This is a genomic window from Photorhabdus khanii NC19 (assembly GCF_000517265.1).
Taxonomy (GTDB): domain Bacteria; phylum Pseudomonadota; class Gammaproteobacteria; order Enterobacterales; family Enterobacteriaceae; genus Photorhabdus; species Photorhabdus khanii.
Map to the genome: position 1 here is coordinate 345961 of NZ_AYSJ01000015.1, position 57671 is coordinate 403631.

Consider the following 57671-nt stretch of genomic DNA (forward strand, 5'->3'; position numbering starts at 1 on the left):
TTTGCCAGTATGAAGGCCAGTTCGACTTCGATACGGGGCACAATAAAGCGGTCGCAGGGAATATCGCTGCCATCAGGGAAAAACATATCATCCAGCAGAGCGCCATAGTCTGGCTCGCTGATTTGTGAACTGGCTTGCATGGCTTTGGAAGTCAGGCCAATTTTGTGGCCTTTGAGTACGCGACCTTCCGCAATTTTCAAATTCACCCATTCACGCTGGATGGCATAAGCGTCGTCAATAGTGATTTCAGGGTGATCCAACGAGATCTGGCGTATTTGCTGACAACTTTTCTCTGCCTGATGCAGACGGTGTGCAACCTGTGATACGACTTCTTTCTGTAACATGTGGTTAAGCTCCTGTGTCCTCTATGCCACCAAAGCAGAGATATTTCACTTCCAGATAATCTTCGATGCCGTAACGTGAACCTTCTCGCCCCAGCCCCGATTGTTTAATGCCGCCGAATGGAGCGACTTCATTAGAAATCAAGCCCTCATTGATGCCGACCATGCCGCTTTCCAGCGCTTCAGCCACACGGTAGATCCGGCCGATATCACGGGAGTAAAAATAAGCTGCCAGGCCGAATTCAGTATCATTTGCCAGATGAATGGCTTCTGCCTCATCACGGAATTTGAAGAGAGGGGCGATAGGCCCGAATGTTTCCTCACGGGAGATAAGCATGGATTCAGTGACGTCAACCAGCACGGTAGGTTCGAAGAACAAGCCGCCCAGAGCGTGTGGTTTGCCGCCAGCCAGTATGCGTGCGCCATGAGAAACGGCATCACTAATGTGTTCTTGCACTTTATCGACGGCTGCCTGATTGATTAGCGGGCCTTGCTGTGATTTGACGTCGCTGGCTGGGCCAACCTGTAATGCACTGACTGCTTGTGCCAGACGTTCTGCGAAGGTGTCATAAATAGTTTCCTGCACTAGGATACGGTTAGCACAAACGCAGGTTTGACCGCTGTTGCGGAATTTAGCGGTAAGTGCGCCCTGTACAGCGGCATCAATATCTGCGTCATCGAAAACGATAAATGGCGCATTGCCACCCAGTTCCAGTGACAGCTTTTTCACGGTATCGGCGCTTTGGGCCATCAGTAATTTGCCGACACTGGTTGAGCCGGTAAACGAGAGTTTGCGCACAATCGGGCTTTGGGTCATAACACCACCGATGGCCTTAGCCTCTTTTCCCGTGACAACATTCAGTACGCCTGCGGGAATGCCTGCTTGTTCAGCCAGCGCGGCTAAAGCCAGAGCTGAAAGTGGCGTTTCTGCGGCGGGTTTCAGTACCAGAGTACAGCCAGCGGCCAGTGCCGGGCCAACTTTGCGGGCGATCATGGCATTAGGAAAGTTCCACGGCGTAATGGCGGCGACAACGCCGATAGGCTGTTTGATCGTGATGATCCGGCGACCGGGCAGCGGGCTTGGGATCGTTTCACCGTAGGTACGTTTACCTTCTTCCGCAAACCACTCGATGAAACTGGCACCATAAGCGATCTCTCCCATCGCTTCCGCCTGCGGTTTCCCTTGCTCCAGACTCAACAATTCTGCCAGAGACTGTTGATTCTCCATCATTAACCGAAACCAGCGTTGCAGAAGCTGGCTGCGTTGTTTGGCGGTCATGGCTCTCCAGGCAGGCAGGGCTTGTTGAGCGGCGGCAATTGCCCGTTCGGTTTCCGCTGCGCCCATATTACTGACTTGTGCAATTACCTCGCCATTTGCCGGGTTAGTCACCTTAAACGTGACTTTGTTATCGGCATCGAGCCATTGCCCGTTGATATAAGCCTGCTGACGTAATAGTTCTGTATTCACATTATTTGTCATTGTTTTTTTCTCCTAAAAACACTTGGATGGATTGCGTCTGTTGGTGAGAAGTTGCCAGTAGCTGACATAACCAACTCAACCCGGCGCAAACGGCTATCACAAGGGCCATAGCAAAAGGGGTTTCATCTTGTAATAAAGAGACGGCAACGCTGGCGAGCGCCGCCATCGCGAATTGCGAAGAGATAGCGAGTGCGCTGGCGCTGCCGGCAAGTTGACCACGATGTTGAAGTAATAAAGAGAGGCTATTAGTACCAATGGCATTAACCAGCGATATAACCAGTACAACCAAAATAACGATAACAGTCAGGTTTTGCTGATAAAAAATAACCAGCAAAATGCCAAACAGTAATTGAGCGCTGGTTTGGATCAATAACAGACGGGAAAGGCTGTAAACTTTCAATAACCAGACATTGAACAGCACCATCGCTATCATGCCCAGTGCATTACAGCCGAACAGTAATCCGTAGTAGTTGGCCGGAACCTGAAAATAATCGATATAGACGAAAGGCGAGCCACTGATAAAAGCGAACATGGCGGCACAAGTGAATGCCAATGTGCCGATAGTCGCCATGGCTTCACGGTCAACCAGTAATTTGCCGTAGTTTTTAAACGCGGAGATAAGTTTTCCACCGTCATTATTGGCAGGCAGCGTTTCTGGCAACAAAAATAATAATAATAACCCACTGATACAGCCAACCAGCGTCAGTAAAATAAATATGGCCTGCCAGTTGAAATAGGTTAACAGTAAGCCACCGAGTAAGGGGGCGATAAGTGGCGCTATCATCGTCACTAGCGTCATCAGTGACAGCACCCGGGGTAATTCCGCAGGGCGATAGATATCACGGGCGATGGCTCTGGCCATAACAACGGCTGCGCCGCTGCCAAATGCTTGTAATGCACGCAGTAAAATCAAATGTTCAACTTGCGTCACCCATGTACATGCCACACTGGCGACGACGAATAACACCATGCCACTGAGCAACAGCTTTCTGCGTCCTAAACGGTCACTCAGTGGGCCATATAACAGCATGCCAATACAAAAACCGGCGAAAAACGCGCCTAGAGTATATTGCATTTGCCCTTGTGTCGCCTGTAGTTGCCTTGCCATTTCTGGCAAGGCTGGCAGGTACATATCAATCGACAAAGGCCCGAATGCCACCAGCGCACCCAATAACGGGATAAGCCAGCGCGGGGGATGTTGATTAAAGGGCTTCGGCATCACTGTTCCTTACGAAACAAGGCGTGAACGTTGTTTTGTTTGTAGTTCAGTACCGGGTCCAATTCTTCCATCGAAAAAGAGAGGGCGAGGTAACGCTGTGCCATCAGTGAGGCAAAATGTTCTTTGATCAGGCTGAATAGCATCTCGCCAACCTGTTGACGGCTTTCAAGACTGCGCCCGGTGCCGATTTTCAGCGTCATATGGACGAAAGCGTAATCATGTTGACCGTCAGCCATGTGCCAGGTATCCAGCCAGATAGCACGGCTGCGTATTCCTGCTAATGGAAAAATGCCGGTATCCGCCAGTGCTTGATTCACTTTGGCAAACAGCGCTGGCAGATGGGCTTGTTCACGGATATTTTCCGTACATTCAGCATAAAAATGTGGCATAGGTGACTCCAAATCAGGCTGTGGCTTGCTCATCGGTAATGTCATCAGGCAACGGGAATACCGCGTTAACTTGCCCGGTGCCGGAACTGGGGAACAGTTCGGTCAGGAATTCCACTTTACCGTCATATTTATCCCAACCGAGCAGGCCCAGCAGCATCACGGTATCGTGCATATTGCCTTCGCCGTAGCAGTAATCCGCATATTCCGGCAACATCTTGCAGAACTCTTTGAATTTGCCCTCTTTCCAAAGTTGTACCACCCGGCGATCCATCTGTTCATCAAATTCGCGGGTGTAGCTGTTCATGCCCTCTTCTGCGCGCTGATCATCAATAAATCGGTGAGAAAGGGAGCCACTGGCCAGCACAGCAACTGTACCGTCATATTTCTCAATTGCTTTCAGAATGGCTTCCCCAAGACGACGACTGTCTTCAAAAGCATGAACAGTACAGAACGCGGAGATAGAGATAACTTTAAAATGTCGGTCACTATTCATGTAACGCATTGGCACCAGCGTGCCGTATTCCAGTGTCAGGCTTGGGATTTCATGTGCCTGAGCGCGCACGCCCATATTGCGCGCCTGTTCCGCGATCATTTGTCCCAATTCAGGGTTGCCGTCATATTCATAACTCATATCGCGGATGAAATGTGGCAATTCATTACTGGTGTAAATACCGGAGAAATGGTCGGCACAATTAATGTGATAGGCACTGTTCACCAGCCAGTGGGTATCAAACACGATAATTGTATCGACACCCATTTCACGGCAACGACGGCTAATCTCTTTGTGCCCGTCAATGGCTCCCTGACGGCAACCATGATGTTTTCCCGGTAGTTCAGACAGATACATTGATGGCACATGTGTAATTTTGGCCGCTAACGCTAACTTACCCATAAAATCCTCATTTGATATCAGGACGGCGAACCGGAATTCGCCGTGGTTAACGCTGATGAAACCGTTATACCCCCCAACGCGGGATGGGATGATCCCCCATAGAGATACAGACGTTTTTCATCTCTGCAAACACTTCAAAACTGTATTCACCGCCTTCACGGCCGGTACCGGAGGCTTTCACGCCGCCGAATGGCTGGCGCAGGTCGCGAACATTCTGGGTATTGACGAATACCATGCCTGCTTCAATATTACGGGCCAGACGCAATACTTTGTTGACATCTTGAGTCCAGATGTAAGAAGCCAGACCATATTCCACGTCATTCGCCAGACGCAGACCTTCTGCTTCATCTTTGAATGGCAACAAACACGCGACCGGGCCGAAGATCTCTTCCTGCGCAACGCGCATACGGTTATCGACATCCGCCAGCACTGTTGGGCGCAGGAAATTGCCACCTTTCAGGTGTTCCGGCAAATCAGTGGGTTTATCTGGGCCGCCGGCCAGCAGCGTTGCCCCTTCTTCAATACCCAGACGAATGTAACCGGAGACTTTTTCCCAATGCTGTTTGCTGATAAGCGCACCAACCTGCGTGCCGGGATCTTGTGGATCGCCAACCCGCAGACGATTCGCACGTTCAGCAAAACGTTGCACAAACTCAGGGTAGATGCTTTCTTGAATAAAAATGCGTGAACCGGCGGTACAACGTTCACCATTGATAGAGAAAATGGTGAACAGAGCGGCATCCAGTGCGCGTTCAATATCGGCGTCTTCGAAGATCAGAACCGGCGATTTACCCCCCAGCTCCATTGAATATTTTTTCAGACCGGCATTTTTCATGATCTGGCGGCCGGTTGCGGTACCGCCGGTAAAAGAGACTGCCCGAACATCGTGATGTTTCACTAATGCATCACCGGCAGTAGCACCGTATCCTTGCACTACGTTTAAAACACCGGCAGGGATCCCGGCTTCCAGCGCCAGCTCCCCCAGACGGTTTGCAGTTAATGGGGAAAGTTCTGACATTTTCAGCACCGCAGTGTTACCCAGTGCCAAACAGGGGGCGACTTTCCAGGTCGCGGTCATAAATGGCACATTCCACGGCGAAATCAGCGCACAAACACCGACTGGCTGCACCAGCGTATAGTTGAGCATCTTGTCGTCAACCGGATAGGTCCGGCCATTCATTTGCTGACAAATCTCAGCAAAGAAGTTGAAGTTGTGAGAAGCGCGTGGGATCAGGACATTTTGCGTTTGATGAATAGGCAAACCGGTATCTTTAGTTTCCATTGCCGCGATTTCAGGCACATTCTCATCAATCAGTGCGCCTAAACGGCGCATCAGGCGTGCACGTTCTTTCATCGGCAGATCAGCCCATTTGGGGAAGGCTGCTTTTGCTGCTGCAACCGCTTGATCAATCTCTTCTTGACCACCAGAAGCCACTTCAGCCAGCACTTCACCGCTAGCCGGGTTGGTGGTTGCAAAATATTCTTTACTGCTGACGTTCTTGCCGTTGATCCAATGATTAATCATCGTCATGACAGGCTCTCCTCATACTCTTGCTGGCTGACAATACGGTTGATCAGACGCCCAACGCCTTCAACCTCAACAATCACTTCATCCCCCGGTACGACATCAGACAACCCTTTTGGTGTCCCAGTGGCGATCATGTCTCCCGGTTGCAGCGTCATAAAGTCGCTCAGATAGGCGATTAGGAATGGGATATCGAAGATCAGATCGGCGGTGGTGCCGCGCTGACGCAATTCACCATTGACCCAGGTGCTTAATGTCAGATTATGCGGATCTGGTACATCTTTTTTATCAATGATCCACGGGCCGATGGGGGTCAGCGTGTCGCGGCTTTTTACCCGGAGGTTAGGGCGATAATAGTTTTCCAGATAGTCACGGATCGCGTAGTCGTTACAAACCGTGTATCCGGCAACGTAATCCATCGCCTGTTCTTTGGCGACTTTATGGGCGGTTTTGCCGATGACAACCACCAGCTCAGATTCATAATGCATGTATTCCACATTATCCGGGCGAACGGAAACCTGACGATGGCCGATCAGCGTATTGGATGCCTTGATAAAAACCAGTGGCTCTTCCGGTGGCTTAAATTCAAGTTCAGTGGCGTGATCGGCGTAGTTCAGACCGAGGGCAAACAGGGTTCCGTCGGCGGGTGGTAGCCATTGAACGAATTCACTGCTGACTTTGTTGCCATCTGGCAGGCAGACATTTTCCTGATCATCAACCGTCACATTCAGATCCTGACCCTGATAACGAACTCTTGCGTGTTTCATGCTTTTTCTCCTGCTTGCACAACCTGATTCTCCAGCGGTGGGAAACCTGCTGCCCGGATAACCACGTTGTCGTCTGGTTTGATGGAAACCCGTTGATGCGGAGTGCCAAGCAGGATCACATCACCTTCCTTCAAGGTGGCGAAATCACTTAATGCCGCGACTAATTCTGCGGCTGAACGCACTAGATCAGTGGTTGACCAGCGATCAACTTCCTGCCCATTGATTTCAGTAATGATGTCCAGTGCATCAACTGATTCAGGGTTGATCATTTGACCTATAGGGCAAAAACCATCACGACATTTCGCTTTAATGGCCGGGCGATAAAACGCTGTTTCAGGCAGGCTGACTTCATTAGCTAATGCATAACCTGCGATATATTCGGCTGCGTTTTCAGCGGTGACTTTACGGGCGGTTTTACCTATCACCAGCGCCAGTGTTGCGCCGCTCTGAACCTCTTCTCCCGCAGGATGGGGAATAACGTCACCGGAGGTGATAACGGTATTCCGCGGTTTGATAAACCATATCGGGGTTTTAGGCAGGGTGTTATAAGGCGCTTGCTGAAATGAGTCATGCCAGAAATCGACCTGACTCTGATGGTTGAGGGCTACGGCGAAGACAGTGCCTTTCATTAACGACTCCTCTGAGCTTAAACAGACAGCTTTAAGATGCATTTATTAATATATTAATAAACCACAAATCGATTTGTTGCAATATGTTAATGTATTTGTTAATTTTAATTGTGATCTCAGTAACAATATCTTTGCTAAATTTGTTTTTTGTTATTATTAATCAATATGTTAATATTTTTTCAAATAAAATTATCACTATTATATTAACTTTTTATTAACCTGGTTTTCGGGGTTTATTTTTGTTTACTTATTAATATTTTTATGATTTTTTCTTTGTGGTTGATGGAGTGACGTGCTAGTCTTTTTTATGGTGGTTATAGAGTGACATAGACACTCTCGACAGAGAGTAAATCAGTGATTAACTAAGATGAGAGCCTTCATTACCCATGCATGAATCTCTGACAATTGCGTTACTTCAGGCGCGGGAAACCGCGATGGGTTTTTTCCGCCCAATCCTTAAGAGTCATAATTTGACTGAACAGCAGTGGCGTATTATTCGTGTACTGTCGAATAACCGGTCAATTGATTTTTATGATTTATCTTGCCAGACCTGTATTCTTCGTCCAAGTCTGACGGGGATATTGACTCGTATGGAACGTGATGGATTGATCTTTCGTCTTAAACCGATGAATGACCAGCGCAAACTTTATGTTTCTTTAACGCAGGATGGTCAGAAACTTTATGAAAAGGCGAAAGAGCAGGTTGAACAGGGATATCGGGCCATAGAAAAAGCCTTTTCGCCGGAGAAGATGGTTCAGCTTTCAGCGTTGTTGGAGGAGTTAATTGCTGTAGGTAAGAATTCGCCGGGAAATATGGATAAAGACGTTAAATAAAAATTTTATTCAAAATAATGATGATGAATAACAGTAAAATTGCTGATCAGGGACGGTATCAGCAATTGTTATTTTTGGCTATTGAATAATTAGCGTTAATATTTCCTGTGGGTAGATAATAAATTGCCCATGGAATACTGTACCCGCCGGATAATGGGGGGTGAGAGTTTCCCGCAATGCTAATGTTATTGCATTATTTTCAAGGGATAGGGCGGTAATTTCAGCCGCTTCAAAGCCAAAGAACCGTTTTACTTGTGGATAAAGCGCTTTATATAAGCTCTCTTTTACAGAGAAGGCGAGGGTAAATGCTTGTTCAAAGGGTAAATGACAATGTTTCAGGAGTTGAATTTCTCGGTCATTCACGATCATTTTTGTGATCTCATCCATATTTTGACGATTGACGATAGCTTCGATATCGACACCAATTAATCTGTTATCAGTTTGCGGTGCAGCCAGCACAATTGCACAATGAGATGAATGAGAAACAGAACCACAAATATCCTTTGGCCAAATTGGTGCGCGATCATGACCAGAGAGCAAATTAAACTCCGGTTGCCCTAATTGTGCTAAAAGTTGTCTGGCACAATAACGTGCTGCCAGATATTCAGCTCGTCGCTTGTTGACTGCCTTAGCCAACGTCGCAGGGAAGGGGAGATTTAATTGTTCGAAGAGTTCATCGTGATAATGTGAAAGATCAAAACGGGCATGCCAAAAATTCACTTGGGGGTGTTTAACAACCGTTCCATACTCGATTTGAGTCATAAATTCACTGTTATGTTTTGGCAGTGATGCTTGATTGGTGTGTATAACTGTCTGTTCCATGTTTATTATCCAGAAGATGAAATATCCTACAGTCTATACTTAATATCATTCATATTGAATTGTAAAATATGCTGTGGCATTAGCTTTTCCACCTGTTATTTTCTCATCGGTTTGGTAATAGCGGGCAGTGAAAGGTAATGTGTAGGTGACGTTTGTTGCTGCATGCCCGAAAACTAGCGGATTTTCCAGAGAAACAGGTGTTGTTCCCATATATAAGATTTGTATACCAACTCCTTTAGCTGTATTTTTACTATTGGGGTTATTTAATTGAATTATACTATCTGGGGCATAATTTATTTTTTCTCCTGAAAAAGTAATTTTGGGCTTAACACTTTCTGTACATTTAATTTCGATATTGAAACCCGCATTACCCGCAGTAGAGCCTATACCTTTAAATAAATAACTATTCACACGACCAAAATCGACCATTGGCCTTGGGGTTGTTGTCGAGCAAGTTTGAGTTTTTATCGTGTAGTTGTTCTTAGTTTTTATTCTTATTAATTCTGTACCTGCAAGTGTCTGTAACATAGCAATCTTTCTTGGCCTGAGCATTTTCCCTGATGCCAACGTTCCTTCTTGGTAAAGATAAATACTGATTTTTCCTATATCTTTTAATGTCATTCCATCTTTATATTTATAAATGTAATTACTGCCACTTGTTGTGGGTAATTTCATATTTTCTTCTTCTCCAGAGGCAGTAATATAGAAATAGAGATTATCTATTCCTGTGGTTATCATACCTGTGCCATGAGGTGTATTTCCAGCTTTAGATGGATATACATCTCCCGTAAAAATAAGCGGTTCTCCTGTTGGATCACAATCATGGGGATTAAGAAGCGGCGTATTTTCATTAATATTCATGAGTTGGGCGAGTTGCAATGGTCTAAACTCGCCAACAAGAATGCTTTTTTTCTCATTTATATTGGGATTAATGTTAATACTATTAAGCTCAATATCTAAGCTAATCTGTTTTGCATTTAATAAGCAGCGTGCGTATGTGTTTGTAATACTGAGTAATATTAATGTAAATATTGTGATTATCATTAAGTAGCGTTTCATATATATTCCAGTTGAGATTTATTCTTAATTGTCGATAATTCAATGAAGCCAGAATAATGCTATTATCTTTCTGATATAATTTACTGGTGAAATTAATAGGGCAGATTTATTTCTCGTATAAATCTGCTTTTAATTATTTGTTAACACGACTGCGGAGAGTTTCGCTTTTTATATGTTAGCATAATGTTAATATGCTAATATCAATAGAGGGAGTTGTAAAGCTATTTATATTCAATTGTAAAATGTACTGTGCCATTAGCTTTTCCACCTGTTATTTTATCATCAGTTTGATAATAGTGAGCAGTAAGTGGTAAATAATAGAGATTTTTTTCACTACTTCCCCACTCAGATATAGGAATACGTGTGTTCATATCAACAGGTCTATTTTTATGTAATAATTGAACACCAATACCTTTGGCTGTGTTTCCATCGCCGTATTGATGTAATTTAATAATGTTATTTAGGCTTGAACTCACTACTTCCCCTGAGAAACTAATATCAGGGATATTTTTATCTTTACATTGAATCAAAATATAAAAATCATTACGACCGGCTATAGAACCTTTTCCTTTAAATGCAGAAGAATGAATCTTTCCGAGTTTTATTTCTTTATAGGGTGTTGATGTCATACAGCTTTTACTGCCAATGATATTGTCCTTGTTATATGTGATATTTATTAATTTTTTACCATCATCTGTTGATAAAGAAGATATCAACCCTTTTTCTAGTATAGAGCCTGATCGGATATCTCTTTCTTGAATAAGCTCAATTTTTATTTTCCCGATATCTCTTAAAGTTATTTTTTTATTGATATCATCATGAGAGCTACCATTTCCATCATAGGATACGACAAAATATAAATTATCTACACTTGTATTTATCCGGCCACTATCTTTGAATGGTTTTATTTCACCTGATTTTGTTTTATGAACTATATTTTCATTACTATCACAGATAGCAATAGTTGCATCGGCTTTAATTCCTACTTTGTTAGCCAGCTCCATTGGGCCATATTCAGCGATAGTAATAGGTCTTCGAGTGTTAAAATCTGCATTGATAATTTCATTTATATTAACATTTAAATCAATAGTTTTAAATTTTTTGTTTAATGTACATGTAGCAATTGATTTTGTGATATTGAATAGTGTCAGTATTAATATTGCCAGTGTAATTAATTTATTTTTCATATTGTTCCGGGATAAATATTCTCTTAGTTACTGACAACTCAATGAAGCCAGGATAATACCATTATTTTTTTGATATAATTTACTGTCAAAATTAATATAACAGCTTTGTTTATCGCCTAAATCAGCTTTTAATTCTGCTGTGTCACTCACACCGCTGAGGAAGACTTCACTTCTTTCATTCACCATACCATTGACGCCATTCTTACCGGTGATTACCGTTCCGAAAGGGAGTTTTTTACCTTTATGCTGTAAAGTTAAAAATACTCTATGACCAACGCGAATAGAATAATCCGCCAGTACCAATGCGCCTTTCGTTGGAATAACTTTAGCCGTCGGGTTGTCAATATCGACGTCATCACCGAATGTATTTGTATCAAGAGATAACGCGTTTTCCCGATATTGCGATATATAAGGAACAACGGTATATCCCCGCCAGTCGGTACTGATAGAAGTATTGTTAAGTATTTTTGCATTGGCTGCTCCAGGGGCGCGGATTAAGGCACTAGCGCCGCTTTCGCTGATATTTTGAGCCAGTGTAACGCCGTAGGGATGTGCAATAATTGCACCCTCTAATCCATAATTAATGCGTTGATTTTTGCCATGATCCGTGGTGTAACCGGCATTAATTGAACCATATGATCCTCTGTAATATAAGCTGGCGGCATTACCTGATTCTTTTTCTTTCTCTGATTTTTCGTAACTGTAATCCTGAGAAATGGTATAACTTAGATTTTGTTGTTCCAGTAACGAGCCGGATAATGACATCGAATGCTGGCTGTCACCGTTTGTATTATAAGAGGTGTTATAATCTACGGTTGCACTGTGATTACCTGATGGCAGCCACTTATCCAAAGGAACACTGATATTGAGTGAAAAAACCTGGTCGTTATTGATTCGTGAGCGATTACGGTGATAATTGTAGCCCAACGATAAAGAGATATCATGAATACTGGTGTTATAAGACATAGAATATGACTGATTCTTGCTGGTTTTATCTTGCCAGTAATCTTGTTGCCAGGCAGATAATGAAAAACTGCCATATTTACCTAAACTCTGGCCCATTGTTATTTGCATCCGGTTTTTTGGCGCGCTATTTCGGTGGTTATCAGTAAATTGGTGGTTATTATTGGCATCGCTAAAGCTGTAATAACCATTGGTATTATAGCGATAGCCCGCTAATGTCACGGTTGTATTGGTCGCGGTAAAACCTTTGCTGTAACGTATCTGATAAGACTGGCCGGTTTTCTTTTTTCCGTTTGGGAAATGCGTTTTTGCATTTGTTACATCGATTGACACCGCACCAAGTGAGCCGAGATTATGCCCTAAGCCTAATGCACTGCCTAAATAGTCAGGAGAAGCAATGACGCCACCATAAATTGTGGTGCTGTCCCATAACCCGTAAATAGCCTCTGTCTGAATAAACCTTTTTTTACTGGTTTGTTTGCTGCCACTGAATTTACCGAGATTAACCAGGTATTTCATTTGGCCTGCACGGATCATCAAGGGTGAGGCAGAAAAGGGCTGAGTAAATTTCCTGACTTTGCCATTTTCTTCATAAATGGATACTTCCAGATCGCCATTAAGGTTGCTGGGATAAATATCGGTAATTTCAAAGGCACCCGGTGGAACAAAAGTTTGATAAATAAGATTATCTTTCTGATGGACTTCTATTCTGGCGTGAGTCATGGCAATACCGCGAACAACAGGGGCAAAACCTTGCTGGCTATCCGGCAGCATTTGGCTATCAGACATCAATTTAACGCCATTAAAAGTAAAACTATCGAATACCATACTGTCGGTTGATGTTTCACCCAATACCAGACGGGATCTTAATGGACGAATATCCCGTTCAGCATAGGCTTTAAGTGATTTCCATTCAGATGTTGTGTTATTACGGCTGTAATAACTACTATGGCGAACACGCCACGGACCTAAATTAACACCACTGCGTAAATTCAGATATTGATTCTGTTCACGTTGATTTTTATTCCAGGATTGCATTCCTGTCAGATGATAATTGGTGAAAAACATAGGCAAACCATCATTCCACTGATCAGGAGAGATATCACCCCTGATTTGTGATCTCATTGCCGCCTGAGGAAAATTCAGGTGCAAAGTAAGCTGACTTAAATCCAGCTCTGTTGATGCCTGTTTGATATATTTCTCTGGTTGAGAAATGATTGCTTGTTCAGAAAGTGACGCTAATTCAGGAAAGCTTTCTGTTTTTACCCCGATTTCCTTTAGTAAGCTGACAGATAGCTCAGGGCAAAGTTTATCTCCACACTCGATAAAGGAGAGATTTTTAATGCCGATATCTTTCTTATTGACAATAACATTCACTTTATAGACGCCTGGAATGTGAGAATCTGTTTTTGCCAGGCTATCCAGGTTAATATTTTCCCGGTCTTCATCTGATAATTGTAATGCATTGATATCAAAGTATAGCTCTGCATAGGCTGGCAATGATAAACAATAAGCAATTAAAGCAACGCTGATTATTTTTTTCACAATACACTCATCAGATTATTTGATCAGAAACTAAATTGGCGCTCTTCTGTTGTTCCACCGTAGTCATTGATAGCAGTCAGAGTCACCTTTTTTATGCCATTTTGGGCGGGAAATACCTTGTTGCTAAAAGGTGGAATAAATCCGGGTTTATCGATTAATTTCTCGTCAATTCTCATCGCATTAAGATTAACGTAATAGGCCGTAGGGTTGGTTAACTGAATGCCATTGGTATTACGTGATATTTCTAAACGATTGATTGCATTATTAGCGTCATTATCAGATAGCCCGGTTGGACGATAAATCAGTTTGATAATGTTTTTTATCGTGATGATCATTTTACTGTTATCATTTTTTTCCACTGCTGGAATAGCGTTGACATTTAGCAAAAATATCGATTCCCGATCCGCTGGCAGATGATTGCCGATATATGAAACACGGATCTGATGTTCGCTCTCTTTTGACACTTTAAACAGTGGTGGGGTGATAACAAACGGTACTTTTTTCTGGCTGTTATCGATATTATCTATCCACGACTGAACAAGATAAGGCCTTTCTGTGTCCGAGTTTGTGATAGAAATAGTGGCTTCTTTTTGTGAGCCATTATAGATAAGGCGAGTTCCACCTAAAGTTATTCCTGCTTGTGCCTGAAATACAAATATGGCAAGAATAAATGAAATAATAATACGAAACATTTTTGTTCCTTAAACTAAAAATGACTCACAGGATGTGAGGTAAATATTTACTTATGGATAAGTAATTGTGAATTTTACTTCACTGGTAAAAGCACCAACAGTAATTGGATTTTTTGTTGATACTAAATCGGCATCAAGATTAATAGCTGTAGCCTTATTCTTTATCTTAATAATATCATTAGGTTTTATTTGTTGGTCACCATTATCTTTGTCATATAGAGCAATCGCGACATTTTTAAGTGTTGTCGGGAAATAATTAATATTACTGTTGGTAGATCCATTGTCTGCCGTTCCTGCTGTAAACTGAGCCTTAATATTTGCGTAATCAGGGCAGTTTGTAAGGTGAATCGTAACAGGTTTCTTGACATTTAATAAGGAAGCGTTAGCCGATTTATTTAATGCTGTAATTACAATACCAAAATTTATGTCAAACTCTTTGCCACCAGTGCCAGTGCCACCGGTGATAGAACAAGTTGAATCTAAAATGGTCCCTCTGAATTTAATTACTCCATCATGAGATAACACATTGAAACTGGTAAAGATCCCCAATACCATAGCCAAAGAAACCCAAATAAAATTCTTTCTCATTTAAAAATACCTTACCTTGAATAAAAATGTGTGTGATTTTTTCTGTGTAATAAAACTATATACCCAACCAGAGTTATAATTTAATGGTTGATTATATAATTGAATTAATTTACATAGTGATATATAACTCGATTGAGTTTTTACCTCTATTTTGTATATGCTTTTAATTTTTTACTAAGCATCTTTTACTGATAAATAGTTTGTCAGTAATTTCTGTGATTTTTTCTGGATATATCATCATGTTTGTTAATAATAATCTTTGATATTAATTTTAGCCCAAGGAGCAATTTTTTCTCCCAAATATCATCTATTACTGCAAATTTTTTAACGTTATTAATAATGATTCTTATTTTTGTTAAAATATCGCAAGTACCAAGATAAGATAAATTTTCATACCAATCATGAAATTTTACAAGGTGATTGTTATCATGCAGTGAAAAGCGCTTGTGGGCAAGATATATACATGGATAAATTTATCTTTATTGTCTGTTGAGCGGATGTCCACTAGTGAAATAACTGCGTTAATGAAAGACGAACTACCACTGTTAAGCTCGGCATATGTATCTTAATACAGAGACTCACATCAATGTTCTGATTGAGCGAATCATTGTACTGCTATATTAATACAATTAGAAAAACTGCCATCTTGATTATGATTACGATAGCAACAATTTTTTCTTAATATTACTAACTTGTTTTCAATTTGGAACTTTCATCTTCCTTTAGGGCTATTCTCATGCGATGAAGAGGAGTATTAACTAAAATATGATCTTTTTCAACAACTTAAATAAAAAAATAGTGTTTTTTTTCTGTTTTATAAAAATATCTTGTTATTTCATAATGTTATAATTATAAATTAATCGTTTGATTTGGTGTGTTTGTATGTAATTTTCAAATTTAAACAATTGATTAAATGTTTTGAACAGGGGAGATAGTAGTGATATTTATTATCTAATCTAATGTTTTATCATTAATAATGATATGAATCAGACGATTTAGTTCTTTTTTTCTGGTTATTTGTTGGGATATTCTATTGCTAATGATTAGGTCGTGTGTTTTATGATCAAAATCATTATCGATAGCTTTAATTGTGAAGATTTAATCATTAATCAGGCAAAAATAACTGTGTTAGCAAGGGTTAGTCTGTGTTTTCGCTGTTTTTTTACCGTAGGCCCTAATAATAGTAACTCAGGGAAGTTATATGGAGATCATGAATATGGGCGTTGTAATGGAAAGATGAACTATCATAATAAGGTAGATGGAAAAGGAAACCATCAGTTTAAAATAGGCTTTCCGACAAAATAATAATTGATTTTTAAATGTGCTATGTGGTTCATGGGTTCGATGGTTTTATGTCTCATGGACCACCATTCATATAAGAGATTTAACTACAGCGTAATTTCGTAGTTGGTGAAATTCAATTCAAGGAAAAATTCAGTTAGAAGAGAAGCTAAGCTAAGGTGATTAACAGGGCGTATACACAACGTTGAGCAAAAGCGGAAAATCAGCCAGTAAAATTGCTGACAGGTTATATGAAAGCACGTAATGTTGATACCGGTAGTTAACAAACTGTTTAAAATTAGCCATTGTTATTTCCTAATGTATTGACTATCGAGCAGGCAATATTTGTGTCATTAGGGCTTGAATTAGTGACGTTGCAGTATTGGCGTATACGCATCAATTAATACAGCACTGCATGTTATAGAAAATGAAGCGGTGGGAGGAAAGTTGCGACTCATATTTGTCAATGCGAAAACTCACCTGGGATTCTGGCTTTGAAGGTAAGAAAATAAACGTATGACTGTAAAATTTGAACGATTGTACCAGCTAGCCCAGCACGTCGATTTTTCGGTGCTTATTCCCCCTTTGGTAATACTTCCTGCTGATGAAGCGCTTGCTATCACAGCGGTTTCTCCACAAGCTGATGCTGATCTGCTACGCACCATCTACAGCAAGCATATTACCGAGCAACACGGTTGGGTTAAACAGGTAGTGGAAGTCTGTGGTCCGCCTCCCTGGATTGTTCGTAGTGCTGGTCTGGAGGATGGTGACGCTTTCGTCAATGCGGGTGGCTATGCCAGTGTAATTTGCCATCGCACAGCCGATTTTGCCGAGACTGTTGCTGAGGTTACCTTTAGTGGATTTGAACCTCAGGCTATTGCACAACAGCGGCTAATAAATCCTGATTATCAACCTCAGCCAATCGCCTGTTTTGTTCAGCGGTTGATTGAAGGTATTCCATCCCTAGTGGAACCCTTACAGGCACCCTATCTGACTGCTGATGTATGTCATAGTTTGTACAAAATTATCCTGCAGTTGCATCAATATTTTTCTGAAGTTGCGTTAGATACTGAGTGGGTATTGGAAACAGATCATGGCCTGGTATCGGCTACTGGGCTGACCTTGGCCGCCCCTGATGGCATCCGGGGTGAACTGGCGTTTGGTTTTGGCTTTGCATCGGCGCAATCACCTGGTTCAAGGGTAAACTCGGTCGCCTATCATTGGCCGAGATTAGCTGCGCCCTTGTGGTATGGCACGCAATTGCGCCAAGTACATGCAGATAAACTTTGGTTAGTACAGGTGCGCCCTGCACCGGGTTACACGCTTGAACGTCGTGTTCAACGGTTAACAGCCGAGGTACGAACCGAGTTGGCGCGTTGTATGCGTGCAGTACCGGTGACAGCCCTATTGCATCCTGTCGCACCCTCTTTAGGCAGCTTCCTTTCTGCATCGACATTGGATGATGCCTGGTCTCGTTACCTGCGTCTTCCCCCATCGGTGCAAACGGCGCTTACCGCTGTCTTCGTTGAATCTGGGGTGGCCTGTGAACATGCCGGCATCATGTTCCGTCAACAAAAGTTGCCGGTTTTTCTTACCCAACTAACAAATCTACCTGCGGTTCCCTGGGTAGTCATTGATGGTATTGGTGAACTGGCCTACTTTAGTGCACAAAAGCCGCTTATCGTACTCAAAACGGAAACAGCCGAATCGGTTAATTTGCCGGCTTTAGTGCAACGTGTGTTTGACGACAGTGAATCCCTGCCGATCGAGGTGCTTACATCTCAACGTATTACCGATCTTCTGCAAAATGCATTGACCGGTTTGCCTATGTTAACGGAAAAAGCCTATACCACTCTTAAACAACGCACGACTTTTCCAACAGACACCTGGCTACAAAAGGGTAATGTTGTTCGAAGCCCCAGTTTAACCGGTTGGCTCCTCGCACAGATAGGTGAGAAAGCCATTGAGTTTCTACCCTCTCATTGGTTGACAGCTGATGCAACAGCAGATTATTTCTGTGCTTTCACGGCTAAAAGCAATCCGCAATCTGCGTTACCGCGTTTATGTAAGGCTATTCCAACACTTGCAGACAGGATCATCCAACTCAATGATCTTCGACTGCTTATGCAATTAATCAAAACCGAAGCATGGATTGAGAAATTGCCATCCATCCGACTGGCCTCATGGATCGATGCTGCGATAACCGCACCGTATAGCGATGCACACCGGTTGCTGGAATGTATACTTCATGTACTCGCAGATACAGAAATGCTGCCCATTTACGAGGATGCCGATCGGCTAAATATCGTACATGCTTTGGTCGGTGCAGCAAAATACGGGCTTTCTCCTGTCTCTCTATTAGAAATAATACACTACAACCAACTAGCACCGATTGCGCTCGCTAGCCTGGTATGTGCACCCAAAGCATTTGCTGCCTACCTGGCTTTTTTGGCTCCTCTGAAACGCTTTAAGGTGGCTGCTGCATTGGCTGGTGCCAGCGAAGCAGCCGATTTACTGCAAGCTACCGCCAGCCTGATGAAGGTCCTGCATAACGCAAACTTACCAACATTGAAGGGGCTCTGTCGTATTGACCTGGTGGATGCTTATGATCAGGTGCTTAAAGCTGTATTAGCCGATGTGGTAGATCGGCGTGATCTCATTGCATATCAACGTTACTTGGATCTGCTAAGTGGTTGGATTGCCTTTGCTCAACTGTCGATTCTTTCTGCCACGGAGAAGGCTGCATTACGCTCTTTCTTAAGATGGATAGAACGTGCTCGTCATCAATCCATGCCAGACAATTTTTTTCTTGAGTTAAAAGAAGACATTGTGGAATGTTTGGGCGACGACTTCTTACGCTGGCAAGTTCTAATACCCATTGCCGGTAATATGGATCCTGGTCAACTCCCTATAGAAAATGCACATCAATTACATAATCTCTTACATCAGTGGATGTTGGCTCGTTTCCGAACTGGATCAGGTTCTGAACTGCCTGCTCTTCTACGCAAACTGATAAATATCGCAGATGGTTTTGGCGATGCCCGTTCTTGTTTGCTGAGGTTAACACGGAACATTTTAGAGATCTCACTTCCCTTTGTGGTACACAAGGCCAGCTTCCTTTTCAATGAGAAAGAGTTGATTGTTGAATTTGCCGAATTACCGAACGCTCCGGAAGAGGACATTGGTCGTTTACATGTATTCGAAGCGTTAGCATTACGTATCGTCGAATGGGAACCTATATGGCGGGTATCATTGAATCGGGTTTGTCAGTTAGGCACCTGGACGCTTTTTTTGCGCATGCAGCGTACTGATGGCGCAGATTGGCAAGCTAAGGATCTACATCAACTGGTGCTCTGGTTGCGAGTGCTGTTCGATACAGCTTATGACTTCTCGTATGTTCCTAACGATGACGTTTCACATGTATATGAAATGGTTGGTCATTCTCCTTGGCGTGAGCTGTTTCGCGCTTATGCTACTTACCGGGCAGCGATTGATTTTTCTACTCAACGTATTACCGTCTATTCATTGCCCTTTGCCACAACGCTGGCAGCACTTTGCCTGAATCAGTCTGTACGTGATGAGGTAACAGCAGCCTGCATTGCCGGTTTTGAAAGTGCCTGGAAAGCCTTCCATTGTATTGTTGAAAAACTGGAGAGAGCCGAAACTGACCAAAACCAGTGGGGGATCCTTTATACTACAGCAGGGCAACTGGGGTTGCTGCTTTCAGCGATGTGGCCGGAACAGACATTGATGCGGATGGCACAAGCGCCGCTATCACCTGTTGCCGCTGAACGAATGGGTGTCAGTCTGTTACATCGTCGTGACTTGGCTGCCACATTGCAACAGCTGATTACAGTGCCGGAAAATGCGGCTTTGCGCGATTTGGTGTTACACCATATTCCTGAAATTGCTGTGAGTGCAAGTTCTGCCTCTACAATCGCAGATGAAGTCACAAGCTGGCAAAGTAAGTTTAAGCGCTGCAAGGAATACCTGCTTGCTCATCATGCCAATTTACTCTCTGACAGCCAATGTCGGCAATGTGTCAAACAGCTCGGACTGGTGCCCTATGGCATAACTGAGGAAATTGAAACCTCTATTCAACGTGCTCTGGCTCACACAGCAGCAGAGGTGAAAGGTCGTTTTAAACTGGACGAAGTTGACCCTATTGTTATTATTCGCGCCATTGGTACGGAGACTGGCGCCAGTGTGCTTCAATGCAAATTAGGTAGCTTGTCATGTAGAAAAATTTTGGGGGAAATTAGTTCAATATCAGTAAATTACATTCGGCAATTGATTATCAAAGTCGCCTGCGACACGACAGGTGATAATGCAGAAGAATTAATTGAGCGCGGACGGCTGGAGATCCCTCCACGCGATGCGATTGAATTTGTGGTACGCCTGGAAGCACTGTTTGACTGTACTTTGGGATGGTTGCGATACGAGCCTTTGTCAATAGAGATTAATGAATTTTCGGCGGTCGTGAATAATGCCCTTAATGCGCGCGTATATACTGCATCAACAAGTGCCTGCTGTTTGTGCTGTTGCCATCGATTGGAGTTACGGCCAAGGTTATAGGGGTGAAGCCCAAGTTCAGGTTCATCAATAATAATTGAGCTTGGCATGTAGTCTTTGGATTGCAGCAACACGGTAGTCAATAGGATAAAGCGTAAAGTACCATCAGATAATTCACTCGCTTTAAAGGGAATATCCTGTTCTTTCTCTGTCCATTCGAGTGTCTTTCGGATGATACGGAGCCGGATCCCCTGCGGGTGTTTCCTAAAGAATCGCCCTGTTTTGTTATCCATCATGTCACTTTGTCTGGCCGGGAAGCGTTGCCTCATTGGTTGCCCTTGCAACGTCTGGCTGATCTGGCCAATGGCGTACCGCAAGTCAATATTCAGACCCCGAACAGTGATGGCGTCTCCCGCAACCAGTACAGTCAGTTTAATGTGGATCAGCGGGGCGCTATTCTTAATAACAGTGGCGTGAATACCAAAACTGATTTGGGGGGCTTGATTACGGCTAACCCTTGGTTGGCTCAGGGTGAAGCCAAAATTATTTTAAATGAAGTCAATAGCCGTAATTCCAGCCAGACGAGGTTAGCGACAGGTCAAACAATTTTGGAAAACGGCCGTCTGAAAGGGTTTGAAGTGGGTGATGGTATCCTGACCGTTAACGGCAAGGGCTTGAATGATGCCAAGAGTGATTATACCCGCCTGATTGCCCGCGCCGTCAATATTAATGCCAAATTACACGCCAAAGATTTGACGGTAACGACAGGGCGAAACCGTGTTGATGAGCGGGGGAATGTGATACAAATTCTACCCGTTTCTGGTGATGGTAAGAAGAATCCTGAATTCAGCCTCGATGTGGCGGCGGTTGGCGGGATGTATGCCAACAAAATTAAGCTGGTCGGCACCGAGCAGGGGGTTGGTGTACGCAATGCCGGGCCATTGGGCGCACAGGCAGGTAATTTGATGCTCAACACAAATGGTCATCTTACCAATAGCGGTATTATCACAGCCTCCGCAGTAGTGGTTCGCTTACCAATCGCGGTCTCATAACGGTTTCAGATGATGTTACCCTTCATAATCAAGGCAAATTAGATAATAAAGAACAGCAGCAGCGTCTGAAAGCGTTATCTTAATTCAGTGCTAATATATTACCAAGGTAAGCAATGACACCTGAAAACTATTTAGTTACCTATCGGAATAAAAATGGAAGCAGGATATTTGTTCTGTTTACAACTAACTTTGGCGATTTTGTGCTTACCAAGGACTGCAAAGGAGATGGATGTGTCTGTTTAGGTTGTTTGCTCTTCACTGTTACGGGTGGAGATATCAATAACCAACACCCTATCCTGGATACTGACAAGAGAAAGGTTTTAAAGGAAAACCTGATTGTGTATCCATTTACAGAGATAGGTGGACTTATGTTACATGGCCTTAAACACGAAAAATACAAAAAATATAGAGGCTCAGTTTCTAAGCCACAGCTTGACGAGATATTTCGCACACCTGATGCTTTATTATTCATCAAGCAAGAAGATGATGGAACGTTCACATATTCTTACTTATCACCAACATTTGATAAAAAGGTTATTTCTCGTGGATGTAAATCAGGGAATTGCCCATGTATAGGATGCCGCATCGTAGATATGATATCTATTGATGATAAAGGAATTTCTTCGCATGTTGTAGATATAAAAGCATCACGTTTTACACCAGACGATGAGCTGGTTTTGCCCGTTTTTAGTGATCATGAAGAAATCATCTCAAAGCTATTAAGCAAAGACCCGAGTATTCGGCATGAGTTTTCACCAAATATATTTGACTCACCACTTGAAAAAATGTTTTATAAACTTGCTTTTTTAGATTTACATATTTACCCGCAATATAATGTTGGAAAATATCGAATAGATTTCGCGATCCCTGATAAGAAGATTGCGATTGAACTTGATGGACATGACTATCACAAAACGAAGTACCAAAGAACTTATGATGCTCAACGTGATAGATGGTTGTTTGGCGAGGGATGGCAAGTGTTAAGGTTTACAGGGACTGAAATTTATAAAAACCTAGATGGCTGCATAGATGAAATATGTAATCTATGCGGTATAGAACGTTTATCAAACTATTAAAGGGGAGCATGTTTCATGCGAAAGGATGCAACTATGAAAAATCACAATAAATTGCTCTTTTTGGCATGATAAGACATCAATTTTATTTTAATTGGCCTTAATTGTATTATTCATAGGCATAGTTTCAGCGGGCTGGCTAAAGAGTCGATTAATTATAACGTTAACGTCCGCTTCTCGCCCATAGCAGAACGCCATATTTAGCCGCAATTTGCTATGGCAAGTCGAAAAGTGGTTGGCGGATTCGACTAATAAGTGCAATTTTTCAGAAAGGCGGTCAGTTGCTATAGTAGGCACCTTTCCCGCCACAGGAAAATGCACTATGGCCTATACACAACTGACCGAGACAGAAAGATATCAGATTTCCAGTTTAAAAAAAGCGGGTTTTTCACAGCGTTTCATTGCTGAGTCACTTAAGCGAAGCCCGTCGACCATCAGCAGAGAATTGAAGAGAAATCAAGAAGTCCAGACATACTGCCCTGAACAGGCTCATTTGAAGGTATTGGCTCGTCGTCATTTTGCTAAGAAAGCCGTGAAAATAACGCCGGAAGTAAAAAAATGGATAAAACGGTTAATTTGGAAAGACTTAAGTCCTGCCCAGGTGGCTGATTATTTAAAGCAACATAAAGGTATATATATGAGCAGTGGTGACAGAAGAATAACCCAATAGATTTAAACAATCTGGAGGCAAGTCTCTCTTCCTTAAAAGGAAAAGAGAACTGGGCCGCGCTGCCTTTCACTGGTGACTATGATATGCATGACATGATTAGTTTCACGACTCAACCACATTCAGTTCCATCTGCTTCATTAGAAGAAAAGAAAATAATCGATCTCATTAACCGATTTATTGCTCAATCTGATTTAAACCGGCCATTTGAAGATATAGAACATAATGTTATCAGGCATGGTCCTCAGGTAAGTTATCCTGCTTTTGCTATGGACAAAGAGAGAGAAAAAGTAAAGAAACGAGGTGGGATTGTCAAAGTTGTTGCCGAACCTGGAGAGTTTCCAGTTGCTATTATCTGTAAAGGAAAATGGATAATAGCAAATGATATTTATGAATTAGAAAAGTTTTACAACAAGGTTGGTGCAAAAATGAAAGTGAGTTGGAGGCCAGGCACTGGAAATCCGGGTTTTGTTCCTAATCCTGAAAAACCGGGTATGGCTAGATTTAGTTGGAAAAAATAAACCTTACCTGTACGCTTGAATTTGAAAACCGTCATGCTTGCAATCACCGCCCTTTTTTGCTCGCATTAAGTGCCAATGAAAAGGGAATCATGCTTACATTAACCTGAGTTCTGGTTAAGCCGTCACTAACCTATCCATTTCTGAGCAGGAAATATTCAGTGACGGTTTGTTCTCTTTGAGACAATAAGCGATGAGTCCCCCCAACACATTCAACATTAATCCCTGAACACTACGGTGTCGTGAATGTTCTATCTGAGAAATATTCTTTGATTGATCATTGATGGGGTGATGAGGCCAACGGTTATAACATTTCCTCAGCAGTAGTATATTGGTTATTCCCCATAATGACTCGGAAGATGGATACAGTAACCAAATTGAGGAAAAATTCCTTTCATTCTCCAGGGGCGTTTTCATCATCATTATGACTGAGTTCTGCTTCCAGTTCCTCGATGCTTGGCAAGCTCGATTTTAAGTCCTCTGGCAATGTACGGGTTAACTCGTAATCCGAAACTCCAATTGGCTTTTGAATACCGCGCAAGGCGTATTCGGCCAGTATCCGGTCTTTTGTCTGGCACAAAATCAAACCGATGGTGGGCTGATCAGTAGAATGCCGCAGCTTCTCGTCGACCACCGAGCAATAGAAATTCATCTTACCGGCATGTTCAGGCTTGAATCCTCCTCGTTTTAGCTCGATCACAACGAAAGCCCTCAAAGTCAGATGATAAAAAAGCAGGTCAATGTAATAATCTTGTTCGCTTACGGTAATACGATATTGCCGCCCCACAAAAGCAAAGCCCTCGCCAAGTTCGAGTAGGAATTTTTCAAGGTGTTTGAGAAGCTCCGTTTCCAGCTCACGTTCTTTGAAGGGTTCCGATAGGGTGAGGAAATCGAAAACATAGGGATCCTTCAGGGTCTGCTGTACCAGCTCCGATTGAGATACGGGTAACCGGTTCTTGAAGTTGCTGACAGCCGATCCCTGCCGGGCATAGGCATTGCTTTTGATCATATGAAGCAAGGAGTCTCGGCTCCATCCCTGTATCTGAGTCTGTTCTGCATACCAGAATCGCTCAGTTTGATCCTTTATCCTCTCAATCAGCAGAATGTTGTGACCCCACGGCAATTGTGCCACAGGTTGTGGCACAATTGCCGATACGGGCTTTCCGGAACCTTGTTGCTCCATTCGTGGCAAGGCGTACTCCCGGTAGAAACGTAGCATGCGCTTCAGGTTCCGTTCTGAGAAGCCTTTGACCTCTGGCAATTCATTAACAATATCCCGTGCCAGCTTCGGGATGATCCCCGCTCCCCACCCCTGTTGCTTCTGACGTTCATGGAGCATATGACCGATGTCCCAGTACATCTGGATTAGTTCAGTATTGACGGACTGAGCGGCTCTGAACTGACCACCACGGATCCGTTCCTTTACATCGGCGAGTAACGAGGTGTAAATCTGTAGTTCTGATGTCATGATTACCTTGCTTCTTTCAGTATCTTGTAGACGGTGGAGTGGCTAATACCCAGTTGCTGGGCAATCTCGGAAGTCCCAAAACCCTCACCTTTCATTACCAAAACCTGTTGTTGGTTTATAGAGAGTTTCCTTCCAAAGCTGACGTCTTTGGCTTCAATTCTCTCCTCGTTGGTTCGTTCCAGTATCTGTTGCCGCTCAGCCCGAGCCACTGCTGACAAGTAGTGATGCCGTCGTACAAGAAACAGACGGCTACGCTCATCTTATCGAACTCTTCATGAGCTGGATCATAACTGGTGGAGACACTGAAGTTCAGATATCTGGCGCATATGACGGCAATCCAGCTTAACCTAACGTGAGAATTTTAATGAGGGCAACAAAATTTTTGGCGGTTTTGGCTTACCCTACCTCCGATGTTGCCTACTAGGTAATACCCTTAGATACTCTACCATAAGTTGAATCACTTGTTGTCTAAGTTGGCTTTTAGAAAGCTACATTACCTGCGCATCGCATTCCAAAAAGTTTGTCTCCTGGGATCAAAGCTGATGACTGAATAGCACTTCGGTATGGTGGTCGTGGATCATGATTTACGGGTATGTTTTGCGAACTTCGCCGTCACGATACGGGCCAGCAGATTTGACCTCCTCGAGGGCCGTGCTGAGCCCCGCCCCAATATGCGTCGTCAAGCTGAATAAACCCGCCAAGAGGCTTTTCGTCATCCTGTTCTTTCATCGCTTTCATTAGCTTGTGTTTCATACGCCATGCGGCGTTGTAGGAAATGCCCAGTTGACGTGACAATTCAAGTGTAGAAACCCCATTTTTCTCCTGAGTCATGAGATAAATCGCCAAAAACCACACGGTTAAAGGCAATTTTGACGCAGAAAACACTGTGCCGGCCGTCAAAGATGTCTGATGATGGCATTGATTGCACTGATAAAGGAGACGAGATTTTAACTGGCAATACTTATCATGCCCACAATGAGGGCAGCGATACCCTGTAGGCCAGCGCATATAGAACACCTGTTTCTGGCATTGTTCTTCATGACCCTATAATGAAATAAGCTCATGAATAGACATGCCTTTTTGGAATTGAATCTGATTTTTAGCCATTTTCATTTACCTCCACACAGACTTATTTTGAGTATACGCCTATGGGTGCTGAGTTTAAGTGGTAATCAGGTAAAACTTTAAATGCTTTTCATTCCGAGAGTTTTCTTATTTTTTTAATTAAAAATTAACTTAATACTTGGTTTTAATGGAGGTTTTTTTGTCAATCTAATGATTTTTACGTTTTCTGATCCCTATTTAACTTTTCTATTTTCATTAAATTGACATCCAAGTTTTCTTGTTTTTTATATATTTTATTTTTTTAGGTTTAAAACCATAGAAGGTGAAAATTGTAATAATGGCATTAAAAACAATGCTCATTTATTTAATAACCTTTAATGCTTTTAAACATTTTTGTGCTTTTTTTTGCTAATTTACTTAATGCAGTTAAATGCTTTAATATAATCTCATGTTTTCGTTATTGGATTAACATTGTCATTTTTCCACTTTATTAATCAATTTGAAACTCGCTTTTCCCGATGTTTTCTCTTTCAATGTCAGCATGGCATCGAATCTTTTACCCGATTTTAAAAAACCTTAATCACTACTTTTTACTTTTAATGATTAAAGTTTTTATCTGTTTTTTCATGATGTGCTTGTTCTTTTTTTCCAAATTTTAAAACCCATTGACAGATGAAAAACAGCTTTCCTTAACCATTTTTTATGAAAATTGTGTAAATACCTATAATTATAAGGCGGTAGATAATCCGTTATTCCGACATACTTGCTGCTTCCCGTATCAGATGCCAAATCATTGTGCCTGTCTCCGCACCTCGAACATCAAAAACAATAGCGCCCTGAGCAAAGAAATATTGATTCTTAGGCAGTCTGTCTGTTCGCCAGAATCCACTGACCAAAGCCGGATGGCCTCCCCTCAAGGGGATGATATGCAAAAGATACCTCTTCCAACGCTAATAACTCGTCAATCGTTTGACGACGGCGAATCAATTGAGGTTTACCATTAATAAACAGCACTTCGGAGATAAGCGGACGGCTATTGTAATTAGAAGACATTGACGCACCATAAGCACCGGTATCATGAAAAACCAGATAATCGCCAACCTGAACAGGTGGCAACATTCTTGGCGCAACCCCACCACCTTCAACCTGAGTGAAAACATCACCCGATTCACATAACGGACCTGCGACTAACGTTTCCTGCAATGGAAACTGTTCAAGCTGACGCCCATCAGCAGGCAAAACCGAGATATGGTGATAACTGCCATACATTGCCGGACGCATTAAATCATTGAATCCTGCATCCACCAGCACATAATGACGGCTTCCCATCTGTTTAACAGCCCGAACTTCTGTCATCAGAATGCCGGATTCTGCAACCAAAAATCTCCCCGGTTCAATTTCCAGCTCAACTTTATGGCCCAAATGCTGCTCAATTCTTTTACGGGCATCATCCCACAGCCCAAAATAGTGAGCGATATCGATCTGTTCATCTCCCTGCCGATAAGGAGTCGATAAACCACCACCAGCTGAAATTGCCTGAATATCTTCACCGCAGAGAATAACCTGTTCAACCATTGCATCGCACACACTCGCAAGGTGTTGATAATCAACACCAGAACCGATATGCATATGCAAACCAAGCAATTTCAATCCATAGTGCCGTATTTTCTCAATTGCCAGTGGGAGATCCTGATACCAAATACCATGTTTGCTGTTTTCACCACCAGTATTGGTTTTCTGGCTATGACCATGACCAAACCCAGGGTTAATCCGCAACCATACCGGATGCCCTTTTTGACATTGACCAATCTGCTCCAGCATATCAATAGAACCCGCATTAACCGGAATATCCAGTTCAGTTACCTGTCTAAGCGTTGGAACATCTATCAAATCAGCAGTAAAAACGATTTCTGCCATTTCTTGGCCTGGACGAAACCCAGCCCGCAAAGCACGCTCAATTTCACCCAGTGAAACCGCATCAACTTTCACACCATACTCACGCATAAGACGCAAAATATGAGTATTAGAGCAAGCTTTCTGCGCAAACCGAACCACATCAAACTGACGTAACATTCTGATTCTTTGGATAATCGTTTCGCTATCATAAACCCATAACGGAGCACCATACGTTTCTGGCAGACAGCTCAGATTTTCTGGTATCAGATCAGAACGACTATTACGGATAAAGGTACTCATTATGGGTTCTCTCACAAAATCAGCAGATAACCCATTATTAGCAGTAAAAAACAGGAATAAAAATATCTGTTTCGCTATAGTCTATTCATCTGTGATATAGAGTTATCAACTAAAGGAGTCATCTATGTCTGCTTGTTCATGGCGCCATATTGAAATATTCCACGCGGTAATGACGGCAAAAAATCTGACAGAAGCGGCGGTTTTATTACAAACTTCACAACCGACCGTCAGCCGTGAATTAGCACGATTCGAACATCTGATAAAATTCAAACTGTTTGACCGGGTAAAAGGCCGCCTGCATCCGACAGCACAAGGATTACGCCTTTTTGAAGAAGTTCAGCGCTCTTATTATGGACTTGAAAGAATCATGAATGCAGCTGACAGTATCCGTAAATTTCAACACGCTCAACTTTCTATTACCTGCCTGCCGGTATTTTCACAATCCTTATTACCTAAAGTTTGTCACAACTTCACCCGCCAATACCCTGAGGCTAATTTAACCATCATTCCACAAGAATCACCGCTATTGGAAGAGTGGCTCTCAGCTCAGCGTCATGATCTTGGCCTGACCGAACATTTGCAAACACCACCCGGTACACAAAGAGAAACACTGATCACGCTGAATGAAATTTGCGTATTGCCCGCAGTTCATCCACTTAGTCATAAATCATTACTGACGCCAGAAGATTTCAGTGGGCAAAATTTTATCAGTCTTTCGATAACAGACAGCTACCGTCAACTTATTGATGGAATCTTCGCAGAGCACCATATTCACCGCCGAATGATTATGGAAACTCACAGTGCCGCATCAGTCTGTGCCATGGTGCGGGAAGGCATCGGCGTTTCTATTGTCAACCCACTGACCGTACTCGATTATCTGGACTACCACGGCGAAGCTGAAATATGCGCCCGCCCGTTTAGTATTAACATTCCTTTTACTGTCAGCCTGATCAAACCCATTCACCGCCCTTCTTCCACCCCAGTCGATGCTTTTATTGAACACCTGAAAGCACAGATTGCCCTATTTCCTCAGAAACTCAAGTTAGCTTTTCAGCATTAATTTTTGCCAGTATGGAGAAGAAGCAAACCATTCCACCAAAAAATCCAGTAATGCCCTGAGCGTTGCCGGCATATTTTGACGACTGGCATAAATACCATAAATACCCATGGCCTGAGGTTGATATTCCGGCAACAACTGAATCAGTTTTCCTGATGCCAGATGAGAAGCAACAGAATAATAAGGTTGCATAGCGATTCCCGCACCTTGCAATGTTGCTTCCATTAAGACAATGGATTCATTAGCGCTCAAAGTTCCGCTAACAGGAACAGAATATTTTTCCCCCTGACGTTCAAACAACCAAAGACTTTTGCCAAAGAAGTTATAAGTCATACAGTTATGCAACACCAAATCAGCGGGCTTATGAGGGATCATTTTTCCTGCCAGATAGGAAGGAGCGGCACAAACAACAGAGTGGCAAATCGATAACGGTCTGGCAATCAAATTCGGTTCCAGATTATTCGTGATCCGTAACGCCAAATCTATCCGCTCTTCGACCAAGTTTATTGCCTTATTACTCATCTGCATATCAATAGCTATCTGAGGATAAATTTGCATAAACTCAGGAATAGCCACAGACAGTGCGCTCATTGCCAGAGACTGAGAACTGCTTATCCGCAAAAGACCACTAAGCTCTTGAGCTACTACTGGTTGATGGACAGGTATCTCTTCCGCCAATTGCAACAGCTTACGGCTGCGCTGATAGGCGATCTCTCCCGCTGATGTCAGGCTGATCTTTCTGGTTGTACGATGTAACAGGCGTATTCCCGCCCATTTCTCCATTTCAGCCAAATAGCGCGACACCATTGCCCGCGACATATCTAACCGTTCCGATGCAGCAATCATGCTGCCTTGTTCTACAATTATAGTGAACACTTGCGCAGCAGTGACTCTATCCATCAATTAGCTCGATTTATGCAACAAATAATTGCCAATTATGCGGTTTTTCCATCGAAAAACGCAACTTATTATAAGCCCCATTGACACAACATCAGGAATTCAATCATGACTCGCAAAACAACATTAAATATTGCGCTGGCTGGTATCCTTTCTTTAGGTACCATCTCTCTGGCACAAGCCGCTGATCTAAAACTGGATGTTTATAATCCAGGTGAAAAAAGCATATTTCCCGTCTCTTCTGAAATTATTAGTGGTGATAAAGAAGTTGTACTGATCGATGCTCAGTTCCAAAAAAATGATGCTGAAGCACTGGTCAAAAGAATTAAGGATACCGGTAAGAAACTGACAACCATCTATATCAGTCAGTCCGATCCTGATTTCTACTTCGGTCTTGATACCCTGACCAACGCGTTCCCTGATGCAAAAATCATTGCATCACCAGAAACAATCAAAGAAATCAACCATACTAAAGATGGCAAACTGACTTATTGGGGAGGTGTCCTGAAAGAACAGGCCCCCAAAAAAGTTATCGTGCCGCAACCGCTGGAAGGTAACACTTTTACAGTTGATGGTGAAAAGCTGATCGTCGAAGGTCTTGATGGCCCCGCGGCTGACCGTACTTTCGTTTGGATACCAAAGCTGAAAGCGGTAGTCGGTGGCGTCACCGTTTCAGGCAACATTCATGTCTGGATGGCTGATACACAGACTAAAGCATCCCGGAAGAATTGGATGCAAACGTTGGATCGTATCAAAGAACTGAAACCTACCATTGTGGTGCCGGGACATTTCGTTGGTAACGCACCAATGACATTGGAATCAGTCAAGTTCACGCAAAAATACCTGACTATTTTTGAGAAAGAATTACCAAAAGCGAAAGATTCAAAAGCGCTGATAGCGGCAATGGAAAAGCACTATCCAAAACTTGGAGACAAATCCAGCCTCGAACTGAGTGCCAAAGTACTGAAAGGCGAAATGAAGTGGCCTCAATAAGTCAATTAACTATTTTTCAGGAATAAGTAATATGCCCGGAATGACTCTGCATTATATCTATGATCCACTATGTGGCTGGTGTTATGGCGTTTCTTCTCTCATACAGGCCGCAAAAGAGGTCGCGAATGTAAGAATTGAATTACATGGCGGCGGAATGCTGACGGGTGATAACAAACGCCAAATCGACAGCACATGGCGTGACTATATCCTTAATCAGGATAAACGGATCGCAAGCCTTACCGGGCAAGTTTTCAGCGAGCAATATGTTGCACTGTTAAACGATAACTCACTGATTATGGATTCATTACCACCAATATCAGCCATTCTTGCGGCAGAAAAGTTGGCTGGTAAAGGTGTCGAAATGTTACTGACGGTACAAAAAGCGCATTATGTTCGTGGATTAAAAATCAGCGAAGCTGAAACATTATTGAATTTAGCAAATGAATTACAGCTTGATTCAGAACAGTTCCAGCAAGCGCTGACACTGAATAATGAATCAGAAAGTCTCCAGCATATCAGGAACAGCCGTGAACTATTGGCAAAAGTTGGCGGCTCGGGTTTCCCTACCTTTATTCAGGAAAATGACAGAAACGAGCTATCCGTTATTTCTCTTGATAAATATCTGGGACAGCCAAAACGTTGGCAAGATGCTCTGATTCATTCTCAGTTTTAATACCACAACTCTAACTACTGGCGCCCATACCTTATTCAATTATTGGGCGCCATCCACGATAATCCATCAACTCCCTGTAAATTCAAATAGAGCATTATGATCGCAGAAATGGCGATATATGGGCCAAAAGCGACAGGTGCCTGATAATTTCCCCGTAATTTCCACATCCATAAGCACCCAATAATGCCAAACAATGAAGATAGGAGCATTAATAAAGGAATTGCGCCAATTCCCAACCAAGCACTAACTGCCGCCATTAACTTAAAATCACCATACCCGATCCCCTCTTTGTGATTGATAATTTTGAACAACCAATAGAGCGACCATAAAATCAAATAACCTGCAACCGCGCCTGTTACAGCGTGTTCAATAGGCACAAAAGTTTTATTCAAATTCAATAATAAACCTAACCATAAAAGTGGATAATTTATTATATCTGGCAACAATTGAATTTTTATATCAATAAAAGAAAGTATAATTAGCATCCAAATAAATATTAAAACAACATATAAATGAAAACCCAATGGAAGATAAATAACAAAAAAAGCAGTTATAAACAGTGTAACTAATTCAACCTGGAAATAACCAAAAGCTATTTTATCATATCCATAAATAATTTCAGGAAACACCGATATCACTTTATTTAAAGTAATTCCTGCTGTTATTCCAATAGAAACAGCCAGAATAACAATCATTACATTAACGCCAGCAAAATAAAACATATTTAATTTCAGCCAATTACATTAAAAACATCTTAATTGAAGAATAGAAGCAATTCCTATTATACTTTCGACACAATAAGATAATAATAAAAACGCCCACATTAAAACAACAAAATAAATAGAGAACATTCAAATAAGAGATAAATCTGCGAGCAGACTCGCAACATTTATTCAGAGATAAAAACCGGTATCAGAGATAACTTGATAATTGGCTTGAGCCTACCTTATCATAACACCATTATTTATTGCCTTATGTACAGCTATACCCCGCTGGAAGGAAAGAAGAACATGCGTATACCCCGCATTTATCACCCGGAATTACTCTCATCTGACACTGAAATTTATTTGAGTGATGAGGCAGCCAACCATGTCGGGCGGGTACTCAGAATGAGTAACGGTCAACAGTTACAACTGTTTGATGGCAGTAATCAGATCTTCAATGCTGAAATTACCGAAGCCAATAAGAAATCTGTCAAAGTTCATATTAACAATAGTGAACTTGCCGATAACGAATCACCACTTAATCTGCATCTGGGGCAAGTCATATCCCGCGGTGAGAAAATGGAATTTACCATTCAAAAATCTGTAGAGTTAGGGGTGAATGTTATCACACCTTTAATTTCTGAACGCTGTGGTGTCAAACTGGATGGAGAACGGCTGGCTAAAAAACTTCAGCAATGGCAAAAAATTGCCATTGCTGCCTGTGAGCAATGTTGCCGTAATCGCATACCTGAAATTCGTCCGGTGATGCAACTTGAACACTGGTGTGCAGAAAATGATGGCAGTTTAAAATTAAATTTACATCCACGCGCCAGCCAAAGCATCAATACCCTGCCTTTACCTGTGGAAAAAGTACGTTTACTTATTGGCCCGGAAGGTGGCTTATCAATAGATGAAATTGCTATGACAGCTCATTACCAATTTACTGATATCCTGTTAGGACCACGTGTCTTAAGAACAGAAACGACAGCGCTTACCGCAATTACTGCATTACAAGTGCGTTTCGGCGATTTGGGTTAAGGAGAAAGAATGATCAAACTCGGAATAGTGATGGATCCCATTTCATCCATCAAAATCAAGAAAGACACCAGTTTTGCTATGCTGTTGGAAGCGCAACGCCGCAGCTGGGAACTTCATTATATGGAGATGAGCGATCTCTATCTGCACCAAGGGGAAGCTCGCGCACGTACCCGCCTATTGCAAGTAGAAAATAATCCACAGCAATGGTATCAATTCGATAGAGAACAAGATCTGGCACTGGAAACACTGGATGTCATCCTGATGCGTAAAGACCCTCCATTTGATACTGAGTACATTTACGCCACTTACATTCTCGAGCGCGCTGAAGAGAAAGGTACGCTTATCGTCAATAAACCACAAAGCCTACGCGATTGTAACGAAAAACTCTTCACAGCCTGGTTCCCTGATTTAACACCAGACACATTAGTGACCCGCAATGCTGCTCACCTGCGTGAATTCCATCAAAAGCATGGTGATGTCATCTTTAAACCGCTGGATGGCATGGGTGGCACATCTATATTCCGCTTGAAAAAAGATGACCCAAACGTCGGCGTGATTATTGAAACCCTGACAGAACACGGCAATCGCTTCTGCATGGCACAGAATTTCTTACCTGCTATAAAAGAAGGCGACAAACGGATATTAATTGTCGATGGAGAACCTGTTCCTTATTGTCTGGCCCGCATTCCAGCCCAAGGCGAAACCCGTGGTAACCTTGCTGCCGGTGGTCGTGGTGAAGCGCGTCCGCTTTCAGAAAGTGACTGGGCTATAGCCAGAGCTGTTGCGCCAACGTTAAAAGAAAAAGGGTTAATTTTTGTTGGACTGGACATTATCGGTGACAGATTGACTGAAATTAATGTCACCAGCCCAACCTGTGCACGCGAGATAGAGGCAGCTTTCCCTGATATTTCAATAACCGGCATGTTGATGAATGCGATTGAAAAACGATTGGAGAAATAAAAAGCTCTTTTCGTTAATTTTCCTGTCAAGGTTTGTCATTTGCACTTTTAGCCCACATACTGTGGGCTAAATAATCCTTAAATAGCCAGGTTAATTACCAAAAACAAAATGAATCTACAGCACCATTTTCTTATCGCCATGCCCACATTATCTGATTCCTACTTCAAACGCTCAGTTGTTTACGTTTGTGAACACAACGAAAACGGGGCAATGGGATTGGTGATAAATAAACCAATTGAACAAATCTCTGTTCGGAAAGTTCTACAAAAACTGAAAATTTCACCGGAAGATCGGGATGAAAGTATCAGCCTAAACAAACCGGTCATGACAGGTGGCCCTCTTGCCGAAGATCATGGTTTTATATTGCACACACCACAACCAGGTTTCAGTTCAAGTATCAAAATTTCCGATGACACGATGATCACCACATCCAAAGATGTGCTTGAAACCCTGGGTACGCCACGCCAACCAAAACAGATATTAGTCACGCTGGGGTATGCAAGTTGGGAAAAGGGGCAACTTGAAAAAGAGATAATGGAAAATAGCTGGCTCACCGCAAACGCTGATCCACATATTATTTTCAACTCACCCATTGCAGATCGCTGGCGTGAAGCCGCATCTTTGCTTGGTATCAATATCTATAATATTGCTCCACAGGCAGGACATGCATAGATGGGTAACCGCACAATAATGGCCTTCGATTTTGGTACCCGCAGTATCGGCGCAGCTATCGGGCAGGAAATTACGGGTACCGCCAGAGCATTGACCTCGTTTAAAGCCACAGATGGTATCCCCAATTGGCAGCAAATCGAAAAATTACTTAAAGAGTGGCAGCCAGATCTGGTTATTGTTGGTCTTCCCCTCAATATGGATGGCACTGAGCAACTTGTAACAACACAGGCACGTAAATTTGCAAACCGGCTTCATGGCCGGTTTGGTGTACAAATTGAACTCCAGGATGAACGCCTGACAACGATTGAAGCCCGCGCTCATCTGTTTGACCGTGGAGGCTACAAAGCTTTAGATAAAGGTAAAGTCGATGCTGCATCCGCTGTTATTATTCTGGAAAGCTGGTTCGAGCTGCACTATTAAGCTATCAACTAACAATAACTGCGGATCAACTAACAACAACGATTAACTGCTAACCTCCGTCTGCTCAGCCAATAATCCCTGTAATTTACGCTGCTGCCAGCCTTGCTCATAGGTTTGCATTCCACTGGCAGCACCTGTCTGCATAAGCGTTGTTATTTGATGATTTTTTCCTTCCCGTATCAGATGACTGACCGCCTGATTAACCACCAACACTTCATACACGGCAATCCGCCCTCCATCCTGTGCAGAAACCAATTGCTGCGCTATCACAGCCTTCAAACTCCCTGCAAGCTGACTACGTACCCATCCTTTTTCTTCCGCCGAAAATATATCTACCAGCCGATCAATTGCTTGTACTGCGCCTCTGGTATGCAAAGTTGAAAATACCAAATGCCCTGTTTCTGCCGCAGTTAATGCCAGACGTATTGTCTCCTTATCCCGTAGCTCACCCAACAGCAATACATCAGGATCCTGCCGAAGAGCACCTTTCAGCGCTTCCTGATAGCTGGAGGAGTCCAATCCGATTTGTCGTTGTTGTATCAGACAATTGCGGCTGTGGTGGATAAATTCCACAGGATCTTCCAATGTAATAATGTGCTGACAACAATGACTGTTCAGCATATCCACAATGGCGGTTAAGGTTGTCGATTTCCCACTGCCTGTGGCACCAGTCACCAGAATCAATCCACTTTCTTCCCGCAAAATCATTTCCCGGATAATTTCAGGCGCTTTTAGCTGTTCCAGAGTTGGGCACTGCGAACTAATTAAGCGCAGAACGACTGACAGCCCCGATTGCTGACGAAAAATGTTGCCTCTCAATCGTTGGTGGTTTTCTGTCTCCATCGCAAAATCCACATGTCCACAAACTAATAGCTGTTCTAACTGATATTCTGATAGAAACTGCCTGCTCCACTCTTCCAGCAAAGCATTATTTACAGATGACAGTTGAGTTTGTGGATAAAGCACACCATTTATACGTAATACAGGAGCTTGCCCAACACAAAGATGCAGATCCGAAGCATTATGCTTTACACTAAGGGCCACTAGCTTATCCATATTCATTTTTTAATCTCCTGAGTCACTATGAACAATATTGAACAAAATTTACAAGATGTCAGGACCCGCATAGCCGTTGCCGCACAAAAATGCGAACGCGCTCCAGAAGAAATTACTCTGCTTGCAGTCAGTAAAACCAAGCCTGTGGAAGATATCGAAAAAGCAATCGTTGCCGGTCAGCGCCAGTTTGGTGAGAATTACGTACAGGAAGGGGTAGAAAAAATTGCTTATTTTGCAAATCGTAATGATTTGATATGGCACTTTATCGGTCCGTTACAGTCTAATAAAAGCCGTCTGGTAGCAGAAAATTTTAACTGGTGCCATACCGTTGACCGTCTGAAAATAGCACAACGTCTAAACGAACAACGCCCGGAAGGAATGGAACCACTGAATATTCTTATCCAAATAAATATCAGTGATGAACAGAGTAAATCAGGTATTCAACTTGCTGAACTCTCCACTTTGGCAGCCGAAATAAGCAAACTGTCGAACGTGAAACTACGCGGTTTAATGGCAATCCCCGCACCGGAGCCCAACTATGAACGCCAATTAGTGGTTTTCAGGCAAATGGAACAGGCTTTCTTTAACCTGAAAACTCAATATCCTCAAATAGATACCCTTTCAATGGGGATGACTGATGATATGGCTGCTGCCATTAATTGTGGTTCCACATTAGTACGGATCGGGACGGCAATTTTCGGTGCACGTCAGTATCACAATTAACCATATCAATGCTACGAGGTATTTAATGGAAAAACGTAAAATTACTTTTATTGGTGCAGGTAATATGGCTCACGCCATCATTGCCGGATTAGTAAAAGGAGGCTACCCTGCTGAGCTGATTAATGTTTGCGCTCCTGGCAATGCTCGCCGCGATGTACTGGCAAAGGAGTATGACGTCAATAGCAGCAGTGATAATATTCGCTGCGCACAGGAAGCCGATGTTGTTGTTATGGCGGTAAAACCGCAAGTGATGGCAGATGTCTGCCAGCCGCTAAAGAAGCAGGTGGATTTCAGTAACAAATTAATTCTGTCTATCGCAACAGGAATTTCTGTTGCACGCTTTAAAGTTTTATTACAAGACAAACTCAACATTGTCCGAATCATGCCAAACACCCCAGCATTAGTTGGTCAGGGGTTGAGTGGATTATTCGCGCCTGAGCAAGTCAGTCAGTCTGACCGTGATTTCACTCAAGCATTGATGAACAGCGTCGGTAAAACCCACTGGGTAAAGGATGAAAACGGCATCAATGATATTATCGCTATAGCAAGTAGTGCCCCTGCTTATTTCTTCCTGTTTATGGAATCAATGCAACAGGAGGCAGAACGCCTAGGTTTTGACAGTGAAACAGCCCGTGAAATCGTTTTGCAAACAGCAACCGGTTCTGCGACGCTGGCCGCATCAAATGCAGATCTCCCTTTTGCAACCCTGCGCGAGCAGGTAACATCTAAAGGTGGTACCACTGCGGAAGCATTGCGCATTTTTTATGAAAGCAAATTGCCGGAAATCGTATCCAGTGCCATGCAGGCAGCTATTCGCCGCGCACAGGAAATAGAAAAACAATTTTAATTTTTATCAGGGCTGCTAAATGCAATTTTTAACTTTTATTCTGTTCACCATTCTGGATTTATACATCGTTGTTTTATTACTTCGTGTATGGATGCAATGGGCCCGTTGTGATTTTTACAACCCATTTGCCCAGTTTGTCGTGAAAATTACTCAGCCGGTCGTTCGGCCACTGCGCCGTGTGCTCCCGGCTATTGGCCCGCTTGATACCGCTTCTGTTGTTGTGGCCTATGCTCTGGTGCTGCTTAAATTAACCATGCAACTCTGGTTCAGTACCGGTGCATTTGCCTTCCTCACGCTTTTCATCCCTATCGGGTTAATTGAACTGCTGACAGCCGCAGGCAAGCTGGTATTTTGGCTGGTGCTAGCGCGTGCTCTGTTAAGCTGGATAAGCCAGGGCCGCAACCCGATTGACTATGCTCTGATGCAACTGACAGAGCCATTGATGGCACCTATCCGCCGTATTATTCCAGCAATGGGTGGCCTTGATTTCTCCGCAATGATCGTCATTTTGATCCTCTACGCGCTGAACTATCTCCGCGCTGATGTTCTCTCATGGCTGATACAGTAAATAAGAATTAAATTGGGTTCAAAATAATGCAAAAAGTTGTTCTGGCAACCGGCAACCTCGGAAAAGTTCGTGAACTGGCGCAATTACTGGCTGATTTTGGTCTGGATATCGTTGCTCAAACTGAATTAGGCGTAGATTCTGCCGAAGAAACTGGGCTGACATTTATTGAAAATGCCATTCTTAAAGCCCGTCACGCGGCACAAATCACCGGCCTGCCAGCGATTGCTGATGATTCTGGTTTATCCGTAGATATCCTTGGCGGCGCTCCAGGCATCTATTCAGCCCGTTATGCGGGTGAAAGTGCCACCGATCAGCAAAATCTGGCAAAGCTGTTGGATACGATGAAAGATATTCCTAATGATCAACGCCAGGCTCAGTTTAACTGTGTTCTGGTTTATATACGCCACGCAGAAGATCCCACACCTCTGGTATTTCATGGCCGCTGGCCGGGGATTATTGCCCATGAACCTGCCGGTAATGGCGGGTTTGGTTACGATCCCATCTTCTACGTACCGGAATTAGGCTGTACTGCGGCTGAGTTAAGTGGTGAGCAAAAAAATGCCGTGTCACACCGCGGTCAAGCACTGAAAATGATGTTGGATACATTACGTAATGCTTAAGCTTCCACCACTGAGTCTTTATATCCATATTCCGTGGTGTGTACAAAAGTGTCCTTACTGTGATTTCAACTCCCATGCATTAAAAGGTGATGTTCCACATCAGGAATATGTTGACCATTTATTAGCAGATCTGAAAGCGGATCTGCCAATGGTCAACGGCCGGGAAATCACCACTATCTTTATTGGTGGTGGAACTCCCAGTCTGCTCAGTTCACAAGGGATGCAACAATTACTGGACGGTGTTCGTACTCTCCTGCCGGTATCGCCGCAAGCTGAAATTACTATGGAAGCTAACCCGGGTACAGTGGAAGCCGACCGTTTCAGTGGTTATCAGCAAGCCGGCATTAACCGAATATCCATTGGCGTCCAGAGCTTCAGCCCGGATAAACTGGTACGTCTTGGCCGTATTCACGGGCCGGATGAAGCCAAACGGGCAGCACATTTAGCCGCCAGCCTGAGGCTACGTAGTTTTAATCTGGATTTGATGCACGGTTTGCCAAACCAAAGCCTTGATGAAGCACTGGATGACTTACGTCAGGCAATTGCGTTATCACCACCGCACCTTTCGTGGTATCAACTGACTATTGAGCCGAATACCAGCTTTGGTTCCCGCCCTCCGGTTCTGCCTGACGATGATGCTTTGTGGGATATTTTTTCACAAGGGCATCAATTGCTGACAGCAGCAGGTTATCAGCAATACGAAACTTCTGCTTATGCCAAACCAGGCTATCAATGCCAGCATAATCTCAATTACTGGCGTTTTGGCGATTATCTTGGTATTGGTTGTGGCGCTCATGGAAAAATCACATTTGAAGATGGCCGTATTCTGCGTACAGTAAAAACCAAACATCCTCGCGGATATATGCAGGGGCGCTATCTGGATAAACAGCATCAGGTAGAAAATGAAGATCGGCCATTTGAATTTTTTATGAACCGCTTCCGTTTACTGGAAGCTATGCCAAAACAAGATTTCAGTGATTTCACCGGATTATCGGAAAGTTCAATCCGCAATCAAATTGATCAAGCCTTAGCAGCAGGTTATCTTTCTGAAACAACGACACATTGGCAAATTACGCAGAAAGGGAAACTGTTCTTGAATTCATTATTGGAACTGTTTATTTAATGCAAAAACTGCCTTCGAAAAATTCAGCTCCATAAAGATCATCTTGTGCATAAACTCGATACCACCATTGGTTTCGAGTTTATGCATAGCTGTGCTTAAATAAGCATAATTTTTGGATCAAGAAAGCTAATAATCGGCAGAAAACTATTATATTGTTATAGTATCTCTGCAATCATAAATTAAATAATATATAATTCACAACTCAATGAAATTATAAATATTTAAATAAAAACTTATCATTTAATTCAACAATAAAAAGCCAACATATAGAAAAAGTTAACGAATAATCACGGTCCTGTAATTTAAATTGTGTAATTGCCTGTTTTTGATATATTCCTTCCAATATAAACATCTGGAATTAAATCTGACAGTCACCGGTAATATTAACTGTCAAACTAACAGCCTATCCCATTAAGGCTACTGGGATAGGCTCTAAGACAACACATTATCGAACTTCAATCACAGCCCAAATTCAACATGACAAAAGCGGCTGATTAAATGGCATCCTCAACAGCTTTAATTTGTGCTGCCAGACTTTCCAAACCACCACCAGATAAATACCACAGATCAGATTTAAGATAAGTAATTTTGCTATTCTTATATGCAGAAGTAGATTTTACTTTATCATCTTCAAACTGTACTTTATCAAGTTTACCGGCACCAATTGCTTCGCTGCGATCAATAATGAGAATCACATCTGGATTGGCCTGAGCAATCATGTCGGAAGTCACCACAATGCGTTTGGTTTTATCCTCACCAGCCGGAATAGGCACTTCCGCTTTCTGTGCCTTAACCACATCAAACACGACGCTCTGGTTATTCAGCATTAATTTATCTGTGTTATGCAATAATACTAAAACCTTAGCACTAGAAGCTTTAGCTTTATCCTGAACTTTAGCAATTGTTTTTTCCAATTCAACAATCTGCTCTTTCACTTCATTTTGCTTACTAAACAACTCACCTAATAATTTCAGGTTACTTTCAACTGAAACCAGATAATTTTTACTATCAGTTCCCAGATTAACGGTTGGCGCTATTTTTGACAAACGTTCATAGAAAGGCCCTTGGCGGGCGGTGATAACGATCAGATCGGGTTTAATTTGCGCCAACTTTTCCAAATTCGGCTCTTTTATACCCCCGGCACTTTCTACCCCTTTAGGCAAATTATTGCGGAGATATTCAGGTGTATAACCAGTAGGTAGTGCAATAACCCGATCTGACAAGCCTAATTTAGCCAATGAATCATAAGTACCGAAATCAAATAAAACGACCTTCTGAGGATCCCTTTTGACATCCGTTTCACCAGAAAGATGTTTCACTGTGATTCTATCGCCAACCTGGGAAGCAACAGCATTTGGAGTGAATACAGCAGATGTCTGACTAAATACGGAATGGCTTGCAACAACAAATAATGAAGCCAGAACGACAGGGATTATCTTTTTCATATATCGCGCTCCAAGAAAGGATATTAGTAACAATCTGCATTCTAGGTGGCGGGAAAAATATGTCAATCTAAATAAGAATCAATTTCAAATTGATTCTTATTTGTAATTATTGGGGATTACTTAATAGAATTCAGTAATTCAATTCTTTGTTGTTCAAGGCCGCTGACTTTACCACAAACCTCTTTACCAAAACGCTGGAAATCTTCTTCCTGAGTTTTCCATTCAGCTTTCAAATTATTCTGCAACCCACCTAAGCTACCAAGCAAAGATTGCAATGCCTGATTATTATCACCATTCAAACTGAATTGTTTATTACCAATCTCATTAATGCTGTCTTGTAACACGCCACCAAGGCTCTGTTCAATTAAGCTACGGCTCTCTTTTTCAACCTGTTTAATCGCCTGATGATGAAATGCTATACCCTCTGAGCGGGTTTCAATAATTCGGCTTATCTGTTTATTAAGCCCTGATTCAAGATCAGACAACCGGCTACGCACATTACTGTCCTTCCCCATAGTCTCCACCACCACTTTATCCAAAGATTTACGGGCAGTTATTAGATGGTTACTGGTTTCTTGCTTAATCCAGGGCAAATCCTGCCGCAAAGCTCGCTGATAATGTTGTGCTTTCCGACGCTGTTCCGTATTTAAGTTCAGATTCTTACCATCACGGATAACCGAACCATCAGGTGAAATCTGGAGATTACCGCTTGCTCCCACAACCTGAACAGATTGAGAAGTAATAATAATGTCATTCTGCGGATTTACCTGGCATTCATAACCAGCCTGAGCCTGAGCAACAAATAGCAAAGATACAGCAATGATAGTTTTGCGTAACATATTTTCTCCTAAGAAAACCACCTGAAAGTTAAAAAACGGATCGCCCGACACGATCGGCTAACAGTTCTAAGGCAGCACAACCCGCTAAAGAGTTCCCCGATCGATCCAATTCCGGTGACCAGACAGCAACCGTCAACTCTCCCGGCACAACACATACGATCCCACCACCAACGCCAGATTTTCCCGGCATACCAATCCTGAATGCAAATTCACCGGAACCATCATACATACCACAGGTCATCATCAACGCATTAATCTGTCGTGCCTGACGCGGGCTTAAGATCTGCTGTTCAGAACCTATCGTGCTTCCCTGATTAGCCAAATAAACGAAACACTTGGCAAGTTCAATACAGTTCATTTTCAAAGCACAATAATGGAAATAAGTTTGCAGTACAGCAAGCACATCGTTATCGAAATTACCGAAGGATTTCATCAGATAGGCAATTGCCGCATTTCGATGAGAATGTTCCATTTCAGAACGGGCAACTTTGTTGTCGTAACAGATATCAGGGCAACCAGCAAGTTTACGTACAACCTCCAACATGCGTTGCTTAGGTGCGCTCAACCGCGACTGCAACATGTCACACACAATTAACGCACCCGCGTTAATAAAAGGGTTACGGGGTTTGCCTTTTTCCAGTTCTAACTGAACTAATGAATTAAATGGCTGACCGGAAGGCTCCTGTCCGACCCGCTGCCAGATTTCCTGTTCCTGATAACGTGTCATCGCTAAGGTCAGGCTCAATATCTTAGAAATAGATTGAATCGAAAAACGCTTCTCAGCATCTCCGGCATGAAATATCTGCCCATTAATGGTGCAAATAGCTATTGCCAGATTATCAGCAGGAACTTCTGCCAATGCAGGAATATAACTTGCCACTTTCCCTTGGCCAATCAGGGGGCGAACTTGTCGCAAAATATCCGACAATAACGTGTTAGAAAACGTTGTACTCACTGATTTTACTCCTGACAGGGACACCTATTAAAGGTGCCCCTGTTGTTATTCACTCAGGCTATTTTACAGCGATATGTTATTCAATCCCACCAAACATCAAACAGTTCAGAGGTCATGACATCTTCCATACCACGATCCGTCAGCCATTTCTCAACCAATTGGCGGTGTTCTTCTGTACACATACCAACTTTTTGCAGGCAGATTAAACCTTCCCAATGCAGGTAACCACTGGCATCCAGCGCTAAACCATTAGATTCAATCAGCTCATCAATAAATGCATCAACAGTGCTGTCAATAACATCTATAGGTGTATTCGACGGGAAGCTCCACTTAACAGAAAAGCCCATTTCTTTGAATTCATCAATATGCATCTTTTTACGCAAACGACGACTGCGGTTTTTAGCCATTACTTAACCCTCTTAAACATGATATCCCACACGCCATGCCCCAACCGCTGACCGCGCAATTCAAATTTCGTTACCGGGCGTGAAGATGGACGCGAAACATAATCACCATTCTCAGACAAATTAAGGTAATTATCTACGCCATTCATCACTTCCAACATATGTTCAGCATATGGCTGCCAATCAGTCGCCATATGGAATACACCACTCACGTTCAACTTACTTTTTATCAGTTCAGCAAATGGCGGCTGGACAATCCTGCGTTTATTATGACGCGCTTTATGCCACGGATCCGGAAAGAAAAGCTGTACCATTTCCAGACTGTTTTCCGGGATCATTTTTTCCAACACTTCAATAGCGTCATGACACATCACCCGCAAGTTACTGATATTTTCACCTTCAGCAGAAGCCAGGCAAGCACCAATACCAGGTACATGAACTTCAATCCCAAGAAAGTTTTTTTCGGGATTCTGGCTTGCCATAGTGACAAGTGATGCTCCCATGCCAAAACCAATTTCCAGTACAATGGGGGCTTCACGCCCAAAAAGTGCCGCCATATCCAGCTTTTCCGCCTGATATTCAACACCCACTTTTGGCCAGAGATCATCAAGTGCTTGTTGCTGACGATTAGTTAACCTGCCTTGACGACGAACAAAACTCCTAACACGGCGCAATGGCCTGCCATTTTCATCAAATTCCGGCGAAATTACGTTATTTATCATGATATTTCTGTCAGTTTTAAAGGCGTTTATTCAGGCGCTTATGGCTGCTTTACCGGCAAACCACCTAAAGAGAGCGCATTATCCAAAGATGGGCGATTTTAGCAAGTCCAATAGTGACAAGTACAATTTTAATCCCAGATTGGGCAGTGCCGCGAAAACAAAGTTCCGGTTTACAGCGAGGTAACACTATGTTGCAATCCTGTTCACGAAACACTGATATTCCCTAAAGATAATTATCCCAATGATGGAAGCAAAGCAATTCTCTAAAGTGGTACTGGATTGGTACCATCGTTACGGTCGTAAAACCCTGCCTTGGCAACTGGAAAAAACGTCTTATCACGTCTGGCTTTCAGAAGTGATGTTGCAACAAACCCAGGTTGCAACAGTCATTCCCTATTTTCAGCGCTTTATTTCACGTTTTCCTGATGTAGCTTCGCTTGCTGCCGCACCGCTTGATGAAGTTCTTCATTTATGGACCGGTCTTGGTTACTACGCCCGCGCCCGTAATTTACATAAAGCAGCGCAACAGATTGTGGAACGACATCATGACGAATTCCCAACAACATTTGATGATGTTGTTGCCCTGCCTGGCGTCGGCCGTTCAACCGCCGGTGCAATCCTTTCGCTTTCTCAGGGTAAGCATTTCCCGATTCTTGATGGCAATGTTAAGCGAGTATTGGCCCGCTGTTATGCAGTAGAAGGTTGGCCGGGTAAAAAAGAGGTTGAAAGTCACCTCTGGCAAATCAGCACCAATGTAACGCCAGCAAAAGAAGTGGAATATTTTAATCAGGCGATGATGGATTTAGGGGCAATGGTTTGCACCCGTAGCAAGCCAAAATGTGAAATCTGCCCATTAAAGCAGGGATGTATCGCCTATGCTAACCATAGCTGGACAAAATACCCGGGTAAAAAACCTAAGCAGAGCATTCCTGAAAAAACAGCTTATTTCCTGCTAATGCAGAATAACAACACAGTCTGGCTGGAACAGCGCCCACCAACTGGGATCTGGGGGGGATTATTTGCGTTTCCTCAGTTTGAAAGCCTGGATTTGCTGAATAACTGGCTGGAGCAATCCGGTATTTCTCACAGTAAACAGGAGCAACTAACCGCATTCCGCCACACATTTAGCCATTTTCATCTGGATATTGTGCCGATAAAAATAAATATTTTATCTTTTGCCGCTTGCATGGATGAAAATAGAGGACTTTGGTATAACTTACAGCAACCCGCGACTGTTGGGCTGGCAGCACCAGTTGAATATCTGTTGCAACAACTGAGCTGAATCCCATACCCGCTATTTTGAGGATTTATTATGAGCAGAACTGTTTTTTGTACTTTCTTACAACGTGAAGCCAAGGGGCTGGATTTTCAGCTTTATCCGGGAGAGTTGGGTAAACGCATTTTCAATGAAATTTCCAAAGAAGCGTGGGGACAGTGGATGAGTAAACAAACCATGTTGATCAATGAGAAAAAACTTAGCACCATGAATCCGGAAGATCGTAAATTGCTTGAACAAGAAATGGTTAAATTTCTGTTCGAAGGTCATGATATTCAAATTGACGGATATACCCCACCAGAAAAATAATATTCAGCTTTCATCAGAGCCGCTGGCTCTGATGTTGTATTCAACACCAGATGGCAATGTAAGATGAAAAAACTGTTAGCGCTGTTTGTTATTGCCCCACTGCTCGTTTCCTGTACCAGTACTAAAGATACCAAATACAACGAAAAATATATAAAAGACACTAATGGCTTTGATATTTTGATGGGCCAATTTGCCCACAACATTGAAAACATTTGGGGGTTGCACGAAGTATTAATTGCAGGCCCAAAAGATTACGTCAAATATACCGATCAATACCAGACCCGCAGCCATATCAACTTTGAGGCCGGAACGATCACTATTGAGACAATTTCTCCGACAGACCCCACAACATATTTGAGCAAGGCCATTATCACCACCTTATTAATGGGTGATGATCCAGGTTCTGTTGATCTCTATTCTGATATTAACGACATTCAGATCAGTAAAGAACCCTTTCTTTACGGGCAGGTTATGGACAATAACGGCCAGCCGATCCGTTGGGAATGGCGGGCAACACATTTTGCAGATTATCTGCTTACCAACAAATTACAAAAACGCCAATCTGGTTTACATGTTATTTGGTCTGTCACTATGCAACTGGTACCAAACCATTTAGATAAACGCGCTCATAAATATTTACCACTGATTCGCCAAGCTTCCATCAAATATGGTATAGATGAATCTCTGATTTTGGCAATCATGCAAATAGAATCCAGCTTTAACCCATATGCCGTCAGCCGCTCTGATGCACTTGGACTGATGCAGGTTGTACAACATACCGCTGGCCGTGATGTCTTTAAGATGAAAGGCAAAGCAGGCCAACCAAGCCGTAGGTATCTATTTGATCCAGAAAATAATATTGATGCCGGCACGGCATACTTATCGATATTACAAAACAGTTACCTAGGTGGCATTACTAACGCAACTTCCCGCCGTTATGCGGTGATAACCGCTTACAATGGCGGTGCAGGCAGTGTATTACGGGTATTCTCCAGCGATAAGAAAAAAGCGGCTCAAATCATCAACAGCATGGCACCGGGTGATATTTATGAAACCCTGACAACTAAACACCCATCGGCAGAATCACGCCGCTACTTGATGAAAGTCAATACTGCCCAGAAAGGCTATCATCATTGAAACATTAAAATATTAAGAAAATAACGGAGAGCAATTTTTCTACTCTCTGTTATTTTTTTGCCTATATTTTTAACTAATCGAGTAATTTCAGAGCACGAATCACTATTTCAAAAGAAATATATTGACGGGTTCTACTGAATACGGTTTAATGCGCCCCGTTGCCCGGATAGCTCAGTCGGTAGAGCAGAGGATTGAAAATCCTCGTGTCGGTGGTTCGATTCCGCCTCCGGGCACCAATTTAAAGTGCGCTTGTTAGGAGATGAAAACTTAATGGGCGACCAATGCAAGAACTCGAATGTATAACTGTAGTCAGTTTAGCTTTTCAGTACTTTGATATTGAATTGAACATAAGGGTTACCAAGCTAGGATGCCTGAAAATTTAGGCATCCCTTTCGCGCTGGAACGCAATACTTACAAGTTCTATTGCAACTGTCAAGCCATCCAAACCAAAATCAACGAATTAATTAACACGATGTTGTATGTCGGTTACTCAATTTTCCTAATTGTTCAGAAGAAGGTCAGTTATGGGAGATTGCATCAATTCGCGTTCCAGCGCACGCCCGGCAATATCCAGATTGATATCAATATATTCCATCGTCGTGGCAATACTGTGGTGTCCCAATAATCCGCGCACCATTTGCAAATTACGATCAGGCGCTTTCATCAGTTCAGTTGCCAAAGTATGCCGGAAACGGGGGGGGCCCACATCAAATCCACACTCCTTTGACAAGCGCCGAAAAAATGATTTTATCGTATGTAATTGATCAGTTTCATTTCCTCGGTCGGTTTTGGCGGTAAAATAATTCACACAGAACAGGAGATCACTCAGTTTTGCCCCGGCGGCTTGCGCCCGTTCCAGCAAAATCTCCAGTCGCGGATATAACCATTTCACCACCGGCACCTGATGTTCATAATGGTTCTTACTCCCCTCGGAGCAAAGAATAATCCGACGCTCATTCAGGTCAATATCCCCGAGCCGGACATGTAACAACTGATTTTGCCGCATCCCGGTATAACGCAACGTATCCAGTACCGTCAGCCAGTACCAGGTCGGATATAATGCACAGCAGGCACGATGGTACCCCCATCGCGCTCCCGTCTCCGAATTGCCCCATCGTGAGATACAAGGCTGTCAGTTGTTTTTGGGTCAATGTTTTCTTTTTATTCTTGTTCGCATTAACCACCACACCATTAAATGGGTTTTCCGTTTGGGGCAGTATTTTTCCTTCTATCGCAAAATTGAACACCGCCCGCATATGCGCAATCTTACTGTTCCAGGTCACACCTTTCAGTCCGCGCTGATGCAACACATATCTGCGCCATGCCAGAACCTGCTGTCGGGTCACTTGAGCAGGCCGATTGTCTACACCTGTAAACACCAGAAATGTATTCGCCACCTTGCGATAACTTGACTCAATATCCGGCCGCAAGATTTTGGCAAAAAAATATTCATCCAGCAGGTTATCCCAGGTCATACTGTCCATCTGCATATTACCGCGAAGGAACTCGCTGGGTATTTTCCCCCTGTGTCAGCTGGCCTTGCGCATCGCTATTTCATCTTCAGTTTCCTGACGCTGACGTTTGAACTACCAGAATCCTAAATGGTACATTGGCGTCACCATTTGCTGAGACATGACATTAGTGAGTGAATTGCCCACCGTGACCACGGCCGGGACACCCAGCAACGACAGTTGGATATACGTCATCATCGCGGCAACCGGATCGATATCAACACAAAACACCAACATCAGTCGCTGGGGATTCAATCCCATTTCCAACATGGCCTGATGCATCGTAATAATCATTCCACCAGCACCACAAGCTGGGTCAGAAACCGTGATATATTCACGCTCACCGGATTCCAGCATTGGCAAACCGTCAGCAAGCTGTAATTTGGCCATCATATGACTGGCAGGAAACGGCGTAAGATACTGGCCAGCATGGTCATTACCTAATTCTAGCGCCATGAAAACAGCCCTAGAAAATCACCGACTTCATACTCCAGCCCCATAATAACTTCACTCAGCAAACGACTCAGCCGGAATGCATCTTCACGGGAATAACGTTTAACCCGCTGCATATAGTCCGCTTCAAATTCATCATCTTGCAACAACGCGTTGTACAATGAACAGGCGGCCATATGCACAAAATCACTGAATACCTGCCAGCGATTCTCATGTGGCACAATCTGGTTAAACAGTCTGATAAAAGCCTGTTTATGTGAGTTCGGCTCCCGGTAAGTTGCCGCCAACGGCAGCGCCACAACGTTATCGTCAGGCGGATCATTATCCTCATCCTCACAGCCGCGGTCAGACGCCACCTGCTGTAACAGCAACCGTTCAGATTGTGATGATCTATTCGGCTCACAGGTATCAGCCGGTTCTGCCACCGAGATCCGATAATAGTTCAGACACGATGGTTGGCTGGAGAATAACGCCAATGCCTCACTGGCAGCGACCAGTTGCAGAACGGCTGAAAAACCGGGAGCCGGACGGGGCGGTAAAGGCCATCACGGCCAAAGTTCTGCGGGTAATCCTTTGCACTGTTGCAGATTAATCACACGCATCAATGATATTGAGGGTCGGTAGCGGACAATCGTTGTCGGCTTTTCACCTTTAACCACACATCCGCCCAGCGCTCTTAACTCATCACCCGTTAACCAGCGGTTAGATATCAACTGCCGCTGCTGCATGGCTTGCCACAACAACACATTGATACCGCTAAATGGTTTCCCTGTCAGCGCCTGCTGTGGCAAACCGTATTCACTACCCGTCATGATGCCACGCGCGATAAATTTCCCCCATTCGCGCAATAAATGAAGAGGTAATTGCGTTTCATCTACTGAAAAATTTTTACATAACTAGCGTCATAGATATGACTGTAGTCTATCCCATTTACCCATTTTTCCTCTGAATCTGTAGTACGAACCGTCGGGCAACTTGATATCGAGATGCAATTTGCTCCCAAATCTCAACGTAATGTTTGAAATAGAAAGGTTTGTCAGAGGTCTGAAGCGTACTTATTGCACATTTTCTCCTCGTGAGGCTTCAAATTCCTTCAATTCTGCATTTGTAATTTTGCGTGGAGTGGTATAAAATTTTATACAATCAAATGAGGAAGGAAACTATGATAAAAATCAGGAGCGGTACTAGAGAAAGAAATTGTCTGTATTGGCTCTTATTGTGAAGATTTGTTAGCCTTTCTTACAAATCGCACGTAAAGACGCAGGCTATCAGTTTCATAGAATACAGTATGGAATAGATCCTGAAGACTGGAAACCCTTTTCTAACATCGGTTCTGGTGTAAAAGAAATGTGGCTAAGAGACAGCACTGGTATTTATCGCATTATGTATGTTGTTAAATTTGATGAAGCTATTTACGTATTACATAGTTTTCAGAAGAAAACTAAACAAACGAATAGACAGGACAAGGATATCGCTAAAGTGAGATACAACGCAGTTATCCAGCAGCGGGGAAATATCAAATGACTACTAAAATTGACACTGAAATTCGCAGGGTAACTCCAGCCGGACATAATATATTTTCTGAATTAGGTTTTACTGAGCAAGAGGCTCAACAACTTCATACAACCTCTTTACAAGAAATAGAAAACACACTGCAAATTAAAGAACGGTTAATGGAAGAAATTACTTTATGGATTGTGGATGAAAAAATGAAACAAGCTGAAGTAGCAGAGGTGTTACACATTTCTCGTCCAAGAGTATCTGACGTTGTGAATAAAAAAGTAAATAAATTCACCATTGACGCATTGGTTAATATGTTAATCCGTATAGGGAAACCTGTTCAGATTACGGTGGGTTAAGACACTCATATTAACAATTCAAAATAGGAGGCACTTAGAATGGGTGCCTCTTGGTATTTCAAAATGATTCAACCTTTCGGTTCAATACCACGTGCCAGCAGCTCTTTGCGCAAAATTCGTTTTATCCATGTTGCTAAAGACGTATCACTATCTTTCTTCATTTCTGCTTCAAGCTGGAAACGAAATTCCTCTGTTAATCTCATCGGAAATTGAGGAGATCTTTTATTTTGTATTGACAAGGTATATACCTGTATATATTCAAAGAGTTTCAAAAACAACAGAGCCCGGTAGTGTCTCACCACTAACCGGGCTTCTAACCACAACATTATTGGAGCTAATGCTATGGCTAACGCTAATAGTAACATACGCACACATTCAAAACTCTATACATTTATAACGTCCTTTCTAATCGGTTGATAATCGAACTTCACCCATTACACATGATTTCAGCATTGTATACAATGAAATAAGGAAGGAAAACTATGACGAAAATCAGGAGCGGTACAGAGAAAGAAATTGCCTGGATTGGCTCTTCTTATGAAGACTTGTTAGCTTTTCCTACAGACGCACGTAAAGACGCAGGTTATCAGCTTCATAGAATACAGAGTGGAATAGATTCTGAAGACTGGAAACCCTTTTCTGATATCGGTTCTGGCGTAAAAGAAATACGGCTAAGAGACAGTACAGGTATTTATCGCATTATGTATGTTGCTAAATTTGATGAAGCTATTTACGTATTACATAGTTTTCAGAAAAAACTCAACAAACGAATAAACAGGACAAGGATATCGCTAAAGTGAGATACAACGCAGTTATCCAGCAACGGAGAAATATTAAATGACCACTAAAATTGACACTGAAATTCGTAGAGCAACTCCAGCCGGACATAATATATTTTTTGAATTAGGTTTTACTGAGCAAGAGGCCAGGGCTAACGCATCAAAGCTCATTATATAAACAAACTCAAGGATTCGAATAAATAATCATCATTTAAACAACAGAGCCTGCGTTTATTTTCCATGCTTAAATTACGGGATTTATTCTGTTTCAGCATGTTCAAAATCCATTTTCTTAGTACAGCTAAATTTTCACCCGCAAATCCCATCCGGGCCTGGAGTTTATCTTCTCGAAATGCAACATCAAGTGACCCGTGTAAATGATTCTCCACCGACCAGTGAGAGCGTGTCGCTTGCAAGGCTTTCTCCGCATTCATTGGCTGGCTACTGATATAAAATCGGACAAAATCATGCCCACGTCCTTTTTCTGTCCGTTCAGATTGGACTGCTATTATCGTCTTTGCTTTCCATTTCTGACAAATGGGGCATCTGCTCACCCACAGGGAATTGCCCGCATCGGCGATGTTTCCGGCGACCATGCTGATTATCAAATTGTTTGCAGAAAGAGGGGCCGGCAATATCTTTTGGCGTTCCTGAGCAAAGAGGGCAATTTCGGACCCGGTATCAAAACCACACATCATGGCACAGAGTGTCATAAAAATGACCTCAGATAGAACATGAGAACATTTTGCTTGTTGACGTGGGTCAGGTAAGGCTTCAAGGTAGTCAAACAGGGCTTTCTGAGTCATAAATAAGGCCATTATTACGGGACGCTGTGGATAAATAACGGCAAACAGATAAGATTGCAACAAAAATAAAGCGTGGCTTATTTTGTACGGTTAATTCGTCATCTTATGGATAAAAACGATCATGCGTTAACCCTGGGCTATTTACTGATTGGTTTATAAAGATATAAAGCGAGTGTTACTAGAGAGTATCGTCATAAGATATTTAACCAAAGAGCAAGACAGCGGATCTGAACAGCGGCAAGAAATGAGGCACTATTTTTAGCATAACGGGTTGCTATCCCACGCCAGCGTTTAAGATGGAGAAACGCATTTTCAACTAAATGCCTGAATCGATAGAGGTCCCGGTCATATTCTCGTTTGACCTTGCGATTTTTACGGCTGGGAATTTGCGCTGTCATACCTTGGTGTTCTGCTTGTTCAATCACTGTATTGCTGTCATAGCCCCGATCCGCTAGTAAGTGTTCTGCATCTATTCCTTCAATCAAGATCTCAGCTTGTGAGCCATCCGCTGTGGTACCGCTTGTAATAAGTGCTCTGACCGGCATACCATGCGCATCCACGGCCAAATGTATCTGGGTATTGAGCCCCCTTTTGTCCGCCCCATATCCTGATTGCCGCCTTNTGCGCCTGCGGCATGGGGATGAACCTTAATGTGACTGGCATCAATCATCAACCATTCGAAATCCGGTTCAGAGATGAGCTGCTCAAGCAATCCTTCCCATATTCCTTTGTCACGCCACCGACAAAAACGGCGATGCGTATTTTTCCAGTCACCATAATCGGGCGGTAAATCTCGCCAGGGTGCACCTGCCCGTAAAATCCAGAACACGGCATTAATAAATAACCGATATCATAGCGATGCTCCCAANAGGCTGCCCTTACGTCCTGGCAGGTGAGGCTCAAGTAAACAAAAACATGATCAGAAATATCGTGACGGCGGTGTGCTGGTGTGTTCATGGTTAAGTAATCCATTCATGTAATATGGGGTTATTATTACATGAATTTATTTATGACGACACTATCTAATGTTTTTTAAGCGTAAAACACGATATCCCTGATGATTAAGTTTAATAAAAATCAGGCGAAAAAATGGAAAGAAATCTTTAAAACCTTATGTCGATTAAACCCGGGCGTTAAAACAATGACTTTGAATAGTAATTGAAAACCTATCCATCATAAATCATCAGTGGAAAATAAGAAACAGAAATCGACTTTGTTAATGCTTATGTCTCTTGGGGGGAAGGAACAATAAAAATATGAATGGGTGGCAGATTCGACTAATAAGTGCAATTTTTCAAAAAGCATCGGCATTAATAATGTTTTCAATCAGAGAATGAATTTTTTCATTAAACCATTAAATCATAAAAAATCTGAATAACAAAATCCGAAATAAACGATTTAATAGAATACGAATTGAGTCACTTTCAGCGTTATGATATTGCATTTATTATACAAAACCGTGATATCTTAAATTCGTCAATTTAAACTGGTTTTACACTGCTTTAATCCGTCCGATAGCACTTCTTTTTACTGTTTGATTTAAACTATTCCCCTTTTATACCATTAATGTGATTTAACGCTAAAATCAATTTATATCGTTATTTTTCCAAGCTATTTTCACGCTCTGTTAACGTTTAAATACCTATAATCTTTCTGGCGGATTAATCCGCCAGACTTTTCATTATCGTTGATGTAATAAAGCGTTATTAGGATGTTATTTTATTAATTTCGGGATATCAACGCTGAAATCAATCCACGGGTTGGTGCCCAGTATCTCTGCACCGTCAACACTGGGTTCGTCATAGCGCATAACGAAATGCTTTGGTCCGTGGGCAAATGCCACGATCAATCCATCCTCAGCATCCAGAAACGCAGCATGCATTCCTAGCCCGGGATAGCTGAGACGCCAAGCAGGATCGCCAGCTTCCACACGTCCTACCGACAGCTTTGTAATCACGCCGTCTGGCAGACGGAAGAACCAAGTCCACGGTCCGCCAGCCACAACTGTCATGACTTCATCAATACCCATCCCGTCTTCAGCGCTGTTCACATGCAGTTTACCGAATTTTTCGAGAACAGTTTTTCTGGCTTCAGCCGAGATTGCTTTCATATCGTAAACTTTAGGATAAGGTGCAACACCGACTTCCGACGTTGACAGGAAACCGCCGCGGTGAGCTTCCGGCTGGCGACCAGCCAGTCGGATTTGTTCCAGAAGTTCTCCTCGGTGTAAAGGAAACAGCGAAATCAGTTTCTCGCTCTCTTCTTCCGTGAGCGCACGGGTTTTTGACGTTTCAAGAATAGGTCTGGCTTCTTCAGGGATCGGTGTTGTACTGACCAGAACCCCGATGGAAAATAAGACCTTGTTTACGTTTTCAATGCCAACGGTCGGCTGGCGTTCGTCAAGATAGGACAGAACAAGATTTTCTGATGTTGAAGTAACGGAACTGTTCATATCTACATCTCCTCAATTTTGATGTAACCGATAAGTTCATTTGCAGAACTGAGTATAGGGAGAGAGATAGTTTATTAAAACGCCTATTATGTGAAAATATTGTACACTGATAGTAAACAATTATCGGGTCTTCTCTGATTTGACCATGACTTTTTAAAACCGGTTGGCCTGGCATTTATTTCAACCGGAGATTTGCCATTTAAAATCACCGATCACTTTTCAGATATTCAGCAGGTTTTGTCTAGTGCATTTATAAGGAAATCGATAAAAGCCCTTGTCTTGTTAGAGCGTTCTTTGTGAAAGGGTTGTATGGCATAAAGTGCCTGCATGTCAGCTTCCCATTCCGGAAGTAGTCTGACAAGTTTGCCTGACAGCAGCTCATCAGTGACCAGTAATTCAGGCAGTAAAATCACACCATGTCCGGAAAGCGCTGCCTGTTTGAGTGCAAGCCCGTTATTTACCACATAGGTTCCGGACTTAAGGTCAACGACTTTCACATCATTTTGATTGTGAAATATCCAGCGTCGTGGAGAAGAAGATAAACTGTAGACAAGGCAGTTATGGGAGGTGAGATTTTCAGGGATGAGTATTTTTTCAGAAGCCTCAATATATGCTGGTGAGGCGCATAAGACTCGGGGTACTTTTATCAGTTTCCTGGAGCGAAGGCTGGAATCGCTCAGTTCACCTCCTCCACGTATCGCAACATCTATTCCATGCTCAATAAGATCGATATATTTATCAATCATGACAACTTCTACAGAAATACCAGGGTGAATATGCATAAACTGGCATATCAGTGGATTTAATGCCTTTAGCCCCATAGACATTGGAATACTGACTTTTATCGAACCTGTCAGAGTGTGAGACGTTTCCATAACCGATAAGTCAGCATTCTCAAGCTCATCCAGAATGTTGCACACCTGATGATAGTAATTCCTGCCACTTGCGGTTATGTGCATGTTTCTGGTCGTTCGGTTAATCAGGGGGCTTTTGAGATGCTCTTCAAGCTGATTGATGTTTTTACTGACAGCAGCCTTGGATAAGCCCAGATCTTGGGCGGCGGCTTTGAAACTGCCTAGTTCCACAACACGCCGGAAGACGTTGATTGCTCTTAATTTGTCCATAAGCACCACTGTTGAATGAGTTTAACTGTCTGGTGTATCAATAAACTACGATAAAAAATTATGCTTAACCATTTGTTCAGTTATTGCAACTGAATCAGTTGGTTGCCGATCTGAGCCTCGACAAAGCTATGTTGAAGGATGTGCTGGTGTGACATTACAAGCGGATTGTCGTCTGTATCGTGAGTAGGGTGCTGTAGAGAGTAAATTTCATCTACTCTTTCAAAGGAAATATCGGATATTTTTGACTGTGTCTATTTTTTTGCGCAAAGCGAAATCCTACCTTGGCAACTCGGGACGATACCTTAAGGTATCGTCCCGTAATGACATCCATTCTTTAGTTGTCAGTATCAGGCCGCTTTCGTTTTTGGTTTTTTGTCCTGAACAGGAACCGCCAATGCTTCTGGTTCAAACTCATCGACATTAATAGAACGTAAACGGTTTGCTTCGGCACGCTTCAGAATTTCAGCCTCTTCTGGCGTAATCTTA

Annotated in this window: 57 protein-coding genes, 1 tRNA gene and 7 pseudogenes (2 of these 65 only partly in view); 25 read left to right on the forward strand and 40 right to left on the reverse strand. The window is 42.8% G+C overall.

The features are described from left to right. The 8 genes from hpaH to PTE_RS20275 all read right to left on the reverse strand — a co-directional run. Positions 1–344: the 5' portion of a 2-oxo-hept-4-ene-1,7-dioate hydratase gene (gene hpaH / locus PTE_RS20240; protein WP_036849912.1), read on the reverse strand. 460 nt of this gene lie to the left of the window's left edge; the window shows 344 of its 804 coding nt (coding positions 1–344); it begins with the start codon at positions 342–344; the stop codon falls past the left edge of the window. A 4-nt stretch (positions 345–348) separates the two neighbouring features. Further along, positions 349–1821, reverse strand: a complete 1473-nt coding sequence (locus tag PTE_RS20245) for an NAD-dependent succinate-semialdehyde dehydrogenase (RefSeq protein ID WP_036849914.1) — start codon at positions 1819–1821, stop codon at positions 349–351. Further along, positions 1811–3040 (reverse strand): Bcr/CflA family multidrug efflux MFS transporter, encoded by a 1230-nt coding sequence (locus PTE_RS20250; protein WP_081738283.1) that lies wholly within the window; start codon positions 3038–3040, stop codon positions 1811–1813. Before PTE_RS20250 ends, PTE_RS20245 begins: the two co-directional genes overlap by 11 nt. Continuing rightward, on the reverse strand, positions 3040–3429 hold the full coding sequence (locus PTE_RS20255) for a 5-carboxymethyl-2-hydroxymuconate Delta-isomerase (RefSeq protein WP_036849917.1): 390 nt from the start codon (positions 3427–3429) through the stop codon (positions 3040–3042). Before PTE_RS20255 ends, PTE_RS20250 begins: the two co-directional genes overlap by 1 nt. Before the next feature lie 13 nt (positions 3430–3442). Next, positions 3443–4321 (reverse strand): 3,4-dihydroxyphenylacetate 2,3-dioxygenase, encoded by an 879-nt coding sequence (hpaD, locus tag PTE_RS20260; protein ID WP_036849920.1) that lies wholly within the window; start codon positions 4319–4321, stop codon positions 3443–3445. 64 nt (positions 4322–4385) lie between these two features. Continuing rightward, positions 4386–5852, reverse strand: a complete 1467-nt coding sequence (hpaE, locus tag PTE_RS20265) for a 5-carboxymethyl-2-hydroxymuconate semialdehyde dehydrogenase (RefSeq protein WP_036849923.1) — start codon at positions 5850–5852, stop codon at positions 4386–4388. After that, on the reverse strand, positions 5849–6613 hold the full coding sequence (locus PTE_RS20270; RefSeq protein WP_036849926.1) for a fumarylacetoacetate hydrolase family protein: 765 nt from the start codon (positions 6611–6613) through the stop codon (positions 5849–5851). The genes hpaE and PTE_RS20270 overlap by 4 nt, the downstream gene beginning before the upstream one ends. Then, complete coding sequence (locus PTE_RS20275) at positions 6610–7242, reverse strand: fumarylacetoacetate hydrolase family protein (RefSeq protein ID WP_036849929.1); 633 nt, start codon at positions 7240–7242, stop codon at positions 6610–6612. The genes PTE_RS20270 and PTE_RS20275 overlap by 4 nt, the downstream gene beginning before the upstream one ends. A gap of 386 nt (positions 7243–7628) precedes the next feature. On the opposite strand from PTE_RS20275, the gene hpaR reads away from it, so the two are divergent. Continuing rightward, the gene (hpaR, locus tag PTE_RS20280) at positions 7629–8075 is read left to right on the forward strand and encodes a homoprotocatechuate degradation operon regulator HpaR (protein ID WP_036849932.1); all 447 of its coding nucleotides are present in this window, start codon (positions 7629–7631) and stop codon (positions 8073–8075) included. Positions 8076–8153: 78 nt separating this feature from the next. Here the strand turns inward: hpaR and PTE_RS20285 are convergent, their stop codons facing one another. The 6 genes from PTE_RS20285 to PTE_RS20310 form a co-directional block, all read right to left on the reverse strand. After that, the gene (locus tag PTE_RS20285) at positions 8154–8897 is read right to left on the reverse strand and encodes a 4'-phosphopantetheinyl transferase family protein (protein WP_081738284.1); all 744 of its coding nucleotides are present in this window, start codon (positions 8895–8897) and stop codon (positions 8154–8156) included. A gap of 45 nt (positions 8898–8942) precedes the next feature. Next, the gene (locus tag PTE_RS20290) at positions 8943–9956 is read right to left on the reverse strand and encodes a fimbrial protein (RefSeq protein ID WP_036849935.1); all 1014 of its coding nucleotides are present in this window, start codon (positions 9954–9956) and stop codon (positions 8943–8945) included. A gap of 221 nt (positions 9957–10177) precedes the next feature. Beyond that, positions 10178–11143, reverse strand: coding sequence for a fimbrial protein (locus PTE_RS20295; protein ID WP_036849937.1), 966 nt, complete (start codon positions 11141–11143; stop codon positions 10178–10180). 27 nt (positions 11144–11170) lie between these two features. Further along, positions 11171–13651 (reverse strand): fimbria/pilus outer membrane usher protein, encoded by a 2481-nt coding sequence (locus PTE_RS20300; protein WP_036849940.1) that lies wholly within the window; start codon positions 13649–13651, stop codon positions 11171–11173. A 23-nt stretch (positions 13652–13674) separates the two neighbouring features. Next, positions 13675–14343: a fimbrial biogenesis chaperone gene (locus PTE_RS20305; RefSeq protein WP_036849942.1), complete on the reverse strand. Its 669-nt coding sequence runs from the start codon at positions 14341–14343 to the stop codon at positions 13675–13677. A 51-nt stretch (positions 14344–14394) separates the two neighbouring features. Beyond that, positions 14395–14931 carry a fimbrial protein gene (locus PTE_RS20310; RefSeq protein ID WP_036849945.1) on the reverse strand — a complete coding sequence of 179 codons (537 nt, stop codon included), beginning with the start codon at positions 14929–14931 and terminating at the stop codon, positions 14395–14397. Positions 14932–16728: 1797 nt separating this feature from the next. On the opposite strand from PTE_RS20310, the gene PTE_RS20315 reads away from it, so the two are divergent. Further along, positions 16729–20787: a DUF6137 domain-containing protein gene (locus PTE_RS20315; RefSeq protein ID WP_036849947.1), complete on the forward strand. Its 4059-nt coding sequence runs from the start codon at positions 16729–16731 to the stop codon at positions 20785–20787. Here PTE_RS20315 and PTE_RS27370 read toward each other — a convergent pair. Then, positions 20780–21053 (reverse strand): annotated as a pseudogene (locus PTE_RS27370) (AAA family ATPase); the annotation flags it as partial. The gene PTE_RS20315 and the pseudogene PTE_RS27370 sit on opposite strands and share 8 nt — an antisense overlap. Between PTE_RS27370 and PTE_RS20320 the strand changes: the two are divergent. The 4 genes and pseudogenes from PTE_RS20320 (at position 20982) to PTE_RS20335 (ending at position 24037) form a co-directional block, all read left to right on the forward strand. Next, a complete protein-coding gene (locus tag PTE_RS20320; RefSeq protein ID WP_036849949.1) occupies positions 20982–21776 on the forward strand; it encodes a two-partner secretion domain-containing protein in 795 nt (264 codons plus the stop codon). The pseudogene PTE_RS27370 and the gene PTE_RS20320 sit on opposite strands and share 72 nt — an antisense overlap. A gap of 113 nt (positions 21777–21889) precedes the next feature. Next, on the forward strand, positions 21890–22852 hold the full coding sequence (locus tag PTE_RS22980; protein ID WP_051477486.1) for an endonuclease domain-containing protein: 963 nt from the start codon (positions 21890–21892) through the stop codon (positions 22850–22852). A 319-nt stretch (positions 22853–23171) separates the two neighbouring features. Further along, a pseudogene (locus PTE_RS20330) lies at positions 23172–23483 on the forward strand (transposase); the annotation flags it as partial. A 119-nt stretch (positions 23484–23602) separates the two neighbouring features. Next, complete coding sequence (locus PTE_RS20335; protein WP_245219075.1) at positions 23603–24037, forward strand: hypothetical protein; 435 nt, start codon at positions 23603–23605, stop codon at positions 24035–24037. 114 nt (positions 24038–24151) lie between these two features. Here the strand turns inward: PTE_RS20335 and PTE_RS25290 are convergent. From PTE_RS25290 to lysA, 6 genes and pseudogenes are all read right to left on the reverse strand, one after another. Continuing rightward, positions 24152–24319, reverse strand: a pseudogene (locus PTE_RS25290) (IS982 family transposase); the annotation flags it as partial. 109 nt (positions 24320–24428) lie between these two features. Then, on the reverse strand, positions 24429–25502 hold the full coding sequence (locus PTE_RS20340; RefSeq protein ID WP_036849951.1) for a PDDEXK nuclease domain-containing protein: 1074 nt from the start codon (positions 25500–25502) through the stop codon (positions 24429–24431). A gap of 2 nt (positions 25503–25504) precedes the next feature. After that, positions 25505–25711 (reverse strand): helix-turn-helix domain-containing protein, encoded by a 207-nt coding sequence (locus tag PTE_RS20345; protein WP_241826169.1) that lies wholly within the window; start codon positions 25709–25711, stop codon positions 25505–25507. Positions 25712–26141: 430 nt separating this feature from the next. Beyond that, positions 26142–26609, reverse strand: a pseudogene (locus PTE_RS20350) (IS1595 family transposase); the annotation flags it as partial. 707 nt (positions 26610–27316) lie between these two features. Continuing rightward, a pseudogene (locus PTE_RS27375) lies at positions 27317–27517 on the reverse strand (hypothetical protein); the annotation flags it as partial. Then, positions 27426–28763 carry a diaminopimelate decarboxylase gene (gene lysA, locus PTE_RS20355; protein ID WP_036849953.1) on the reverse strand — a complete coding sequence of 446 codons (1338 nt, stop codon included), beginning with the start codon at positions 28761–28763 and terminating at the stop codon, positions 27426–27428. The gene lysA and the pseudogene PTE_RS27375, both read right to left, overlap by 92 nt. Positions 28764–28887: 124 nt before the next feature. Here lysA and PTE_RS20360 point away from each other — a divergent pair, with 124 nt between their 5' ends. Beyond that, entirely contained in the window at positions 28888–29823 is a 936-nt protein-coding gene (locus tag PTE_RS20360; RefSeq protein WP_036849955.1) for a LysR family transcriptional regulator, read from the forward strand. Here the strand turns inward: PTE_RS20360 and PTE_RS20365 are convergent. Continuing rightward, the gene (locus PTE_RS20365; RefSeq protein ID WP_036849958.1) at positions 29806–30720 is read right to left on the reverse strand and encodes a LysR family transcriptional regulator; all 915 of its coding nucleotides are present in this window, start codon (positions 30718–30720) and stop codon (positions 29806–29808) included. The two genes, PTE_RS20360 and PTE_RS20365, sit on opposite strands and share 18 nt — an antisense overlap. Positions 30721–30825: 105 nt before the next feature. Between PTE_RS20365 and PTE_RS20370 the strand changes: the two genes are divergently transcribed. Both PTE_RS20370 and PTE_RS20375 read left to right on the forward strand, forming a co-directional pair. Further along, a complete protein-coding gene (locus PTE_RS20370) occupies positions 30826–31710 on the forward strand; it encodes an MBL fold metallo-hydrolase (protein ID WP_036849960.1) in 885 nt (294 codons plus the stop codon). Positions 31711–31741: 31 nt separating this feature from the next. Continuing rightward, positions 31742–32383, forward strand: a complete 642-nt coding sequence (locus PTE_RS20375) for a DsbA family protein (RefSeq protein ID WP_036849962.1) — start codon at positions 31742–31744, stop codon at positions 32381–32383. 35 nt (positions 32384–32418) lie between these two features. Here PTE_RS20375 and PTE_RS20380 read toward each other — a convergent pair whose 3' ends face one another. After that, entirely contained in the window at positions 32419–33105 is a 687-nt protein-coding gene (locus tag PTE_RS20380; RefSeq protein WP_081738285.1) for a prepilin peptidase, read from the reverse strand. A 288-nt stretch (positions 33106–33393) separates the two neighbouring features. Here PTE_RS20380 and rsmE point away from each other — a divergent pair, with 288 nt between their 5' ends. From rsmE to ruvX, 4 genes are all read left to right on the forward strand, one after another. After that, positions 33394–34125, forward strand: a complete 732-nt coding sequence (rsmE, locus tag PTE_RS20385; protein ID WP_036849964.1) for a 16S rRNA (uracil(1498)-N(3))-methyltransferase — start codon at positions 33394–33396, stop codon at positions 34123–34125. A gap of 9 nt (positions 34126–34134) precedes the next feature. Beyond that, entirely contained in the window at positions 34135–35085 is a 951-nt protein-coding gene (gene gshB, locus PTE_RS20390; RefSeq protein ID WP_036849966.1) for a glutathione synthase, read from the forward strand. Positions 35086–35193: 108 nt separating this feature from the next. Then, complete coding sequence (locus PTE_RS20395; protein WP_036849968.1) at positions 35194–35757, forward strand: YqgE/AlgH family protein; 564 nt, start codon at positions 35194–35196, stop codon at positions 35755–35757. Beyond that, entirely contained in the window at positions 35758–36177 is a 420-nt protein-coding gene (gene ruvX / locus PTE_RS20400; RefSeq protein WP_036849970.1) for a Holliday junction resolvase RuvX, read from the forward strand. 42 nt (positions 36178–36219) lie between these two features. Here ruvX and PTE_RS20405 read toward each other — a convergent pair whose 3' ends face one another. Continuing rightward, positions 36220–37239: a type IV pilus twitching motility protein PilT gene (locus PTE_RS20405; protein WP_036849972.1), complete on the reverse strand. Its 1020-nt coding sequence runs from the start codon at positions 37237–37239 to the stop codon at positions 36220–36222. Positions 37240–37260: 21 nt separating this feature from the next. Here PTE_RS20405 and PTE_RS20410 point away from each other — a divergent pair, with 21 nt between their 5' ends. Genes PTE_RS20410 through hemW form a run of 5 tightly spaced genes read left to right on the forward strand, consistent with a single transcriptional unit; the run spans position 37261 to position 41114 of the window. After that, positions 37261–37956, forward strand: coding sequence for a YggS family pyridoxal phosphate-dependent enzyme (locus PTE_RS20410; protein ID WP_036849973.1), 696 nt, complete (start codon positions 37261–37263; stop codon positions 37954–37956). A gap of 25 nt (positions 37957–37981) precedes the next feature. Then, positions 37982–38803, forward strand: a complete 822-nt coding sequence (proC, locus tag PTE_RS20415) for a pyrroline-5-carboxylate reductase (protein WP_036849975.1) — start codon at positions 37982–37984, stop codon at positions 38801–38803. A 19-nt stretch (positions 38804–38822) separates the two neighbouring features. After that, positions 38823–39371, forward strand: coding sequence for a YggT family protein (locus PTE_RS20420; protein WP_036849977.1), 549 nt, complete (start codon positions 38823–38825; stop codon positions 39369–39371). Between the two features lie 26 nt (positions 39372–39397). Beyond that, positions 39398–39991 (forward strand): XTP/dITP diphosphatase, encoded by a 594-nt coding sequence (locus PTE_RS20425; protein ID WP_036849979.1) that lies wholly within the window; start codon positions 39398–39400, stop codon positions 39989–39991. Next, entirely contained in the window at positions 39984–41114 is a 1131-nt protein-coding gene (hemW, locus tag PTE_RS20430; RefSeq protein WP_036849982.1) for a radical SAM family heme chaperone HemW, read from the forward strand. Before PTE_RS20425 ends, hemW begins: the two co-directional genes overlap by 8 nt. A gap of 494 nt (positions 41115–41608) precedes the next feature. On the opposite strand, the gene PTE_RS20435 is transcribed toward hemW, so the two are convergent. The 5 genes from PTE_RS20435 to trmB form a co-directional block, all read right to left on the reverse strand. After that, on the reverse strand, positions 41609–42559 hold the full coding sequence (locus tag PTE_RS20435) for a siderophore ABC transporter substrate-binding protein (protein ID WP_036849984.1): 951 nt from the start codon (positions 42557–42559) through the stop codon (positions 41609–41611). A gap of 116 nt (positions 42560–42675) precedes the next feature. Continuing rightward, on the reverse strand, positions 42676–43398 hold the full coding sequence (locus PTE_RS20440; protein ID WP_036849986.1) for a YggN family protein: 723 nt from the start codon (positions 43396–43398) through the stop codon (positions 42676–42678). Between the two features lie 28 nt (positions 43399–43426). Beyond that, positions 43427–44353 (reverse strand): glutaminase B, encoded by a 927-nt coding sequence (gene glsB, locus PTE_RS20445; RefSeq protein WP_036849988.1) that lies wholly within the window; start codon positions 44351–44353, stop codon positions 43427–43429. Between the two features lie 80 nt (positions 44354–44433). After that, positions 44434–44760 (reverse strand): YggL family protein, encoded by a 327-nt coding sequence (locus tag PTE_RS20450; protein ID WP_036849990.1) that lies wholly within the window; start codon positions 44758–44760, stop codon positions 44434–44436. After that, entirely contained in the window at positions 44760–45479 is a 720-nt protein-coding gene (trmB, locus tag PTE_RS20455; RefSeq protein ID WP_036849992.1) for a tRNA (guanosine(46)-N7)-methyltransferase TrmB, read from the reverse strand. The genes PTE_RS20450 and trmB overlap by 1 nt, the downstream gene beginning before the upstream one ends. Positions 45480–45720: 241 nt before the next feature. On the opposite strand from trmB, the gene mutY reads away from it, so the two are divergent. The 4 genes from mutY (at position 45721) to PTE_RS20480 (ending at position 48437) form a co-directional block, all read left to right on the forward strand. Continuing rightward, entirely contained in the window at positions 45721–46761 is a 1041-nt protein-coding gene (mutY, locus tag PTE_RS20465) for an A/G-specific adenine glycosylase (RefSeq protein WP_036849995.1), read from the forward strand. A gap of 30 nt (positions 46762–46791) precedes the next feature. Next, positions 46792–47064 carry an oxidative damage protection protein gene (locus tag PTE_RS20470; protein WP_036849997.1) on the forward strand — a complete coding sequence of 91 codons (273 nt, stop codon included), beginning with the start codon at positions 46792–46794 and terminating at the stop codon, positions 47062–47064. Positions 47065–47127: 63 nt separating this feature from the next. After that, positions 47128–48201, forward strand: a complete 1074-nt coding sequence (mltC, locus tag PTE_RS20475) for a membrane-bound lytic murein transglycosylase MltC (protein WP_036850000.1) — start codon at positions 47128–47130, stop codon at positions 48199–48201. Positions 48202–48361: 160 nt separating this feature from the next. After that, positions 48362–48437, forward strand: a tRNA-Phe gene (locus tag PTE_RS20480). 263 nt (positions 48438–48700) lie between these two features. Here the strand turns inward: PTE_RS20480 and PTE_RS27380 are convergent. The 5 genes from PTE_RS27380 to PTE_RS26700 all read right to left on the reverse strand — a co-directional run bounded on the left by PTE_RS27380 (position 48701) and on the right by PTE_RS26700 (position 50977). Further along, positions 48701–49222, reverse strand: coding sequence for a site-specific integrase (locus tag PTE_RS27380; protein WP_422615339.1), 522 nt, complete (start codon positions 49220–49222; stop codon positions 48701–48703). Continuing rightward, positions 49164–49685 (reverse strand): hypothetical protein, encoded by a 522-nt coding sequence (locus tag PTE_RS27385; protein ID WP_422615343.1) that lies wholly within the window; start codon positions 49683–49685, stop codon positions 49164–49166. The genes PTE_RS27380 and PTE_RS27385 overlap by 59 nt, the downstream gene beginning before the upstream one ends. A 102-nt stretch (positions 49686–49787) precedes the next feature. Next, positions 49788–50168 carry an N-6 DNA methylase gene (locus tag PTE_RS26690; protein ID WP_241826196.1) on the reverse strand — a complete coding sequence of 127 codons (381 nt, stop codon included), beginning with the start codon at positions 50166–50168 and terminating at the stop codon, positions 49788–49790. Beyond that, on the reverse strand, positions 50159–50590 hold the full coding sequence (locus tag PTE_RS26695) for a hypothetical protein (protein ID WP_241826195.1): 432 nt from the start codon (positions 50588–50590) through the stop codon (positions 50159–50161). The genes PTE_RS26690 and PTE_RS26695 overlap by 10 nt, the downstream gene beginning before the upstream one ends. 120 nt (positions 50591–50710) lie before the next feature. Further along, complete coding sequence (locus tag PTE_RS26700) at positions 50711–50977, reverse strand: ArdC-like ssDNA-binding domain-containing protein (RefSeq protein ID WP_036850003.1); 267 nt, start codon at positions 50975–50977, stop codon at positions 50711–50713. Between the two features lie 481 nt (positions 50978–51458). On the opposite strand from PTE_RS26700, the gene PTE_RS20500 reads away from it, so the two are divergent. Together PTE_RS20500 and PTE_RS20505 are read left to right on the forward strand one after the other, a co-directional pair. Beyond that, complete coding sequence (locus tag PTE_RS20500) at positions 51459–51689, forward strand: type II toxin-antitoxin system RelE/ParE family toxin (protein WP_245219082.1); 231 nt, start codon at positions 51459–51461, stop codon at positions 51687–51689. Then, positions 51686–52024 carry a helix-turn-helix domain-containing protein gene (locus tag PTE_RS20505; RefSeq protein ID WP_036850009.1) on the forward strand — a complete coding sequence of 113 codons (339 nt, stop codon included), beginning with the start codon at positions 51686–51688 and terminating at the stop codon, positions 52022–52024. Before PTE_RS20500 ends, PTE_RS20505 begins: the two co-directional genes overlap by 4 nt. Positions 52025–52092: 68 nt before the next feature. Here the strand turns inward: PTE_RS20505 and PTE_RS25880 are convergent, their stop codons facing one another. After that, the gene (locus tag PTE_RS25880; RefSeq protein ID WP_036850012.1) at positions 52093–52389 is read right to left on the reverse strand and encodes a hypothetical protein; all 297 of its coding nucleotides are present in this window, start codon (positions 52387–52389) and stop codon (positions 52093–52095) included. A gap of 117 nt (positions 52390–52506) precedes the next feature. Between PTE_RS25880 and PTE_RS20515 the strand changes: the two are divergent. Next, a pseudogene (locus PTE_RS20515) lies at positions 52507–52865 on the forward strand (type II toxin-antitoxin system RelE/ParE family toxin). Between the two features lie 108 nt (positions 52866–52973). On the opposite strand, the gene PTE_RS22985 reads toward PTE_RS20515, so the two are convergent. The 5 genes and pseudogenes from PTE_RS22985 to fadE all read right to left on the reverse strand — a co-directional run. Then, positions 52974–53609, reverse strand: a complete 636-nt coding sequence (locus PTE_RS22985) for an ISAs1 family transposase (RefSeq protein ID WP_051477491.1) — start codon at positions 53607–53609, stop codon at positions 52974–52976. Positions 53610–53800: 191 nt separating this feature from the next. Beyond that, positions 53801–54566: pseudogene (locus PTE_RS24710) on the reverse strand (IS5 family transposase). 757 nt (positions 54567–55323) lie between these two features. Beyond that, complete coding sequence (locus tag PTE_RS20535; protein WP_198539213.1) at positions 55324–56061, reverse strand: hypothetical protein; 738 nt, start codon at positions 56059–56061, stop codon at positions 55324–55326. A 227-nt stretch (positions 56062–56288) separates the two neighbouring features. After that, complete coding sequence (locus PTE_RS20540; RefSeq protein ID WP_036850017.1) at positions 56289–57185, reverse strand: LysR family transcriptional regulator; 897 nt, start codon at positions 57183–57185, stop codon at positions 56289–56291. Positions 57186–57532: 347 nt separating this feature from the next. After that, positions 57533–57671: the end of an acyl-CoA dehydrogenase FadE gene (fadE, locus tag PTE_RS20545; protein ID WP_036850020.1), read on the reverse strand. It continues 2297 nt past the right edge of the window; the window shows 139 of its 2436 coding nt (coding positions 2298–2436); its start codon lies off the right edge, out of view; its stop codon occupies positions 57533–57535.

What these genes read in the sequence shown, in the direction of transcription:
- PTE_RS20245 (WP_036849914.1), bottom strand. Translation starts at nt 1,821, where the DNA reads ATGACAAATAATGTGAATACAGAACTATTACGTCAGCAGGCTTATATC.
- PTE_RS20250 (WP_081738283.1), bottom strand. Translation starts at nt 3,040, where the DNA reads ATGCCGAAGCCCTTTAATCAACATCCCCCGCGCTGGCTTATCCCGTTA.
- PTE_RS20255 (WP_036849917.1), bottom strand. Translation starts at nt 3,429, where the DNA reads ATGCCACATTTTTATGCTGAATGTACGGAAAATATCCGTGAACAAGCC.
- hpaD (WP_036849920.1), bottom strand. Translation starts at nt 4,321, where the DNA reads ATGGGTAAGTTAGCGTTAGCGGCCAAAATTACACATGTGCCATCAATG.
- hpaE (WP_036849923.1), bottom strand. Translation starts at nt 5,852, where the DNA reads ATGACGATGATTAATCATTGGATCAACGGCAAGAACGTCAGCAGTAAA.
- PTE_RS20270 (WP_036849926.1), bottom strand. Translation starts at nt 6,613, where the DNA reads ATGAAACACGCAAGAGTTCGTTATCAGGGTCAGGATCTGAATGTGACG.
- PTE_RS20275 (WP_036849929.1), bottom strand. Translation starts at nt 7,242, where the DNA reads ATGAAAGGCACTGTCTTCGCCGTAGCCCTCAACCATCAGAGTCAGGTC.
- hpaR (WP_036849932.1), top strand. Translation starts at nt 7,629, where the DNA reads ATGCATGAATCTCTGACAATTGCGTTACTTCAGGCGCGGGAAACCGCG.
- PTE_RS20285 (WP_081738284.1), bottom strand. Translation starts at nt 8,897, where the DNA reads ATGGAACAGACAGTTATACACACCAATCAAGCATCACTGCCAAAACAT.
- PTE_RS20290 (WP_036849935.1), bottom strand. Translation starts at nt 9,956, where the DNA reads ATGAAACGCTACTTAATGATAATCACAATATTTACATTAATATTACTC.
- PTE_RS20295 (WP_036849937.1), bottom strand. Translation starts at nt 11,143, where the DNA reads ATGAAAAATAAATTAATTACACTGGCAATATTAATACTGACACTATTC.
- PTE_RS20305 (WP_036849942.1), bottom strand. Translation starts at nt 14,343, where the DNA reads ATGTTTCGTATTATTATTTCATTTATTCTTGCCATATTTGTATTTCAG.
- PTE_RS20310 (WP_036849945.1), bottom strand. Translation starts at nt 14,931, where the DNA reads ATGAGAAAGAATTTTATTTGGGTTTCTTTGGCTATGGTATTGGGGATC.
- PTE_RS20315 (WP_036849947.1), top strand. Translation starts at nt 16,729, where the DNA reads ATGACTGTAAAATTTGAACGATTGTACCAGCTAGCCCAGCACGTCGAT.
- PTE_RS22980 (WP_051477486.1), top strand. Translation starts at nt 21,890, where the DNA reads ATGACACCTGAAAACTATTTAGTTACCTATCGGAATAAAAATGGAAGC.
- PTE_RS20335 (WP_245219075.1), top strand. Translation starts at nt 23,603, where the DNA reads ATGCATGACATGATTAGTTTCACGACTCAACCACATTCAGTTCCATCT.
- PTE_RS20340 (WP_036849951.1), bottom strand. Translation starts at nt 25,502, where the DNA reads ATGACATCAGAACTACAGATTTACACCTCGTTACTCGCCGATGTAAAG.
- lysA (WP_036849953.1), bottom strand. Translation starts at nt 28,763, where the DNA reads ATGAGTACCTTTATCCGTAATAGTCGTTCTGATCTGATACCAGAAAAT.
- PTE_RS20360 (WP_036849955.1), top strand. Translation starts at nt 28,888, where the DNA reads ATGTCTGCTTGTTCATGGCGCCATATTGAAATATTCCACGCGGTAATG.
- PTE_RS20365 (WP_036849958.1), bottom strand. Translation starts at nt 30,720, where the DNA reads ATGGATAGAGTCACTGCTGCGCAAGTGTTCACTATAATTGTAGAACAA.
- PTE_RS20370 (WP_036849960.1), top strand. Translation starts at nt 30,826, where the DNA reads ATGACTCGCAAAACAACATTAAATATTGCGCTGGCTGGTATCCTTTCT.
- PTE_RS20375 (WP_036849962.1), top strand. Translation starts at nt 31,742, where the DNA reads ATGCCCGGAATGACTCTGCATTATATCTATGATCCACTATGTGGCTGG.
- PTE_RS20380 (WP_081738285.1), bottom strand. Translation starts at nt 33,105, where the DNA reads ATGTTTTATTTTGCTGGCGTTAATGTAATGATTGTTATTCTGGCTGTT.
- rsmE (WP_036849964.1), top strand. Translation starts at nt 33,394, where the DNA reads ATGCGTATACCCCGCATTTATCACCCGGAATTACTCTCATCTGACACT.
- gshB (WP_036849966.1), top strand. Translation starts at nt 34,135, where the DNA reads ATGATCAAACTCGGAATAGTGATGGATCCCATTTCATCCATCAAAATC.
- PTE_RS20395 (WP_036849968.1), top strand. Translation starts at nt 35,194, where the DNA reads ATGAATCTACAGCACCATTTTCTTATCGCCATGCCCACATTATCTGAT.
- ruvX (WP_036849970.1), top strand. Translation starts at nt 35,758, where the DNA reads ATGGGTAACCGCACAATAATGGCCTTCGATTTTGGTACCCGCAGTATC.
- PTE_RS20405 (WP_036849972.1), bottom strand. Translation starts at nt 37,239, where the DNA reads ATGAATATGGATAAGCTAGTGGCCCTTAGTGTAAAGCATAATGCTTCG.
- PTE_RS20410 (WP_036849973.1), top strand. Translation starts at nt 37,261, where the DNA reads ATGAACAATATTGAACAAAATTTACAAGATGTCAGGACCCGCATAGCC.
- proC (WP_036849975.1), top strand. Translation starts at nt 37,982, where the DNA reads ATGGAAAAACGTAAAATTACTTTTATTGGTGCAGGTAATATGGCTCAC.
- PTE_RS20420 (WP_036849977.1), top strand. Translation starts at nt 38,823, where the DNA reads ATGCAATTTTTAACTTTTATTCTGTTCACCATTCTGGATTTATACATC.
- PTE_RS20425 (WP_036849979.1), top strand. Translation starts at nt 39,398, where the DNA reads ATGCAAAAAGTTGTTCTGGCAACCGGCAACCTCGGAAAAGTTCGTGAA.
- hemW (WP_036849982.1), top strand. Translation starts at nt 39,984, where the DNA reads ATGCTTAAGCTTCCACCACTGAGTCTTTATATCCATATTCCGTGGTGT.
- PTE_RS20435 (WP_036849984.1), bottom strand. Translation starts at nt 42,559, where the DNA reads ATGAAAAAGATAATCCCTGTCGTTCTGGCTTCATTATTTGTTGTTGCA.
- PTE_RS20440 (WP_036849986.1), bottom strand. Translation starts at nt 43,398, where the DNA reads ATGTTACGCAAAACTATCATTGCTGTATCTTTGCTATTTGTTGCTCAG.
- PTE_RS20450 (WP_036849990.1), bottom strand. Translation starts at nt 44,760, where the DNA reads ATGGCTAAAAACCGCAGTCGTCGTTTGCGTAAAAAGATGCATATTGAT.
- trmB (WP_036849992.1), bottom strand. Translation starts at nt 45,479, where the DNA reads ATGATAAATAACGTAATTTCGCCGGAATTTGATGAAAATGGCAGGCCA.
- mutY (WP_036849995.1), top strand. Translation starts at nt 45,721, where the DNA reads ATGATGGAAGCAAAGCAATTCTCTAAAGTGGTACTGGATTGGTACCAT.
- PTE_RS20470 (WP_036849997.1), top strand. Translation starts at nt 46,792, where the DNA reads ATGAGCAGAACTGTTTTTTGTACTTTCTTACAACGTGAAGCCAAGGGG.
- mltC (WP_036850000.1), top strand. Translation starts at nt 47,128, where the DNA reads ATGAAAAAACTGTTAGCGCTGTTTGTTATTGCCCCACTGCTCGTTTCC.
- PTE_RS27385 (WP_422615343.1), bottom strand. Translation starts at nt 49,685, where the DNA reads ATGGACAGTATGACCTGGGATAACCTGCTGGATGAATATTTTTTTGCC.
- PTE_RS26690 (WP_241826196.1), bottom strand. Translation starts at nt 50,168, where the DNA reads ATGGCGCTAGAATTAGGTAATGACCATGCTGGCCAGTATCTTACGCCG.
- PTE_RS26700 (WP_036850003.1), bottom strand. Translation starts at nt 50,977, where the DNA reads ATGACGGGTAGTGAATACGGTTTGCCACAGCAGGCGCTGACAGGGAAA.
- PTE_RS20505 (WP_036850009.1), top strand. Translation starts at nt 51,686, where the DNA reads ATGACTACTAAAATTGACACTGAAATTCGCAGGGTAACTCCAGCCGGA.
- PTE_RS25880 (WP_036850012.1), bottom strand. Translation starts at nt 52,389, where the DNA reads ATGTTACTATTAGCGTTAGCCATAGCATTAGCTCCAATAATGTTGTGG.
- PTE_RS22985 (WP_051477491.1), bottom strand. Translation starts at nt 53,609, where the DNA reads ATGACTCAGAAAGCCCTGTTTGACTACCTTGAAGCCTTACCTGACCCA.
- PTE_RS20535 (WP_198539213.1), bottom strand. Translation starts at nt 56,061, where the DNA reads ATGAACAGTTCCGTTACTTCAACATCAGAAAATCTTGTTCTGTCCTAT.
- PTE_RS20540 (WP_036850017.1), bottom strand. Translation starts at nt 57,185, where the DNA reads ATGGACAAATTAAGAGCAATCAACGTCTTCCGGCGTGTTGTGGAACTA.